The organism is Arthrobacter sp. P4_F10, assembly GCF_056401435.1.
Genome location: NZ_JBFUJJ010000009.1, coordinates 170,974 through 220,654 on the forward strand (window position 1 = coordinate 170,974; position 49,681 = coordinate 220,654).

The window sequence follows — 49,681 nt, forward strand, 5'->3', positions numbered from 1 at the left end:
GCAGCAGCAGCACCAGCGCATCGGCCTGGCCGCTCTGGGCAAGGTCCGGCGCGAACATGCGCCCGAGCATGCCGTACGCCGTCGGGAACAGGTAGAAGGCCGACAGCAGGCCCAGGACAATCAGGGTGGTCCGCCGGGCGGACTGCCCGTCCGGATTCGTATAGAAACGGACCAGCACGTGCGGGAGCCCGAGTGTTCCAAAGAGCAGGGCCACGAGCAGCGAAATGATCTGATACGGGCCCGCGGGGGCCAACGCCGTCGGATTGGCGGCGGGGGCCGCCGCGGCGGATTCGCCGCCGCCCAGCGCAAACAGCAGGAACACTATTGGCACCGCCAGCGCGGTCAGCTTGAGCCAGTACTGGAACGCCTGGACGAACGTGATGGAGCGCATCCCGCCCGCCACCACAGTGATGCAGACGACGCCGACCACCGCCACCGGGCCCACCCAGGCCGGCAGGCCCGTGGTGATCCGGATTGCCAGGGCGGCGCCGTGGAGCTGCGGGACGATGTAGAGCCAGCCGACCAGGACCACCACCAGGCTTGTCACGCGGCGGACGGCACGAGAATCCAGGCGTGCCTCGGTGAAATCCGGAATCGTATAGGCGCCGGAGCGGCGCAAGGGAGCGGCGACGAACAGGAGCAGCATCAGGTAGCCGGCCGTGTAACCCACCGGGTACCACAGAGCATCAGTGCCGGAGAGCAGGATCAGTCCGGCCACACCAAGGAAACTCGCGGCGGAGAGGTACTCGCCGCCGATCGCCGAGGCATTCCACCACGGCTTGACCGTCCGGGAAGCCACGTAGAAGTCCCCGGTGGTGCGTGAGACCCGCAACCCGTAGAAACCGATGACGGCCGTGGCGAGCGAGACCGCGGCGAACGCCGCCAGCCCGACGACGGGGTTCACGTTCCGCTCACCCGGGACGTCAGCTGCCCGGCCATGTCCCTCACTTGTCGCCGGCGAGGTCCCGGTAGCGGGCCTCGTTCCTGGTGGCGGTCCGCACGTAGAGCCAGGCGCTGAGACCGATCACGGGATAGATTCCGGCACCCAGCAGGACCCAGTCGAAAGGCAGGCCGGCAATGGTGGAGTCCGCCAGGCCCGGGACCAGCCCGAGCATGAGCGGGAAAGCGAGCAGGATCAGCAGGAAGCCCAGGCCCACCACGAGGCCCAGGCGCAGCTGGGACCGGATGAGTGAGCGGACGAACAACTGGCCGGCGTCGGATTCCTCTGCCGCCTCATGCGCGGCCGCCGCGGAGCGCCCGCCGGCCAGGGCGGCGCCGTCTGGCGTGACAGTGCCGGTTGGCGTGAGGCTGCGGGGCGCTGTGACCCGGACCCGCGTCATGCCTGCGGCCGGATACGGTTTGCTTCGAGCTTTTCCCGGACCGCCGGCAGGTGCCTGCGGCTGATAGGCAGTTCGGCCCCTGCCACGGTGACGCTGGGCCGCGCCGCGGCAAGCCTCATGTGGCTGATGTGGCTCAGCGCGGTCAGGTAGGAGCGGTGGATGCGGAGGAACCCGGCGTCGGCCCACTGCTGCTCGAGGTCGGCCAGCGGAACCCTGATGAGGTAACTCGCCTCCGCGGTGTGCAACCGGGCGTAGTCGCCCTGCGCCTGGACGTACGTGACATCATCGCGCCGGATCATCTTGGTGGTCCCGCCCAGATCCACGGTGATCATTTCCGGTGCCGGGGCACCGTCCTTGAGCAGCTCGCTGATGCGGCCGATCGATTTCGCCAGCCGTTCGGCGCGCACGGGCTTGAGGAGGTAGTCCACGGCCGCGAGCTCGAAGGCCTCCAGCGCGCAGTCCTCATCCGCGGTCACGAAGACTACGGCGGGAGGGTGGGCGCTGCGGGAAATGACCCGGGCAATATCCAGCCCTGTGAGCGCCGGCATGTGGATGTCGAGGAAGACGGCGTCGACTTCCTCGGCCTCAAGCGCCCGCAGGGCCTCGGCGCCGGAGGAGGCACGGTGGATGGCGCCGATCCGGTCATCCTTGCCGAGCAGGAAGGCCAGTTCCTCGACGGCGGGGAGCTCGTCGTCGGCGACGAGGACGTTAATCATGGCTCTAGCCTACTGCCGCAGCCGTTTTGACCGGCTCAGGCCGTCAGCCATGTGCAGCCGCCGGGGACACCAAGACAGGACGGCGGAACCGTCCCGGATCAGGCGTCGTGCCGGGGCTGGGACTTGGGGACGCGCATCGTGATCAGGGTACCTTCGCCCGGTGCCGTCTCGATCACGAGGCCGTTGTCGTCACCGTAAACCTGCCGCAGGCGGGCGTCGACATTGCGCAGCCCCACGTGCTCGCCGTCGCTGTGCCCGGCAAGGACGGAGCGCAGCTGCTCCGGGTCCATGCCGACGCCGTCGTCCTCGATCGTCACCTCGGCGAACGCGCCGGAGTCGTTCGCCGTGATGGAGATGTGGCCCGGTCCCTCCTTGGCCTCCAGACCGTGCCGCACCGCGTTTTCCACCAGCGGCTGCAGGCTCAGGAAGGGGATCACCGTGCTGAGGACCTCCGGAGCGATCCGCAGGCTGACCTGCACCCTGTCCCCGAACCTGGCCCGTTCCAGGAGCAGGTAGCGGTCGATGCAGCGCAGCTCCTCGGCCAGGGTGGTGAAGTCACCGTGGCGGCGGAAAGAGTAGCGGGTGAAATCGGCGAACTCCACGACGAGCTCGCGCGCGCGAACCGGATCCGTGTTGATGAAGGAGGCGATCGCGTTGAGCGAGTTGTAGATGAAGTGCGGGCTGATCTGGGCGCGGAGGGCCCGGACCTCCGCTTCCATCAAGAGGGTGCGGGAGGCATCGAGCTCGGCGAGTTCCACCTGCGTGGCCACCCAGTCGGCCACCTCGCCGGTGGCACGGACCAGTCCGGCGCCGGCAGCCGGCGCGAAGGCCGCGACCACGCCGACCACGCGGGCGCCGGCCCTGATCGGGGCGATCACGACGGCGCGCTCCACCTCCGGCGTCAGCGGCCGGCCGCCGTCGCCTGCGGCAAGCAGCTGAAGTTCGCCCGCGGGAATCACGGCGAGGTGGCCGCCGTCGAGCACTTTGGCCGCGAGCCCCATCAGGGCGGGCTTGAGCTCCTCGCCGGCACCGTCCCAGGCGAGCACGCCCGTTGTGTCGGTGATGGCCAGGGCGTCGCAGCCCAGCAGGCTGCGCAACTGCTTGCTGGCCTTGGCCGCGCCGGCCGGGTTCAGGCCCGTCCGCAGGTACTGGCCGGCACGGGAGGCGGCATGCAGCGTCTTGTACGTGGCCCGCTCCGCATCGGTGCCGAGGTCCCGGAAGGAGCGGAGGACCTTGAGACCCACGGCGACGACGGCCGCGATCGCCAGGGCAATCACCGCGACTGAGGCGGCGGTGAGCAGGGGAGAATCCGGCATGGTGCCAGCCTACCGTCGGGGCCGGCGCGTGCTCCTTTCGGTGTCGTGGGGCACCGTTTGGCGCAGCATGGGGACCGCTGGGCGACGCAGGTGGCGCGGGTTCTGGAACGCACGCGCGCCACGGTACACAGTGATTGAAGTCACATTGGCTCGAGGGGTGTATGCGGTGTCCCGCGAGACCACGGCAGCCGGTGTGGGCTCACCAGTCTCAATGAGGAGGAACCGATGGGTCACGACGCCCAAGAAACGGACGCAGCGGCGGCCGTGGACTTCAAGGAAGTCCAGTCGACGGAGCAGTTCAAGGAACTGCGCAAACGTCACCGCAGCTTTGTCTTCCCGATGTCCATTGCATTCCTGCTCTGGTACTTCGCGTATGTCCTGCTGGCCGACTATGCGGTGGAATTCATGTCCACGAAGGTCTGGGGCAACATCAACATCGGCCTGATCCTGGGCCTGTTGCAGTTCGTCTCCACGTTTGCCATCACCGGCTGGTACGTCAGCTACTCGAACCGCAAGCTCGACCCCATTGCCTCTGAAATCCGCCACGGAATCGAAGGGCACGAATTCGACAAGCACGGCAACCCGGTAGGCGGAGCAGCAAAATGACACTCATGGTCCCCGCGGTCAATGTCGCCGCACTCAAAGACACCACCCTGCTGAACATGGCCATCTTCGCCCTGTTCGTGGCGGTCACCATGGTGATCGTCTTCCGCGCCAGCCGCAACAATAAGACCGCGGCCGACTACTACGCCGCCGGACGCTCCTTCACGGGTTCGCAGAACGGCACGGCGATCGCCGGCGATTACCTCTCCGCGGCTTCCTTCCTGGGCATCACCGGCGCGATCGCCATCAACGGCTACGACGGCTTCATGTACTCCATCGGTTTCCTCGTCGCCTGGCTCGTTGCCCTGCTGCTCGTGGCCGAACTGCTCCGCAACACGGGCAAGTTCACCATGGCCGATGTTCTGTCCTTCCGGCTCAAGCAGCGCCCCGTGCGCATCGCGGCCGCCATCTCCACCCTGGCCGTCTGCTTCTTCTACCTGCTGGCGCAGATGGCCGGTGCCGGCAGCCTCATCTCCCTGCTGCTGGGCATCAGCGACTGGGGCGGACAGGCCCTGGTGATCATCGTCGTCGGCGTCCTCATGATCATGTACGTGCTGATCGGCGGCATGAAGGGCACCACCTGGGTCCAGATCATCAAGGCCATGCTGCTGATTGCCGGCGCCGCAGTCATGACCTTCTGGGTCCTGGCGATCTACGGGTTCAACCTCTCTGATCTGCTCGGCGGTGCAGTGGAAACCGCGAAGAATCCGGCCGTCCTGAACCCCGGCCTGCAGTACGGCAAGTCCGATACCTCCAAGCTCGACTTCATGTCCCTGGGCCTGGCGCTGGTGCTCGGTACCGCGGCCCTGCCGCACGTGCTGATGCGCTTCTACACCGTGCCCACGGCCAAGGAAGCCCGCAAGTCCGTGGTGTGGTCCATCTGGCTGATCGGCATCTTCTACCTCTTCACGCTGGTGCTCGGCTACGGCGCAGCGGCACTCGTCGGCGCGGACACCATCAAGTCCGCTCCGGGCGGCGTCAACTCGGCCGCACCGCTGCTCGCGTTCCACCTCGGCGGACCGTTGTTGCTCGGCTTCATCTCCGCGGTGGCCTTCGCCACGATCCTCGCCGTGGTGGCCGGCCTGACCATCACCGCTGCGGCGTCCTTCGCGCACGACATCTACGCCAACGTGTTGGCCAAGGGGAAGGCCGACGCCGACACCGAGGTCAAGGTTGCCCGCCGCACCGTGGTGGTGATCGGCCTGCTGGCCATCGCCGGCGGCATCTTCGCCAACGGACAAAACGTCGCGTTCCTCGTGGCGCTCGCCTTCGCTGTGGCGGCGTCCGCCAACCTTCCGACCATCCTCTACTCGCTGTTCTGGCGCCGGTTCACCACCCAGGGAGCCGTATGGAGCATGTACGGCGGATTGTCCGCGGCCATCATCCTGATTGCGCTCTCCCCGGTGGTGTCGGGGGCCAAGACGTCGATGATCCCAGGCGCCAACTTCGCTGTTTTCCCGCTGAGCAACCCGGGCATCGTCTCCATCCCGCTCGCGTTCTTCCTCGGCTGGCTCGGCACCGTCCTGGACAAGCGGAAGGAAGACGCCACGAAGCAGGCCGAAATGGAGGTCCGTTCCCTGACCGGGGTGGGTGCCGAGAAGGCTACCAACCACTAGGACCGGCATACCAACGGCAGGAGCTCCCGTGCGGCAGCACGGGAGCTCCTGCCGTTGGATGGGCGCCGGCCGCGCAAGAGTTTTCCGAGGTCAGCGTTGGGGCCGCAGCCGAATGTTCACCATCTTCAGCTCGTCGCGGCCCTCGAAGCGGTAGGCCAGCTCCACGCGCTTGGTGTCGCAGTCGATGGAACCCGCGACGTCGGCGGCGTTGGAGCCGTTGTTGGAGCTGACGTTGAGGCTTGAAAAGTTTGGTTTACAGCTGCCGTCCAGCTCCAGGCTTTCCACTCCCGCGGCGAACTCCTCCGGGGAAATCTTCTGCATGAGGGCGGGGTCCAGGTACTTCTCGTAGGCGGTGCTCGCCTCGCCGGCGATGATCAGCTTCGTGAAATCGTCCGCGATGCCCCGTGCCTGGTTGGTTGCTCCGCCCACCACGCTGATGAGGATGACGACGCCGGCCGCTACCAGCAGCAGGACCCCGCCGACGATCCCGAGGACGATCCACAAGGCCTTGCGGCTCTTTTTGGGGGGAGGCTGGCCGGGGCCGCCGTAGTATGGCGGCGGCTGCCCCGGTCCGCCGTAGTACGGCGGTGCGCCGTTCGCAGGTGGCGGGTTGCTGGGCGGCGGGTAGTTGGGTGGTGCACCGTTGCCGGGCGCCCCGGGCGGGGCCGCATAGTACGGAACGGGCGGCTGACCGGGCGCCGGGTGGCCGGACGCAGGCTCATGCCCGGGCTGCGGCGGTACCGGGCGGTGCGGTTCCTCGGGACTGCTCACGGTTCAAGCCTTTCCGGCAGTCCAGACAGCCACTGCCTGTTGCGCAGGGCCGCGTGCGCGGACCCAAGGACTCAGGAAGACCCAACGGACACAGCCTAGCGCCGCGGCCGCCCGCGGCACAGATGAGGAGCCGATCAGTTGTCGGCGGATCCGCGTTCGAGCAGCGGCTGAATCCGGAACGGGATCAGCTCACCCATCGCCAGGGCGGTATCGGTCCGGTCCACGCCGTCGCAGGCGAGGATCTTGCCGTTGATCCGGAACAGGTCCTCGGCGTCGAGTGCCACCACCCGCAGGAGCAGATCGGCCGAGCCTGTCAGGCCGTAGCCCTCCAGGATTTCCGGAATCCCGGCGAGCTCGAGCGCCAGGGTGCCGAGCTTCTGTTGCTGGACGTGGACGGAGATGAAAGCCATCAGCGGGTACCCCAAGGACACCGGATTGATGCGTCGCTCGAAGGAGAGGAACACATGCTTTTTCTCCAGCTGGGCCATCCTGGCCTGCACCGTATTGCGCGATAGGCCCAGCTTCTGGGCGAGGGCCACCACGGTCCGCCGGGGGTCCCGGGCCATGGCCGAAAGCAGGCGGGTGTCAGTGCCATCCAAGGGTTGCATAATGCGCAAGATTAGCACGGTCCGGTAGCGTCAAACAGTGCATAATGCTCAACATTTTTACGTGCGGTTGTACCCGATGAGCATTGTGAGTAGGGTCACAATTATCCGGGGCAACGGCGCCCGGGCGGCTGGCGCGCCGCGGGATCACGAGTCCTGCGAGTTCCGGTCAGACGACGTCAGAAGGTGCGGACAACAGTGTTTACCGACGACGCGGGCAAGGGCGGCATTTCCGCCGGGGGCCCCGGGAACAGTGAAAATTCAACGAGGCGGACTGGCGGGGATCTCGTCCAGCTCATCACTCCGGCGGGTGAGCGCATCAGCCATCCGGAGTTCGATCCCTGGCTCCAGGACGTCAGCGACGAGCAGCTTGGCTCGCTCTACGAGGACATGGTGGTCATCCGCCGGATCGATGCCGAAGCCACTGCCCTCCAGCGGCAGGGCGAACTGGCACTCTGGCCGCCGCTGCTTGGCCAGGAAGCATCCCAGATCGGCTCGGCCCGCGCGCTGCGCGACGACGACTTTGTTTTCCCCAGCTACCGCGACAACGGCGTGGCCTACTGCCGCGGAGTGAAGGTTGAGGACCTGGTCCGCGCCTGGCGGGGCAACGCCTCCGCCGGCTGGGACCCGTTCACCGTCAACGTTGCCACCCAGCAGATCATCATCGGTGCGCAGAGCCTGCACGCCACGGGCTATGCCATGGGCATCCAGAACGACGGCGCCGACTGCGTTGCCGTGGCCTATTTCGGCGACGGTGCCACGAGCGAAGGCGACGTCAACGAAGCCATGGTCTTCGCCGCGAGCTTCCAGGCGCCGGTCGTCTTCATCTGCCAGAACAACCACTGGGCCATCTCGGAGCCCGTCCGGCTGCAGTCCCACATTCAGCTGGCGGACCGCGCCTCAGGCTTCGGCATCCCCAGCATGAGGGTCGATGGCAACGATGTCCTCGCCGTCATGGCGGCCACCCGCATCGCCCTGGACCGCGCCCGGCACGGCGGGGGACCCACCTTTATCGAGGCCGTGACCTACCGGATGGGCCCACACACGACGGCGGATGACCCCACCCGCTACCGGGATGCCAACGAGCTCGAGGACTGGGCCGCCAAGGACCCGATTTCCCGGGTGAAATCGCTGCTGGACCGCAAGGGACTGCTGACCGCGGACCTTGAGGCCGCCGTCGCCGCGAAGGCCGACGCCGTGGCCAAGGAACTCCGGGCCGGCACCATCAACATGCCCGAGCCGCAGCCGCTGGATATCTTCAAGCACGTTTACAGCACACCTAACTCCTGGCTGGACCGCCAGCAGGACCATTACTCCCGTTACCTGGCTTCCTTCGGCGATCCCGCAGAAGCCGCTTCAGAAGAAGGTGCACGCTGATGACGCAGATGACCTTTGCCCGAGCCATCAATTCGGGCCTGCGCAAGTCCCTCGAAAACGATCCCAAGGTGATCCTGATGGGGGAGGACATCGGCGCCCTCGGCGGAGTCTTCCGTGTCACCGACGGGCTGCAGAAAGACTTCGGGAAGCACCGCGTCGTGGACACCCCGCTCGCCGAATCGGGCATCATGGGCACCGCGGTCGGCCTGGCGTACCGCGGCTACCGCCCGGTGGTGGAGATCCAGTTCGACGGCTTCATCTACCCGGCGTTCGACCAGATCGTCAGCCAGGTTGCCAAGATGCACTACCGCACCCAGGGCGCGGTCAAGATGCCCATCACCATCCGCGTCCCGTTCGGCGGCGGCATCGGCTCGCCGGAACACCACTCGGAATCGCCAGAGGCCTACTTCACCCACACCTCGGGGCTGCGCGTGGTCAGCGTGTCCAACCCCCAGGACGCGTACACCATGATCCAGCAGGCCATCGCCTCCGATGATCCCGTCCTGTACTTCGAGCCCAAGCGGCGCTACCACGACAAGGGCGAGGTGGACGAGACCGTCGACCTGAGCGCTGCGCTGTCCATGGAAAAGGCCCGCGTGGTCATCGAGGGCAACGACGTCACCCTCGTGGCCTACGGCCCGCTGGTCAAGACCGCCCGCGACGCCGCACTGGCGGCCGCGGACGAAGGCGTCTCGGTCGAGGTTATCGACCTCCGCTCGCTGGCACCGCTGGACTTCACCACTCTTGAGGCCTCTGTCCGCAAGACCGGCCGGCTGGTCATCACCCACGAGGCCGGCCAGTCCGGCGGGCTCGGCGCCGAAGTTGCCGCGAGCATCACCGAACGCTGCTTCTACCACCTCGAAGCCGCCCCGGTCCGCGTGACCGGCTTCGACGTTCCGTACCCGTACTCCAAGCTGGAAATGCACCACCTGCCGGGCCTTGACAGGATTCTCGACGGCGTCGACCGTGCCCTGGGCCGCCCCAACTCCCTCAGCGGGCTGGAAGGATGAGCGCCACAATGATCAAGGAATTCAGGCTGCCGGACCTCGGCGAAGGACTGACGGAATCGGAAATCGTCGCCTGGAAGGTCGCGGTAGGGGACACCGTCACCCTCAACCAGATCATCGCCGAGGTGGAGACAGCTAAGGCCGTCGTCGAGCTGCCTTCGCCGTTCGCCGGCGTCGTCGCCGCGCTGCACGAGCAGCCGGGCACCGTGGTCGAGGTCGGCAAGCCGATCGTGTCCTTCGAGATTGAGGACGACGGCGCCGGCGATTCCGGCGGCGGTGCCGGTACCGCCGTAGGTGCCGGTGCAGTCGCCGCCGCCAAACGCGAGCCGAACCTGGTGGGCTACGGCGCCGTCCTCGAAGCCTCCGGCCGGCCCGCCCGCCGCACCCGCACCTTCGCGGCCCCGGCGGCGGCGTCTCCGGTCGCACCCGCCGAGCCCGTCGCGCCGGTCCGCGCTGCTGAGCCGGTTGAATCCAAGGCTGTCGAAACCGCGCCGGGGGAGCGTCCGCGGTCCACGCCGCCGGTGCGGAAGCTGGCCAAGGATCTCGGCGTCGACCTCGAGGCCGTGACCGGCACGGGGGAGCACGGGCTGATCACCCGTGAGGATGTCCTGAATTTCGTYGGCGGCGGGGACCTGACCGCAGCCGCTCAGGAACTCGCCGGCGCGCCGGCGCAGTCAGTTGGGGCACAGTCCACCGGGCGCGTCCCGGCCGGGGGCGAACGGGAGACCCGCACGCCGATCAAGGGCGTGCGGAAATTCACGGCCGCCGCCATGGTGGCCAGCGCCTTCACCGCACCGCACGTCACGGAGTTCCTCACCATTGACGTCACCCCCACGATGGAGCTGCTGGCACGGCTGAAGGCCAGCCGCGCGTTCGCCGGCTACAAGCTCACACCGCTGACGCTCGTGTCCAAGGCCGTGCTGATCGCGCTACGCAACCACCCGACGCTCAACGCCAGGTGGGACGAGGCCAACCAGGAGATCGTCCAGTTCAACTATGTGAACCTGGGCATCGCGGCCGCGACCCCGAGGGGCCTGACCGTTCCGAATATCAAGGACGCGGACCGGATGTCCCTCATGGAGCTCTCCACCGCGCTGACGGAACTGACGGACACGGCCCGGGCCGGGAAGACGGGCACCGAGGCGCTCTCCGGCGGCACAATCTCCATCACGAACATCGGCGTCTTCGGCATCGATGCTGGCACGCCCATCCTGAACCCGGGGGAGGCAGCCATCCTGGCCCTCGGCGCGGTGCGGAAGATGCCGTGGGAGTACCAGGACGAGGTCGCGCTGCGCCAGGTCATGACGCTCAGCCTCTCCTTCGACCACAGACTGGTCGACGGCGAGCAGGGCTCACGGTTCCTGCAGGACCTCGGGACCATGCTGGCCGATCCGGGCATGGTCCTGGCGATGGTCTAGGCACCCCAGATCACAACTGCCGGCTGCCCTTCCCGCCAAGGAAGGGTGGCCGGCAGCGTTGTTGTCCGCAGGAGTGTCTTGTGGGCGGGGTGGTTTCCGTCCGGGGGCACATTAAGGGCAATGTTCGACGGCGGGGCCCTGGTTCACGGCATGTCCGCGCCAAAGTGCCCTCGGGCTGCGCCGTGGACACGTGGACACGCGGAACCGTGGAGTGCGTTGCGCGGTGGGGGAGTTGCCTAGCCGAGCGGCTCGGGCGCGGCCGGTGCCATGAGCGCGGCCAGCGCCATGCTTTCCAGCAGCGGCCTGGCGCGGCGGACGCCGATCCGGCGCCCGTGGCTGCGCACCGAGTGCGGGGTCGAGTTGATCAGGCCGAAGGTGGCATGTGCCCGCATCCGCAGTTCGGCGGCCTCCGTGCCCTCGTGCAGCCCGGCCAGCACGTCCACCCAGAGTTCAACGTAGTTGCGCTGGAGCGTGCGGACCTCGGCCTGGTCCTCACCGGCCAGGTTGCTGAAGTCCTGGTCCTGGACCCGGATGACGTCGGGGTTGCTCAGGGCAAAGTCGACGTGGAAGGCCACGAGGCCGCCCAGCGCCGCCAGGTCGTCGTCGGAATCGGCCACCACCTTGCGGCCGCCGTCGAGCAGGTCCTTGCTCACGCTCAGCAGCAGCGCGCCGAGGACGGCCTGCTTGCCGGCGAAGTGGCGGTAGACCGCCGGCCCGCTGACGCCGGCCGCGGCCCCCAGATCCTCCAGGGAAACGCGGTTGAAGCCCTCGAGGGCGAAGAGCGCAGCGGCGGCGGACAAGAGGGCCTGCCGCCTGTTCGCCTTGGCCTGGCTGCGCTGTGTTGACGGGGCCGGGGTGGAGGCTGCCTGGGCGGACGGAAGCTGGGCGGTCTGGCTGGGCTCGGTCACCGGCGCATCCCCTCGTTGCGAATGATCCCTGTGTTGGACATCACAGTTAATAGAGACTAACCTAAATCTCAGTTATGCGGTACTAACCGAAACAGCCGGGCGGCGTGAGTCGCCGGTCCGGCGCGCAGGTCAGGGAACGGAATCAGTCAATGGAGACAATCGCCAGCCGGGTGGATGCGATGAGCACAGCCTATGCCGCGAACCGGGAGGCCCAGCTGGGGCTGGCCGGCGAGTTGAGGGAACGGCTCGCCGCCGCAGCGCTGGGCGGGCCGGCAAAGTCCCGGGAACGCCACGTTGCGCGCGGCAAGCTCCTGCCGCGCGAGCGCATCGACCGGCTGCTGGACGACGGCAGCCCCTTCCTGGAGATCGCCCCGCTGGCGGCGGACGGCATGTACGACGGCGACTCGCCCGGTGCCGGCGTCATAGCCGGGATCGGCCTGGTGCACGGCCGGCAGGTGCTGGTCATTTCCAACGACGCCACGGTCAAGGGCGGCACCTACTACCCGATGACGGTCAAGAAGCATCTCCGGGCGCAGGAAATCGCCCTGGAGAACCGGCTGCCCTGCATCTATCTCGTGGATTCCGGCGGCGCGTTCCTGCCTAAGCAGGACGAGGTCTTCCCGGACAAGGAACACTTCGGCCGGATCTTCTTCAACCAGGCAAGGATGTCCGCGGCGAAGATCCCGCAGATCGCCTCCGTCATGGGCTCCTGCACCGCCGGCGGCGCCTATGTCCCGGCGATGAGCGACGAGACCGTGATTGTCCGCAACCAGGGCACCATCTTCCTGGGCGGCCCGCCGCTGGTGAAGGCCGCGATCGGCGAGATCGTCACGGCCGAGGAACTCGGCGGCGGCGACGTGCACTCGAAGATCTCCGGAGTCACGGACCACCTGGCCGAGAACGATGAGCATGCCCTCCAGATCGTCCGCGACATCGTCTCCACCCTGCCCCGGCCCGCCGCCCCCGTCTGGGACGTGGATACCGTCGTCGAACCCGTCGCCGACCCGGAGGAGCTCTACGGCGCCGTTCCCACGGACGTCAACGCCCAGTACGACGTGCGTGAGGTCATTGCCCGGCTTGTGGACGGCAGCAAGTTCCACGAGTTCAAGAAGAACTACGGCACCACCTTGGTCACGGGCTTCGCCAAGCTGCACGGCCACCCGGTGGGGATCGTGGCGAACAACGGAGTGCTGTTCAGCGAGTCCTCACTCAAGGGCGCGCACTTCATCGAACTCTGCGATCAGCGCGGCATCCCGCTGATCTTCCTGCAGAACCTCTCCGGCTTCATGGTCGGCAAGGACTACGAGCAGGGCGGCATCGCCAAGAACGGCGCCAAGATGGTCACCGCCGTCGCCACCGCCCGCGTCCCCAAACTGACCGTGGTGATCGGCGGGTCCTTCGGCGCGGGGAACTACTCCATGTGCGGTCGGGCCTATTCGCCGCGCTTCCTGTGGATGTGGCCGGCGTCCCGGATTTCCGTGATGGGCGGCAACCAGGCCTCCAGCGTGCTCGCCACCGTGAAGCGGGACCAGTACGAGGCCCGCGGCGAGGAATGGTCCGCCGCGGACGAGGAAGCGTTCAAGGCCCCGATCAAGGCCCAGTACGAGGACCAGGGCAGCCCCTACTACTCCACCGCCCGCCTCTGGGATGACGGCGTGATCGACCCCGCGGACACCCGCACCGTCCTGGGACTGGCGCTCGACGTCGTCTCCCGCACCCCGCTGCCGGAGACCTCCTTCGGCCTGTTCCGGATGTGAGCCAGCTGTGACTATTTCTTTGTCGACTGCACCTTTGACACCCCAGAAGCCCCTGTTCGGCACCGTGCTCGTCGCCAACCGCGGCGAGATCGCCTGCCGCGTCATCCGGACCCTGCGCGCCCTGGGGATCCGTTCGGTGGCCGTCTATTCCGACGCCGATGCCGGCGCGCGGCACGTGCGGGAGGCCGACGTCGCGGTCAGGATCGGCCCGGCCGCCGCCACCGAGAGCTACCTGAAGATCGAGGCCATCCTGAAGGCCTGCCGCGACACCGGCGCCGAGGCCGTGCACCCGGGCTACGGCTTCCTGAGCGAGAACGTCGACTTCGCCCGTGCCCTGGCGGACGCCGGGATCACGTTCATCGGCCCCGGCGTCGAATCCCTGAACGTCATGGGCGACAAGATCCGCTCCAAAAACCACGTCACCGGCTACGGCGTCCCGGTGGTCCCGGGCATCGCCGAACCGGACATGACGGACGCGCAACTGATCGAGGCCGCGGCCGGCGTCGGCTTCCCGCTGCTGATCAAGCCCTCCGCCGGTGGCGGCGGGAAGGGCATGCACATCGTGGAACGGCCCGAGGACCTCGAAGCCACCCTGGCCACCGCCCGGCGGGTCGCTGCCAGTGCCTTCGGCGATGACACCCTGTTCCTGGAACGGCTCGTGCTCACCCCGCGCCACATCGAGGTGCAGGTCCTTGCCGACAACCACGGCAACGTCATCCACCTCGGGGAGCGCGAGTGCTCCCTGCAGCGCCGCCACCAGAAAGTCATCGAGGAGGCGCCGTCCCCGCTGCTGGAATCCCTGCCCGACGGCGCGGACATCCGGGCCCGTCTCGGCGAGGCCGCCTGCAACGCCGCGCGCAGCGTCAACTACTCCGGCGCCGGCACTGTCGAATTCCTGGTCTCGGACAACGCCCCGGACGAGTTCTTCTTCATGGAGATGAACACCCGTTTGCAGGTCGAACACCCCGTCACCGAGATGGTCACCGGCATCGACCTCGTTGAATGGCAGGTCCGGATCGCCGCCGGCGGGGAACTCACCGTCCGGCAGGACGACGTCGTGCTCAACGGCCACTCGGTGGAGGCCCGCGTGTACGCGGAGGTTCCGGAGAAGAACTTCATGCCCTCCACCGGCAAGGTCCTGGTGCTGGACGAACTGCCCGGTGACGCAGATGGCCAAGTCCGGGTCGATTCTGCCCTGCTGGAGGACCTGGAGATCTCCTCCAACTATGACCCGATGATTTCCAAGGTCATCGCGTGGGGTCAGGACCGCACCGAGGCCCTCGACACCCTAAACCGGGCACTCGCCGGCTACACGGCGCTTGGCATCGACACCAACGTTGAGTACTTGCGGCTCCTGATCAACGACGCCGACGTCCGGGCCGGGCGCCTCGACACCGGTCTGATAGAGCGCAAAATGCCGGAGTTCTCCTTCCGCCGCCCGGGCGACTTCGAGATCGCTGCCGCGGCGCTTTACGCAGCTGCCACGCAGGAGCACGATGCGCAGGCCGCCGGGAAAGGCCCGTGGGACCTTCGCGACGGTTGGAGGCTTGGTGCCCCCGCCCCACGGCGGATCAGCCTTGGCACTCCCGACGGCGGTGTCGCGACGGTTGAGGTGTCCGGCGCCGTGGGGCAGGGCACGGCGGCAGTGACCGTCGACGGCGGGCCGCAGCGCACGGCTTCGCTTCGCTTCCCCAACCGCAACCACGCAGAGCTGACCCTGGGCGGCGAAGCCCGGGTGTACTCGCTCGTGGCCGTGTCTCAGGGACCGATCCGCCCAGACCGGGACAACAACACGACGCCCACGGAACTTTTCCTCGGCAACGAGGGCTGGTCCTGCCGCCTGGAGGTGCTCACCCGGGAGACCCGGCTCGCCCGGGTGCTGGCCGCGATCGAACGCGAGGAAGGCGCCGCTGACCCGGCGGTGCGCTCGCCGATGCCCGGCACCGTGGTGTCCGTGTCCGTCAGCAACGGTGACGCCGTGGAAGCCGGCCAAGTGCTGCTCTCCGTGGAGGCTATGAAGATGGAGCACCAGCTCGTGGCGCCCCTCGACGGAACCGTCCACATCAGCGTCGGGCCAGGCGACCTCGTCAAGGCAGACCAGGTGCTGGCGACGATCCACCCCGCCGTCCCGGCCGAGCCTTCGAAGGCCGAGGACACGATCGAGGAAGCGGTCATCGCGATGGGCGCGGCCGAATGACCGCACCGTACTGACGCCCGCGGAGCAACGCCCGCCGCTGACCCAACACCCCTTTCAACAGACCACAGAAATACCTCAGACACAGGAGTCACTCCCATGGCAGATTTTGAACTCAGCGAGGATTACCAGGACCTCAGCAACACCGTCCGCGAATTCGCCGACGAAGTGGTGGCCCCGGTTTCCGCCAAGCACGACGAGGAACACAGCTTCCCCTACGAAATCGTCGCCCAGATGGCGGACATGGGCCTGTTCGGCCTGCCGTTCCCGGAAGAGTTCGGCGGCATGGGCGGCGACTACTTCGCCCTCGCCCTGGCCCTGGAACAGCTTGGCCGGGTGGACCAGTCCGTCGCCATCACACTCGAGGCCGGCGTCTCCCTCGGTGCCATGCCGATCCACCGCTTCGGCAACGCCGCCCAAAAGGAGGAGTGGCTGCCGCTGCTGGCCTCCGGCAAGGCGCTCGCCGGCTTCGGCCTGACCGAGCCGGAAGCCGGCTCGGACGCCGGCGGAACGAAGACCACCGCCAAACGCGGCGGCGGAGAGTGGGTCATCAACGGCAACAAGGAGTTCATCACCAACTCCGGCACCGACATCACCAAGCTCGTCACCGTCACCGCGGTGACCGGCCAGGACGAACGCCCGGACGGCAGCATCAAGAAGGAAATCTCCACCATCCTGGTGCCCACCAACACCCCGGGCTTCAAAGCCGAGAAGGCCTACAACAAGGTCGGCTGGAACGCCTCGGACACCCACCCGCTGACGCTCAACAACGTCCACGTCCCCGAGGAAAACCTGCTGGGCACCCAGGGCCGCGGCTACGCCAACTTCCTCTCCATCCTGGACGAGGGCCGGATCGCGATCGCAGCCCTGGCCGTCGGCGCGGCCCAGGGCTGCGTGGACCTGTCGGTGAAATACGCCAAGGAACGCAGCGCGTTCGGGCAGAACATCGGCAAGTACCAGGCCATTGCGTTCAAGATCGCCCGGATGGAAGCACGCGCCCACACGGCCCGCCTGGCCTACTACGACGCTGCCGCCCGGATGCTTGCCGGCAAGCCGTTCAAGACGCAGGCGGCCATCGCTAAGATGGTCGCAGGCGAGGCAGCCATGGACAACGCGCGGGACGCCACCCAGGTGTTCGGCGGCTATGGCTTCATCAACGAATTCACCGTGGCGCGCCACTACCGCGACTCCAAGATCCTTGAAGTCGGCGAGGGCACCACGGAGGTCCAGCTGATGCTGATCGCCCGCGAACTGGGACTGTAGCCGGCCGGAAGGATCACCGATGATCAACAAAGTTGTTGCCAGCGCAGCCGAGGCTGTCGCGGACATCCACGACGGCGCCTCCCTCGCCGTCGGCGGGTTCGGGCTGTGCGGCATCCCCGTGACCTTGATCGAGGCCCTGCACGAGCGCGGCGCCACGGACCTGGAAACCGTCAGCAACAACTGCGGCGTGGACGACTGGGGCCTCGGGATCCTGCTCAAGGACGGCCGGATCCGGCGCACCATCAGCTCCTACGTGGGGGAGAACAAAGAGTTCGCCCGGCAATACCTCGCCGGCGAGCTGGAGGTGGTCCTCACCCCGCAGGGTACGCTGGCCGAAAAGCTGCGCGCCGGCGGGGCCGGCATTCCCGCCTTCTACACGCCGGCCGGCGTCGGAACCCAGGTGTCTGACGGCGGCCTGCCGCAGAAGTACGACGCCGACGGCAACGTAGCGATCGCCTCTGCCGCCAAGGAAGTGCGCAGCTTCCACGGCGCCGACTACGTGCTGGAAGAATCGCTCACGCCCGACTTCGGCCTGGTTCACGCCTGGAAGGGTGACCGCCACGGCAATCTCGTCTTCCACGCCACCGCCATGAATTTCAACCCGCTGTGCGCCATGGCCGGGAAGATCACGATCGCCGAGGTCGAGGAACTTGTGCAGCCGGGGGAACTGGACCCGGAGCACGTCCACGTCCCTGGGATCTTCGTCCAGCGCGTGGTGCTGGCCCCGCAGGGCGAGAAACGCATTGAGAAGCGGACGGTTGCGGTGACCACCGGGGCCTCCGGCGCACCAAAGCAGGCGCCAGAGCAGGCAGGAGCATAGCCGTGGAAACGAACAAAGCCCAAGACGCCCCGCCCCGTCCCGAGGCCGTGCGCCACGAATACCGGCGCTCCGCGCTCGAACACCCCGCCGGTGTTGAGAGCAAGGGCTGGACCCGCAATGAACTCGCCGCCCGGGTGGCGCAGGAACTGCACAACGGCCAGTACGTCAACCTCGGCATCGGCATGCCGACGCTGATACCCAATTACATTCCGGCCGGCGTCGAGGTGGTGCTGCATTCGGAGAACGGCATCCTGGGCGTCGGACCCTACCCGGCCGAGGACCAGATCGATCCGGACCTGATCAATGCCGGCAAGGAAACCGTCACGGTCAACAAGGGCGCGGCGTTCTTCGATTCGGCCGCCTCCTTCGGCATGATCCGGGGCGGCCACGTCGATGTGGCCGTGCTCGGCGCCATGGAGGTCGCCGCCAACGGCGACCTCGCCAACTGGATGATCCCGGGCAAAATGGTCAAGGGCATGGGCGGTGCGATGGACCTCGTGTTCGGGGCCAAGAAGGTGATCGTGATGATGGATCACGTGGACCGCAACGGGAGGCCGAAAATCGTGGAAACCTGCACACTGCCGCTGACCGGCAAGGGCTGCGTGGACCGCATCATCACCGACCTCGCCGTGATCGACGTCGTGACCGACGCCGGGCCGCCCCGGCTGGTGCTGCGCGAACTGGCGCCGAACGTGTCCGTGGAGGACGTCGTGGCGGCCACCGGAGCCGAACTCTTTGAGGAAGACCAGGAACTGACCGTATGAGTGACGCAGACCGATCCGCCCCTAGCCCCGTTGCCGGCACCCCCCGGGTGATCGAGCAGCGCGGCCTCTATTTCGACGAGCTGGAGGAGGGCGTGGTCTACGCCCACCGGCCGGGCCGGACCGTCACGGAGACGGATAACGTCTTGTTCACCACCATGACCATGAACACCCAGGCCCTGCACCTCGACGCGGCCTGGAGCGCCGGGCAGCCGTTCGGCCAGCGGCTGATGAATTCGATGTTCACCCTGGCCACCGTGGTGGGCCAGTCCGTGCCGCAGCTGACCCAGGGCACCATCATCGCCCAGCTGGGCCTGACGGACGTGTCCTTTCCGCGCCCGCTGTATCACGGGGACACCCTGTACACGGAGACGGTGGTCACCGGGAAACGGCTGTCCGCGTCCCGCCCAGGCCAGGGCATCGTGACCATGCAGCACACGGGGCGGAACCAGCGCGGGGACGTGGTGGCGCTCGCTGCCCGCAGCTGCCTGATGTGGACACGCGAGGCCCACGCAGCTGCCGAGCTGGAAGCCGCGCAAAAGGGGACAATAGAAACATGAGTTTCCTGATGGGTCCTGCCCTGCTGTTCTGCCCCGCCGACCGCCCCGAGCGGTACCAGAAAGCCGCCGAGCGCTCCGATACCGTGATCGTTGACCTCGAGGACGCAGTCGCCCCCGCCGACAAGCAGCGGGCCCGCGGCGCCATCCTCGCCCAACTCGGCGCCACCGGCGACGTCCCGGAACTGGATCCGAGCCGCACGATCATCCGGGTCAACCCGGCCGGCACGGACGAGTTCGAGAAGGACCTGCACTGCCTCAAGCACACGCCCTACCGGCACGTCATGCTGGCCAAGGCCGAGAGCGCCGCCCAGCTGAAGGAGCTCGAGGGCTACAGCGTGGTTGCCCTCTGTGAGACGGCCGCAGGTGTCCTCAATGCCGCCGCCATCGCCGCCGAACCCAATGTGGTGGCCTTGATGTGGGGTGCGGAGGACCTGCTGGCCTCGCTCGGCGGAACCTCCAGCAGGACGGAAAGCGGCGGCTACCGGGCCGTCGCGCTGCACGCCCGCTCCAGCGTGCTCCTGGCCGCCGGCGCCTTCGGCAAGGACGCAATCGACGCCGTCTACGTCAACATCCCGGACCTGGCCGGGCTGGCCCTCGAATCCCGTGACGCCGTGGCGTCCGGATTTGCGTCCAAAGCGTGCATCCACCCGGACCAGGTGGCCGTGGTCCGCGAAGCTTACGCGCCAACAGAAGAAGACGTCTCAGCGGCAGCCGAGCTGCTCGCCGCTGCCTCCGCGGCAGGCACGGGCGTCTTCCAGTTCAAGGGCAAGATGATCGACGGACCCATCCTCAAGCACGCCGCGTCCACGCTGCGCCGCGCGGGCCGGTAGCCGCCGGAAGTTCCCGCCCCTCGCCCAGCTGCCCACCGACGTGTGCCCACCGACGTGTGCCCACCGACGTGTGCCCACCGACGTGTGCCCACCGACGTGTGCCCACCGACGTGTGCCCACCGACGTGTGCCCACCGACGTGTGCCCACCGACGTGTGCCCAGTTACGTGTGCCCAGGTGAAGCTCTGCCGTGTGAAACTCGTCGATTCGCCACGGATGGCCGGATTGACGGTCCTATTGCGGCCATCTGCGTCGAATGGGTGCCCTGTGGCGCGCAACCCCTGGCTCGCACCTGTGCCCATGCGTCGCTGGGTGGCCGGGCGGCTTCGTGGGTGCCGACACGTCCCTGGGTTGCCGGGCGTCGTCGATTCGCCACGGATGGCCGGATTGGCGGTCCTATTGCGGCCATCTGCGTCGAATGGGTGCCCTGTGGCTCTGAATCCTCGACCCGTCCCCGAGGGCCTGTGCCCATGGTCCCTGGGTGGCCGGGCGGTTTCGTGGGTGCCGACACTTCCTGTGTTGCCGGGCGGTTTCGTGGGTGCCGACACTTCCCGTGTTGCCGGGCGGTTTCGTGGGTGCCGATGTAGGRCCCTCCCCGGCTGGACGTCGTCGATTCGCCACAAATGGCCGGATTGGCGGTCCTGTAGCGGCCATCTGCGTCGAAAGGCTGCCCCGTGACGCGCAACCCTGGCCCGTGCCCCGCATTTTGTGCCAGGCGTCCCGGGCTGCCCGCACCGAAGACTGGACATGCTCAGCGTTTCCACAGGTATCGGTTCTCCGGCCGCCCAGCCGCACCATAACGGGGCGTGAGCCTTGCGAAGCCGTGGATGACCAGATATTCGAGATAACGCCGGGCGCTGACGCGCGACAGTCCGAGCTCGACCGCCAGGCCGGCCGCCGAGACGTCCTCGGGACTGGCCCTCAGCGCCTCGATGACGGCGTCCAGCGTGGGCCGGGACAGTCCCTTCGGCAGCCTGGCCAGCGGCTCGGCAGACTGTCCCGCAGGGGTTTCCGCCGCCGCGGGCCGGCGGGAGGGAGCCACCAGGCGGTCGATGCTTGCCTGGTCCAGCGGCCCGGCGGCTCCGGAGGCCAGCTCCTCCCGCAGCATGACGTACTCGTCCAGCCGTTCGATCAATGCCTGCGAGGAGAAGGGCTTGACCAGATAGTGCAGCACCCCGCCGGCCATCGCGCCCCGGACCGTGTCGAGCTCCCGGGACGCAGTTATCACGAGGACATCCACCGGCCGCCGGCGCCCGCGCAGCCGCTGCAGGACGTCCAGGCCGGACATGTCCGGCAGGTGAATGTCCAGCAACACCAGCTCCGGCCCCAACTCCGCGGCCAGATCGAGGCCCTGTTGCCCGGTGTGGGCCATGGCCACGACGTCGAATCCGCCGCGTGCCAGCAGGAACCCGTGATGGATCCCGGCCACTGCTACGTCATCGTCAATGATGAGGGTACGTATGGCGCTCATTGCTTTTGTAGTTCCGCCTCTTTTGTCCTGAGCGCTACCGAGAAGCAGGCTCCGCCCAATGCCGATGAGGAGACCGCCGCCCGGCCTCCGCGCCGGAGGGCAACCCGCTGGACCAGGGCAAGCCCAAACCCGCGGCTGTTGATTCCCTCGGCTTCCTTGCTGGTCACGCCGGGCTCGAACACTTTAGCGCGTTCCGCAACCGGGACGCCCGGCCCGTCGTCCTCCACCACGATGGTCCGCCCGCCGTCGGCGCTCTCGCCCAGCCGGACGGCAACAGTGCTGTCGTAGCCGGCAGCGTCCACAGCGTTGTCGATCAGGTTGCCCAGAACCGTAATAACGTCGCCCGAGTCATCGGCGGAGCACAGCGACTCAGGGCTGACGATGATCTCGATGCCGCGCTCGGCGCAGACTGTGGACTTGGCGATCAGCAGGGCCTGGACCCCGTGATCGGTGATTCCGGCCGCCTGCGGCCGGTTCGCGAAAACGGCGTCGTTGTGGCTGCGGCCCAGGTATTCGATGGCCTTGTCCTGCTTTCCGAGCTCCAGCAGTCCGGAAATGACGTGCAGCTTGTTGGCGAATTCGTGCGCCTGGGCGCGGAGGGCCTGCGTCACGTCCACGGCGCCGTCGCGGTCACGCAGGACGGTGTGCAGTTCAGTGCGGTCCCGCAGGATCAGCACCTTGCCGACTTCGCGGCCGTCGACGGTGGCCGCATTGACCTTGCCCAGCAGGATCCGCTCGCCCGAGAGCACCAGTTCCTCCGTGGCGGACCCGGCCGAGAGCAAGCGGAGGACCGCCGGTTCCAGGCTCGCCGCGGCGGGCGTCCCGGTGATGTCCCCGGCCAGCGCGAGCAGGCGGCGGGCCTCATCATTGACCAGCGCGATCCTGCCGTCCACGTCCACCGCCACGAGCCCTTCGCCCAGGCCATGGAGCATGGCGTCGCGTGTTTCAAGCAGGGCCGCGATGTCCTCGGGCTCGAGCTTGTAGATCCGCCGCCAGACCAGTTTCGAGACGTACATCGCGCCAAGGGAACTCAGCAGCGCCGCCCCGAGCAGCCAGCCGAACAGCTGCGGCATGTCCTCATGGAGGTCGGCGGCCAGGGTGCTCTCCAAAACTCCCACGGAAGCGGAGCCGATCACCGTGCCGGCCGCATCGAAGATGGGAACCTTCACCCGCCAGGATTCACCGAGCGTGCCCGTCTGGGTGCCAACATAGATCTCCCCGGACAGGGGCACAGAGGGATCGGTGGAGACCGGCCGCCCGATTTCCGCCGGATTGGGGTGCGACTGGCGGACACCGTGCCGGTCTGTCACCACCACGTACGTGACATTGGATGCCTGCCGGATGACTTCCGCGATCGGCTGGATGGTCTGGGCCGGCGAGGGCGTTCCGAACGCGTTGATGACGGACGGCAGCTGGGCAACACTTTCGGCCACGCCGATCAGGCGGCCCTTGTAGGCGTCCCGGAGCTGTTGTTCCTGCATCCGGATGGTCACCGCCCCTACCGCCGTGAGGACAGCCAGCACGATGCCCAGCTGCAATGCGACCAGCTGGAACCGTAGGGGAATTCTGTGAAACATGTCACAAGTTTCGCATTGGGAGCGCCGGCCGCCCGCCAAAAAGACGGCCGCGGCCGTGACCAATATGACCACTACTACCTCTAAGGCCAAATTCTGTTGCCCTTCGCCGGGCGCTCCTAGGGTCAGTGACGTGATTCCGATGATGTGCATCACATTCGCTCAAGGAGAAACCATGACTTCGCAGAACTTTTTCACGCGGCCCACCCACACCCGCCGCGCCGCCTTCATTGCCGGAGCCGCCGGAGTCGTCCTGGCCCTGTCCGCCTGCGCAGGAAGCGGAACCGGCGCGGCTGCCGGCGCGTCCGGGGGCGCCGACCCGATCAAGAAGCTCAGCATCATCGTCCCCGCCAACCCGGGCGGCGGCTGGGACCAGACCGGACGCGCCATGCAGCAGGACCTGCAGTCCAACAAGCTCGTCTCCTCCGCACAGGTCACCAACATCGGCGGCGGCGGCGGGACCAACGGGCTTGCCAAGCTGGCCACGGAGAAGGACGTCAACACCCTTATGGTGATGGGCTACGTCATGGTGGGCGCAGTCGAAACCAACGGAGCCAAGACCCGGCTCGAAGACACCACCCCGATCGCGCGGCTCACCGAAGAACCCCTGGTCCTCGTGGTGCCGGCGTCGTCGAAATACCAGTCCGTCGCCGACCTCGTGGCGGACATCAAGGCCAACGGCAAGGGCGTGTCCATCACCGGCGGCTCGGCCGGCGGCGCGGACCACATCCTGGCCGGGCAGATCCTGAAATCCCAGGGCGTGGAGGCGGACAAGCTGAACTACATCGGCTACTCCGGCGGCGGCGAATCCATCGCGGCGCTGCTCGGCAACAAGGTCCAGGCCGGCATCTCCGGCGTGGGCGAGTACGCCGAACAGGTCAAGGCCGGCAAGGTCCGGGCGCTCGCCGTCTCCGGGAAGGCCGAGGCCCCGGCGCTTCCCGGCGTCAAGCCGCTCAAGGACCAGGGGATCGACGTCGTGCTGACCAACTGGCGCGGCGTGGTGGCCCCCGGCTCCATCGACGACGCCCAGCGCGCGAAGCTGACCGACGTCGTCACCAAGCTGCACGCCTCCGCGGCCTGGAAATCCACCCTGTCCAAGAACAACTGGGACGACGCCTTCCTGGCCGGTGACGGCTTCACGACCTTCCTGACCGAGGACATCGCCAAGGTCAAGACCACGCTGACCCAGATCGGCCTGGTCAAGTAAGAATGTCTTCTCTCGCAACAACGCCCGCCAAACGCCCGACGGGGGAGATCCTGTTCGCCCTCGTGTTCGTCAGCGTGGGCGTCGCGGGCCTGGCGACGGCGGGATCCATTCCGATCCCGCCGTCGGAGACCGGCATCGGCCCGCGCGCCTTCCCCTACATCGTGTGCGGCATGCTGGTGCTGTGCGGCGCCGGGGTGGTCCTGCAGGTCCTCCGCGGCAAGGTTGGYCAGGCCGAGGACAGCGAAGACCTGGACGTGACCGCCAAGACCGACTGGGTGGCCCTCGCCAAACTGGTGGGCTTCGTGGTGCTGCACATCTTCCTGATCGAGCCGGCAGGCTGGCCGGTGGCCGCCGCCGTGCTCTTCAGCGGTGCCGCCTGGTCCCTGGACGCCAAACCCCTCTGGAAGGCGATCACCGTGTCCGTGATCCTGGCGCTGGTGCTGCAGTACGTCTTCGGCGGGCTGCTGGGCGTATCCCTGCCGCCGGGGCCGCTGCTCGAGGGGGTGGCCTTCTTCCATGGATAGCTTCATGCTCCTGCTCGAAGGATTCGCCACCGCGCTGCAGCCTGTCTACCTGCTCTACGCCCTGGGCGGGGTCTTCGTCGGCACCGCCGTCGGCGTGCTCCCCGGCATTGGCCCCGCCATGACCGTGGCCCTGCTCATGCCCATCACCTATGCCCTGGAACCGGCCGCGGCGCTGATCGTGTTCGCCGGGATCTACTATGGCGGCATGTACGGCGGTTCCACCACCTCCATCCTGCTGAACACGCCGGGCGAATCCTCCTCGATCGTCACGGCGCTCGAAGGAAACAAGATGGCCAAGGCCGGCAGGGGAGCGGCGGCCCTGGCGACGGCGGCGATCGGATCCTTCATTGCCGGGACCATCGCCACGGTCCTGCTGACCTTCCTGGCGCCCGTCGTGGCCGACTTCGCCGTCGGCCTCGGCCCCGTGGACTACGTGGCCCTCATGGTGGTGGCCTTCCTGACCGTCGGCGCGCTGTTGGGCGCCTCCGTCCTGCGCGGCCTAGCCTCCCTTGCCCTCGGGCTGTTCATCGGCCTGATCGGCATCGATGACAGCACGGCCCAGCAGCGCTTCACGTTCGAGAACCCCACCCTGGTGGACGGCATCGACATGGTCCTGGTGGCCGTGGGCCTCTTTGCCCTCGGCGAGGCACTCTACGTCGCTTCCAAGCTGCGGCACGGCCCCGTGGAGCTCATCCCGGTCAGCAAGGGCAAGAACGCCTGGCTGTCCAAGGAGGACTGGAAGCGGTCCTGGAAACCGTGGCTGCGCGGAACCTTCATCGGGTTCCCGATCGGCACCGTCCCGGCAGGCGGCGCGGACGTCTCCACGTTCCTGTCCTACGCCGCCGAGCGGAAGCTGGCCAAGGGCGCCAACAAGGCCCAGTTCGGCAAGGGCGCGATCGAAGGCGTCGCCGGGCCGGAAGCGGCCAACAACGCCGCGGCCGCCGGTGTCCTGGTGCCGTTGCTGACCCTCGGCATCCCGACGACGGCGACCGCGGCCATGATGCTCACGGCGTTCCAGCGCTACCAGATCCAGCCCGGCCCGCTCCTGTTCGAAAACCAGGGGGCGCTTGTCTGGACCCTGATCGCGTCGCTGTATGTCGGCAACCTCATGCTGCTGGTCCTGAACCTGCCGCTGGTGGGCCTGTGGGTGAAGATCCTGCAGATCCCGCGGCCCTACCTCTACGCCGGCATCCTGGTCTTCGCCGCCCTGGGCGCCTTCTCGGTGAACTTCTCGCCAAGCGACGTCGGCATCCTGCTGGTGGTGGGCATCCTGGGCTACTTCATGCGCCGCTACGGCTATCCTGTAGCGCCCATGGTGGTGGCAATGATCCTGGGACCGATGTTCGAGGTGCAGCTGCGGCGCTCGCTGCAGCTCTCGCAGAACGACCCCACGGCCCTGTTCTCCTCGCCGTTCGCCTTGGTGGTGTACGTCTCCATGGCGCTGATCTTCGTTGCCTCGTGGTGGCTCCGCCGCCGCCAGGCAGCGGTGGAGGCCGCGCCGGCGCAGGAGCAGGTGTCCGTCTAGGCGCGGGCGTTCCCGATTGCCGCAGATGGCCGGAATGACGACCCTCGTTCCGGCCATTTGTGGCAAACGGCCGCACGAGAACGCACCGGCCGGCGCTGGGCCGCCCGGAACACGGGCCTCAGGCGTCCGGCGGCAGGCGCGAGGGCGGGATGACGACATACAACGGAGTCCGGATCCAACGCTGGCCGCTCGCATGGAACTCGGCCCGGGTGGAGAAACGGTAGAGGTAGCTGCTGGCACGCACCCAGTGGGGCCGTTCGCCGTCGAACGGGTCATGGCGCAGCAGCCGCAGCGTGGGCCGGTCCGCCGCCAGCAGCCTGGCCAGGAACGCGTAGAACCATTCCTCGTGCACGGTACGCAGCGGCAGGAACCACATCAGCCAGTCAAGCCTCAGGTGGTATGGGGCGAACTGGCGCGGGATGCGCCGGAGGTCTCCCGGTTTGCCCTTGAACCCATACTCCCGCCAGTCCGCATCATCCCCGGGTTCCGCGTCGAGGGTCCCCTCCACCACGATCTCGATCCGCCGCTTCGTGACCGTGCCGAACGCGCCGTAGGTGTTCACCAGCTGCCAGCGGTTGAAAGATGCGTTCATCAGCTGATGGTGGGAAAAGAGATTCTCGATCGGCCGGTAGCTGAGCACCACGAGCAGCACCGTGGCAACCAGGACCACCACCAGCCACGCGACCGGCGCCTGGCTGCCGGCCCCGGCGCCTGCGCCTGCGGACGCGGACGCGGACGCGGCGTGCCACTCAAGCGGGATTGCCGGAAGCACGGCGTGCGCCACGGGATCGCTGACCGCCGCGAAGGCCAGGATGATAGCCATCCAGTTCAGCCAGGCGAAGTTTCCGCTCGCCACCAGCCACAGCTGGGTGAAGATGATGATCCCGGCGGCGGCGCTGGCCAGTGGCTGCGGGGCAAAGAGGAAGAACGGCACCACCAGCTGCGCGAAGTGGTTGCCCAGGACCTCCAGCCGGTGCCAGGCCTTGGGGAGCAGATGCGCCTGCCGGCTCAGCGGCCCCGGCATCGGCTGGGTCTCGTGGTGGTAGTACAGGGCTGTCAGGTCCCGCCACTCCGGGCCGCCCCGGATCTTGATCAGGCCGGCGCCGAACTCCAGCCGGAACACCAGCCAGACCAGCAGGATCAGGATCGGCCTGGGCGGGGGAGTCTGGTCGGAGCCCAGGAAGGCCACTGTGAACCCGGCCTCCAGCAACAGCATCTCCCAGCCGAAGCCGTAAAACGTCTGCCCCACGTTCACGATCGACATGTACAACAACCACAGGGTCAGGAACGCGATGAGCGGAACCCAGGGCGGCCCGAGCTGGGGCAGCCCGGCGATGAGCGTGGCGGCAATGGCCATGCCGCTCCAGCAGACCGTCCGCAGCAGCCGGTCCGAGTAGCGCCAGCGGAACAGGCTGGGCCGGCCCAGGCGGTTGAAGCCTTCGAGATACGCCGGCACCGGCAACAGGCCGCGCTCGCCGAGGAGGGCCGGGAACTGGTTGAGCGAGGAGAGGAACGCCACGAAGAAGAGGGTGGCGGTGCTGCGCTGCAGCACTTGCCGGGCGAACTCGTACTCCGGCGCGTCGAACCACGCGGTCCACTCCACGTTTTCCACGTTACGCCTCCGGCCTGCTGCGTCAACGCGTGGCGGCGACCCGCCGCGCGAGGAAACGGGCAACCCGAGCACGGAACGCGGTGCGGGATACTTGAAGCATGCAGCCGCGCAAAATCGTCCTCCTCGGGTCCACCGGTTCCATCGGCACACAGGCGATTGACGTCGTCGACGGCGCCCCGCACCTGTTTGAGATCGTGGCGCTCAGCGCCGGCGGCGGCAACCTCGAACTCCTGGCCCGGCAGGCCGTCCACACCCGCGCCTGGGCCGTCGGAGTCGCCTCCGGGGAGGCCTCCGCCCTCCGGGACATGATCGACGACGCCGCCCGCGCGGCTTCAGTGACGGGCTACCGTCCCGAGATCATCACCGGCCCGGATGCCTCCACCCGGATCGCGGAAATCAGCGCCGACGTCGTCCTCAACGGCATCACCGGCTCAATCGGGCTTGCCCCCACCCTGGCAGCCCTGAAGTCCGGTGCCACGCTGGCCCTGGCGAACAAGGAGTCCCTGATCGTCGGCGGCGCCCTGGTCAAGGCCGCGGCCCGCGAAGGGCAGATCGTGCCTGTGGATTCGGAGCATTCGGCCATTGCCCAATGCCTGCGCTCCGGCTCCGCCGCGGAAGTGGACCGGCTGATCCTGACGGCTTCCGGCGGCCCGTTCCGCGGCAAGACCCGGGCCGAGCTGCATGACGTCTCGCCGCAGGACGCCCTCGCCCACCCCACATGGGACATGGGCCTCATGGTCACCACCAACTCCGCCAGCCTGGTCAACAAGGGCCTGGAAGTGATCGAGGCGCACCTGCTCTTCGACATCCCGCTGGAGAAGATCGACGTCGTGGTCCACCCGCAGTCCGTGGTGCACTCCATGGTCCAGTTTGTCGACGGCTCCACGATCGCCCAGGCCTCGCCGCCGGACATGCGCCTGCCCATTGCCCTCGGTCTCGGCTGGCCGGACCGCGTCCCCGGTTCCGCCAGCGCCTGCGATTGGAGCAAGGCCACCAGCTGGACGTTCGAGCCGCTGGATGCCGCGGCCTTCCCCGCCGTCGCCCTCGCGAAGGCTGCCGCCCGGCAGGGCAGCACCTTCCCGGCCGTGTTCAATGCCGCGAACGAGGAGGCGGTGATGGCCTTCCACGCCGGGCAGATCCGGTTCACCGACATCGTGGACACCATCGACGCCGTCCTCAGCGAACACACAGGATCCTCCGGGCTGACGGTGGAGTCAGTGCTGGATGCTGAAAGATGGGCACGCGCCCGCACCCACGAACGTTTAGCCGTCAGAAGCGTCTAGGAAGCAGCAGATCACGCACATGAGCCCCGTCCTCCTCTTTATCCTCGGTGTCGTCTTCGTGGCGATCGGCATTGCCGTGTCCATTGCCCTGCACGAAGTCGGGCACCTGGTCCCGGCCAAGCTGTTCAAAGTCCGCGTCACCAAGTACATGATCGGATTCGGACCCACCGTCTGGTCCAAGAAGCGGGGCGAAACCGAGTACGGCCTCAAGGCCATCCCGCTGGGCGGCTATGTGTCCATGATCGGGATGTACCCGCCGAACAAGGAAGACGGCACCGTCCGCGCCTCCAGCACCGGCATGTTCCAGTCGCTGGCATCCGATGCCCGCTCCCTGGCCCACGAGGAAATCGGCCCCGGGGACGAAAAGCGGGTCTTCTACCGGCTGCCGGTCTGGAAGAAGATCATCATCATGCTCGGCGGGCCCGCGATGAACCTGCTGATCGGCGTCGTGCTGACCGCGGTGCTGCTGATGGGATTCGGTACCGCCAGCCAGACCACCACTATCGCGGACGTCTCCAAGTGCCAGGTCAAGGCCGGCGAGACCGTGGACCCGGATTCCGCCGACTGCAAGCTCACGCCCGCCGCGGCCGCGGGCCTGTTGCCGAACGACACCATCACCTCCTTCGACGGCAAGGCCGTCACCGGTTGGGACGAACTCACCGGCTGGATCCGGGCCTCGGCGGACAGACAGGTCAGCATCACCGTGGAGCGTGGCGGCGCCACGGTCTCCACCACCGTCATGCCCGTGCTCTCCGCCCGCCCGGTGATCGGTCCCGACGGCCGTCAGGCCAAGGCCGCTGACGGAAGCCTCCAGTACCAGGACGTCGGCTTCCTGGGCATCGGCGCCCAGACGGTACTCGTGCAGCAGCCGGCGTCGTCCGTGCTGCCGATGGCGGGGGAGAACATTGCGCAGGTTGCCGGGGTTGTGGTGAACCTGCCGGCCCGCGTGGCCGGCGTGGCCAAGGCAGCCTTCAGCGAGGAACCCAGGGACCCCAACGGCCCCATCAGCGTGGTGGGCGTGGGCCGCGTGGCTGGCGAGGTCGCCGCCATGGAGGAGGTCCCGCTGCAGTCCCGCTTCGCCGCCCTGATAGGTTTGCTGGCCGGACTCAACTTCGCCCTGGCCGTCTTCAACCTGATCCCGCTGCTGCCGCTCGACGGCGGCCACGTGGCGGGCGCGCTGTACGAGGGGGCCCGCCGCCAGATCGCCAAGCTGTCCGGCCGCCCGGATCCCGGAGCCTTCGATATCGCCAAGCTGCTCCCGGTGACCTATGTGGTGGCGGTGCTGCTGATGGGCATGGGAGCCTTGTTGATCTACGCGGACATCGTCAAGCCGGTCAATCTCTTCGGATAAGGGGAGCCGCACCGGCCGTTCCAGCCAAATGCCGCTGACTTTCACTTATAAGCTTATTTCAGCTGATTTTAAATAATCAGTTGTAAGTGATTGATTATTCAGGATCACCTCCCTAGGCTGAGGTCATGTACGTCATGACAATCGACCAGCGCGGCAGCACCGGCGACGTCGACCGCGTCCCCGGCCTCCTCAAGGAAGTCAGCGCACTTTCCACTGCAGGGCGCTTTGAACGTTCGGTGGGCGACGAGGTCCAGGGCGTCGTGGAGCGGGCCGACGAGGTTGTGGAGATCGCCCTGCATGCCCTGCGCAGCGGCCGCTGGTACGTCGGAATCGGGGTGGGGGAGGTGGACCTGCCGCTGCCCGCCAGCCCGCGGGAAGGCTCCGGTCCCGCCTTCGTGGCGGCCCGGGCCGCCGTTGACCGGGCCAAAGGGGCGGCCGCCCATGTGCCGCTCGCCGTGGTCGCCGGCCGCGGCCGGCGTCGGGCAAGTGCATCGGTAGGCGCAGCAGCGGCCGCGGACGGCGCCAACGGGTCCCGGGGGGCCAAGGCCTGCGCCAATGCCGAGGCGGTGCTTCGACTGATTGGTCGCCTGGTCCAGGACCGGACCGCGGCGCAATGGAAAGTCGTGGACGTGCTGCGCTCGGTGCGGCACGACACCCACGGTACCCACGGCACCCAAAAAGTTGCGGCGCAGCAACTCGGAATCACGGAGCAGTCGGTGAGCCGCGCAGTCCTCCGCTCGGGCTGGCAGGAAGAATGGGCGGCGAGGCCGGCGGCAGAAATGTTGCTGGCCCTCGCCCACGACACCGTAGAAGGAGAAAAGTGAACGCCCTCTGGATCACGCTGGCCCTGCTCACCGCAGGCTTCGCCGGCTGGCCGGTCACCGCCTGGGTGTTCCGTCTCGCCCGAACCATAGATGACCGGACTTTAGATGACGGGACCGACGCCGGCAGCACGGCCGGCGCGGCGGGTACTCCCGGAGGGGACGCGGCCGAGGATCCCTCCGCCGACTCCACCACAGACCCCGAAATCCAGCCGACCCCTGATGCCGCCCCGGACGCCGCGCCAGCCGCCGCGGCGGCCGCAGCGCCGGACGCGGCCCCGCCCGCCGACACCGTCAGCAGCGTGCGCATCCTGCGCGGCGGCGCCATCATTGGCATCCTGGAGCGGTTCGCCGTGTGCATGGCAATCCTCGCCGGCCAGCCAGTCGCCATCGCCTATGTCGTGGCGATCAAGGGCCTTGGCCGGTTTGCCGAGTTGAAAGCCACACCGGTTGCCGCCGAGCGGTTCATCATCGGAACCCTCACCTCCATGCTCTGGGCAGCCGGCGTTGCCGCCCTGACCAAGGTCCTCTTCCTCGGCTGACCGCGCGCCCCGGAGCCCCCCGGATGGGAACCGGGCAAACAGGGCGATAGTGTATCCATATGACTGTTTTTGCTGTGGAGTACGTGTACGACGCCGAATCTTCCGATGTCCGCGATGCCAGCCGCCCGGCGCACCGCGAATGGACGGCAGGGCTGGCCCGCGAGGGCGCCCTGCTGGCCAGCGGCCCCTACGGCGACGGTGCGGGCGCGCTGCTCATCTTCAAGGCGTCCGACGAGACGGCCTTGAATGACCTCCTGCGGCAGGACCCCTTCGCAGCCGCCGGTGCCATCTCGGGCACGCGCACCACCGTGTGGGCACCGGTGACCGGTCTTCTGGCCGAGCACGCCTAGCCCGTCCCGCCCACACCTTCGCTTCATCGAAACTAAAAGGGAGTCCATGTGACCTCGGTCAGCCTGGGAATGCCGTCAGCACCGCCCCCCGTTCTCGCCCCGCGCCGGAAGACGCGCCAGATCAAGGTGGGATCCGTGGGCGTCGGCTCCGATTCGCCCATCAGTGTCCAGTCCATGACCACGACGCCGACCACCGACATCAACGCCACCCTGCAGCAGATCGCGGAGCTCACGGCTTCCGGCTGCGACATCGTGCGCGTCGCCTGCCCGTCCGCCGATGACGCCGAGGCGTTGCCGATCATCGCCAAGAAGTCCCAGATCCCGGTGATCGCGGACATCCACTTCCAGCCGAAGTACGTCTTCGCCGCGATTGAGGCCGGCTGCGCCGCCGTGCGCGTGAACCCGGGCAACATCCGCAAGTTCGATGACCAGGTCAAGGAAATCGCCCGGGCCGCCAAGGACCACGGCACCTCGATCCGGATCGGCGTCAACGCCGGCTCCCTGGAACCCGGCATCATGAAGAAATACGGCAAGGCCACCCCGGAAGCCCTCGTGGAATCCGCCGTCTGGGAAGCCTCGCTCTTCGAAGAACACGGTTTCCACGACTTCAAGATCTCCGTCAAGCACAATGACCCGGTCATCATGGTTGCCGCCTACGAGATGCTGGCCGAAAAGGGCGACTGGCCCTTGCACCTCGGCGTCACCGAGGCCGGACCGGCATTCCAGGGCACCATCAAGTCCGCGACGGCGTTTGGCGCGCTGCTCTCCCGCGGAATCGGCGACACGATCCGCGTCTCCCTCTCGGCCCCGCCGGTCGAGGAAATCAAGGTGGGCAACCAGATCCTGCAGTCGCTCAACCTGCGCCCCCGCAAGCTGGAAATCGTCTCCTGCCCGTCCTGCGGCCGCGCCCAGGTGGATGTCTACACGCTCGCCGAGCAGGTCACGGCCGGCCTCGAAGGCATGGAGGTCCCGCTGCGCGTGGCGGTCATGGGATGCGTAGTGAATGGTCCCGGCGAGGCCCGCGAGGCCGATCTCGGCGTTGCCTCGGGTAACGGCAAGGGCCAGATCTTTGTCAGGGGCGAAGTCATCAAGACTGTCCCGGAGGATCAGATTGTTGAGACACTGATCGAAGAAGCCATGCGTATCGCGGAAGAGATGGGGGACGCCGATGGCGAAGATGCTGTCAAGGGTAGCCCCGTGGTTAGCGTCTCGTAGGGACGACGCCGCTCCCGGCGTCGTTGTCCGCGTCCTTGGAGGCGCCGACACCGGAGCCCTGCTGGCGCTGGCACACCGGGACGCCGTCGCCAATGTCTTCATCCTCTCGCACCTGGAGGCCGCCGGCACGGCGTCCCCCACGGCCGGGGGCGCCAGCATTCTTGGCGTGTTCGACGGCGACATCCTCCTCGGCGCCTGCTGGGCCGGCGCCAATCTGGTGCCGATCGAGCTGGCCCCCGACCTCGCGGGCCTCGTTGCCATGGCCGCGCACCGCTCCGGGCGCCGCTACGCCTCGATCTTTGGCCCCGCCGAAACTGTCCTGGCCATCTACGTGGCCCTGGAACAGCTCGGCCAGGTGGCCCATGAAGTCCGCGACCACCAGCCCCTGCTGACGATCTCGGGCCCGCCCGCTGTCCGGCCCGAGCCCGCACTCGACTTTGGCCAGCTGGCTGACTTCGACAAGATCCTGCCCGCGTGCGCGGCCATGTTCGAGGAGGAAGTGGGCTATTCGCCCTACCTGGGCGGCAGGGAGTATTACAGCCGCCGCGTCAGAAGCCTCGTCCGCCAGGGGCATTCCCTTGTGCACGTGAACGCGGACGGCCAGGTTGTCTTCAAGGCCGAACTCGGTGCCGTCACGCAGGAAGTGACCCAGGTCCAGGGCGTTTGGATGAATCCCGAGTTCCGCGGACTGGGACTGAGCGCGGGCTACATGGCCGCCGTCGTCGTCCTCGCGCAGACCCTCGCGCCGGTCACCAGCCTGTACGTCAACGACTTCAATTCAAAGGCGCGCGCCACCTACGACCGGGTGGGCTTCCACCAGGTCGGGACGTTCGCCACGGTGCTCTTTTAGCCGGCGCCGCCGGCCGTCATCTGCTGGGCACCCCGCAACGGACTTGTACGGACACGAAGGAATTATGCGGTTGCAGACTATTGATTCCCGGCCGCGTGTCACATAGGTTCTACCTAGCCGTGTCGCACAGGCGCGAGCGTTCCCCAGCGCATTTTTTCGGGGAAGGCGACGTCTGGAGGCGACACCAAGTAGCTCGCAGCCTGAGATCTGGGGGTGCTGGGGCCACGGGAGCCACGCCATGACGGGATGACCAGCCGGAAACGGCCAGGGGCTTCCACAGTTATGGCGTGGCTCTTCCACGTCCTGCGCACTGCCCCAGCGCGTCCGCCGCAGGGCCGCCGCGGCAAAGGGGTGCGCTCCGGACGGTAGATTAGTACCTAGATGCTTTTCCCGGTTTTGCCCGCACTTTCCCCAGAAACGGATATCCCACCTGTGGTCCTTCGACTCTCCAAGCTGTTCCTGCGCACCCTGCGCGAAGATCCCGCCGACGCCGAGGTAGCCAGCCACCGGCTCCTGGTCCGGGCCGGCTACATCCGGCGGGCCGCGCCGGGCATCTACACCTGGCTGCCGCTGGGGCTGAGCGTGCTGCGCAAGGTGGAGCAGGTCATCCGCGAGGAAATGACCGCCATCGGAGCCCAGGAAGTCCACTTCCCGGCGCTGCTGCCCAAGGAACCCTACGAGGCCACGAACCGCTGGACCGAATATGGCGAGGGCATCTTCCGGCTCAAGGACCGCAAGGGCAACGACTACCTCCTGGCCCCCACGCACGAGGAAATGTTCACCCTGCTGGTCAAGGACCTGTACTCCTCGTACAAGGACCTGCCGCTGAGCATCTACCAGATCCAGAACAAGTACCGCGATGAGGCACGTCCCCGGGCCGGCCTGCTGCGCGGCCGCGAATTCATCATGAAGGATTCCTACTCCTTCGACGTCGACGACGCCGGACTGGATGCCAGCTACGCCGCCCACCGCGGCGCGTACCTGAAGATCTTCGAGCGCCTCGGCCTCGAGGTGATTCCGGTTGCTGCCACCGCCGGCGCCATGGGCGGGTCCAAGAGCGAGGAATTCCTGCACCCCACCGAGATCGGCGAGGACACGTTCGTGCGCTCGGCCGGCGGCTACGCGGCCAACGTCGAGGCCGTCACCACGGTGGTCCCGGCGGACATCGACTTCAGCAACGCCCCGGCCGCCGAAATCCGGGACACCCCGGACACGCCCACCATCGAAACGCTCGTCGACGCCGCCAACGTCCTCGTTCCGCGCGCAGAGGCCGACGGCGGCCCCTGGACCGCCGCCGACACGCTCAAGAACGTCGTGCTCGCCGTGACGCTGCCGACCGGCGAACGCCAGCTCGTCGTCATCGGCCTCCCCGGCGACCGCGGCGTCGACCTCAAGCGCGTCGAAGCGAACATTGGCTCGTTCCTGCCGATTGCCGGCGAGATCACGCTCGAAGCCGCCAACGACGACGACCTCAAGAAGCAGCCCCTGATCGTGAAGGGGTACCTCGGCCCCGGCATGTCCCTGGATGCGCCGCTGCTGGGCACCGAGGGCGCCGCCAAGATGCTCTACCTCGTGGATCCCCGCGTCGTCAGCGGCTCCGCCTGGGTCACCGGCGCGAACGAGGCCGGCAAGCACGTCTTCGGCCTCGTCGCCGGACGCGACTTCGGCTGGGACGGCGTCATCGAGTGCACCGACGTGCGCGCCGGCGACGAGGCCCCGGACGGTTCCGGTCCGCTCGAAACCGCCCGCGGCATCGAAATGGGCCACATCTTCCAGCTGGGCCGGAAGTATGCCGCGGCACTGGATCTGAAGGTCCTGGACCAGAACGGCAAGCAGGTGGTGGTGACCATGGGTTCCTACGGCGTCGGCGTCACCCGCGCCGTGGCAGCCCTGGCCGAGTCCAACCACGATGACAAGGGCCTCGTCTGGCCGCGCGCCGTCGCCCCGGCCGACGTCCACGTTGTGGCCGTGGGCCGCGGTGAGGAAATCTTCGCTGCCGCCGAAAAACTGTCCCTGGAGCTTGAAGCTGCCGGCCTCGACGTCATCTATGACGACCGCCCCAAGGTTTCCCCCGGCGTGAAGTTCGGCGACGCCGAACTCGTCGGCGTCCCCACCATCCTCGCCGTCGGGCGCGGACTCGTGGACGGCGTCGTGGAGATCAAGGACCGCCGCAGCGGCGATGCCGAGAACGTAGCCGTTGACAAGGCTGTTGACTACGTGGTCAACGCCGTGCGCAACAGCTGATGCTGCTCCGTCCTAAGCCGTACTAAGTAGTGGTCTCCGGACTCGAGTCGATCCAGCTCGGAACTGTCATCCTGATCGTCGTGGCGGGCCTGGCGGCGGGCTGGGTCGACGCCGTCGTCGGTGGCGGCGGGCTCATCCAGCTCCCGGCGATGCTCCTGGTGCCGGGCATCAGCCCGGTCCAGGCGCTGGCGACCAACAAGATGGGCTCCATCTTCGGCACCACCACGAGTGCGGTCACGTATTACGGCCGTGTCCGGCCCGATCTGCGCACCGCCCTGCCCATGGCGGGGATCGCGATGGCGGGCAGTTTCGGCGGGGCGGCGCTGGCCGCCAACCTGCCCGCGAGCGTGTTCAAGCCGATCATCGTGGTGGCGCTGATCGCCGTCGCCCTTTTCACGGCCTTCCAGCCCGGCGTCGGTGAGCTGACCAAGCTGCGCCACGAGGGGCACCGGCACTACATGGTGGCTTGCGTGATCGGCGGCGTGATCGGCTTCTATGACGGCATGATTGGCCCCGGCACGGGCTCGTTCCTGATCATCGCCCTCGTCTCGGCCATGGGCTACGCCTTCCTGGAAGCCAGCGCCAAGGCCAAGATCGTGAACATGGCCACCAACGCCGGAGCCCTGCTGTTCTTCATTCCGCACGGTGCCGTGCTGTGGGGGCTGGGGCTGCTGCTGGGCCTGGCGAACATGGCCGGCGGCTACCTCGGTGCCCGGACTGCGGTCCGGCAGGGGAGCAGGTTCATCCGGATCGTGTTCCTGGTGGTCGTGGGTGCGCTGATCATCAAGCTCGGCTCCGACGTTTGGCAAGATAACTTCGCTTAGGCCGGCAGCTCCAGCGGCTCGGGCAGGCTGGTAAAGGGACTCCCGGTCCGCTGGCCCCGGGCGTAGCATGCAGCTATGTCAGCAGGTGAGGAACGCTACCGGGATGCCCTGGAGGCCGCGGCCGGGCACGCACGCCAGTGGCTCGAGAGCCAGGGAACACGCCACATCGGGCCACAGGTCACGGCGGCCGAGCTCGCGGCCGACTTCGGCGGACCGCTGCCCAAAGCGGGCATGCCGGCCGCGGAAGTCGTGGACTATCTCGCGGCCAAGGCCGAACCCGGGCTGATGGCCATGCCGTCCGGACGGTTCTTCGGCTGGGTCATCGGCGGCACACTGCCGGCTGCCCTGGCGGCCGACTGGCTGCTCAGCGCCTGGGACCAGAATGCGGGGCTGCGCTTCGCCACGCCCGCCACCGCCGCGATCGAGGAAGCCGCCGGCAAATGGATTCTTGAGCTGCTGGATCTACCCGAAGAGTCCGGCGTCGGCTTTGCCACCGGCGCCACCATGGCCAACTTCACTTCACTCGCCGCCGCCCGCTGGCGGCTCATGGCCGATGCCGGCTGGGATCTCGACGGCGACGGTCTCGCCGGTGCGCCCCGGATCCGCTGCTTCGTGGGGCAGGAACGTCACGACACCATCGACCTCGGCCTGCGCTACCTGGGCCTCGGGCGTCCCATTGTGGTGCCCTCCGACCGTCAGGGGCGCATCATCCCGGCCGAGCTGGATTGCGCCCTGGACCTTGCGCTCGGCGCGGGGGAGGACGGCCGCCCGGTCCCTGCCCTGGTGTGCCTGCAGGCCGGCAACCTGCATTCGGGCGCCTTCGACCCCTTCGCCGAGGCCATCGCCGTCGCGAAGGCGCATGGCGCCTGGGTGCACGTGGACGGGGCGTTCGGACTCTGGGCGGCCGCCGTGCCCGAGCTGTCCGCCCTGACTGCGGGAATCGGCCTGGCCGATTCGTGGGGGACGGATGCGCACAAGACCCTCAATGTCCCCTACGACTGCGGGATCGCGATCGTGCGCGACGCCCAGGCCTTGCGGTCGGCGATGGGTCTGCGCACCAGCTACCTGATCCAGGCCTCGGACGGTGTCGGGGACCCGTTCGAGTCCGTGCCTGAACTCTCCCGCCGCGCGCGCGGCGTCCCGGTGTGGGCGGCGCTGAAATCCCTGGGCCGCGACGGCGTCGCCAGCCAGGTCCGCACGCTCGTGCAGCGGGCCGCGCAGTTGGCCGAACAGCTCGCGGCGCTGGACGGCGTCGAGGTGCTCAACGACGTCGATTACACCCAGGTGTCCCTGGCGTTCGGGGACGACGCCGTGACGCGCGCCGTGACGGAGCGGATCATCGGCGACGGCCGGGTCTGGATGTCCGGTTCACACTGGCAGGACCGCGATATCCTGCGAATCTCGGTAAGCAACTGGAGCACGGACGACGCCGACGTCAGAGTCGCCGTCGACGCCGTCCGCGACGCATTGGCGGCCGTACGGGGCTAACCGCGGGGATTATCCGGTTACGCGGATCCGAAAGATGTGGACGGCGGTCACCTTGTATTCAGGGCACCCCGTAACTTCATCCTCCACGGAAGATGTCAGGCTGTTCACCGTTGCCCCGGGGAAGTGGAAGCCCGCGAACACCTGGCCCGGTTCCATATCGTCCGTGATCCTGACCCGCAGGACCGCCGTTCCATGCCGGCTGCCCAGCCGGACAAGATCACCGTCGCGGACGCCCAGTGCCGCCGCGTCCCCGGGTTCGACGTCGACCGTCTCTTCTGCGAGCAGGCGCAGGTTGTGCGTCCGACGGGTCATGCTGCCGGAGTTGTAGTGCTCTCCTCTGCGCCCGGTGATCAGCAGGAACGGGAACTCCGCGTCGCATTCCTCGCCCGGCGGCAGATAGGGCCGGGCGGCCAGGTGCGCCAGGCCGTCCGGCGTGGCGAACCGGTCCTGATAGAGCCGTGGTGTTCCGGGGGAATCGGCAGACCCGCACGGCCAATGCAGCGGGCCGTCCCGGTCCAGGCGTGGGTGCGAGATTCCACCGAACAGCGGCGCCACTGTGGCACATTCCGCCATGGCCTCCGCCGGTGTGGCGCAACCGAGGTCCGCCCCCATGCGGGCAGCGACGGCGTGCAACACGGCGAAGTCCGTGCGGACGCCGGCCGGGGGCGCCACGGCTTCCCGGACCCGCTGGAAGCGCCGGTCGAAATTGACGAAGGTGCCGTCCTTCTCAAGCCAGGCGGCCACCGGGAAGACGACGTCCGCCGCTGCTGCCGTGGGGGAGAGGAACAGATCGTTGCAGATCACCAGCGGGCAGGCAGTCAAGGCCGCCCGCACCGACGTGCTGTCAGGGTCCGTGGCGAGCACGTCCTCCCCGATCACCCACAGCGCTTTCAACGCCCCGTTCCGGGCGGCCTCGAACATCTGCGGGATCCGAAGCCCGGGTCGCGGCGGCACATCGGCCTGCCATGCCACGGCGCACCGGTCCCGCGCTGCGGGGTCCAGGACCTTCTGGTAGCCGGGCAGCAGGTCGGGCAGGGCCCCCATGTCCGACGCGCCCTGGACATTGTTCTGCCCGCGCAGCGGGTTCACCCCTGCGCCGGCACCGGGCCCCACGGCGCCGCGCAGGAGGGCCAGATTGGACAGAGTCCGGACACCGTCCGTGCCGTGCCGATGTTCGGTCACTCCGAGTCCGTAGAAGATTGCCGGAGCCGCCGCCTGGCCGTACATCACAGCCGCCCGCACCAGGTCCTCCGCCGGGACACCGGAGATGCCTGCGACACGCTCCGGCGGATAGTCGCCTAGCAACGCCAGCAGCTCCTCGTAGCCGCTTGTGTGCGCGTCAAGGAAGTCGGTGTCCACGAGTCCCTCGCGGGCCAGGACGTGTGCGAGGCCATTAAACACGGCCACGTTGGTACCCGGCCGGGGCCGAAGGTGGATGTCGGCGTGCCGGGCCAAAGAGGTGCGCCGGGGATCCACCACCACCAAGCGGACGCCGTCCATGACCCGCTGGAAAATCCGGGAACCGACGACCGGGTGCGCCGCCGTGGGATTGGCGCCTGCCAGGAGGACCGCGTCGCACCGGTCGAGGTCATCGAACGGGTTCGTCCCGCCGCCCAGGCCAAACGTGGCGGCCAGGCCGGCCGCCGAGGGGGCGTGGCAGAGCCGGGCGCAGTTGTCCACGTTGTTGGTCCCCATGAGGGCCCGGGCGAACTTCTGGGCCAGGTAGTTCTCCTCGTTCGTGGCCCGGGCCGAGGAGATGAGGGCGAATCCGTCCGGGTCCGCATCCCGAATTTCGGACAGCCTGGCGGCCACGTAAGTCGTCGCCTCCTCCCAGGACGCTGGCGTCAGGGTTCCGTCCCTGCGGATCAGCGGGGTGGTCAGACGGTCCGCGGAACCGAGGAACCCATGGGCGAACCGTCCTTTGACACACGCGTGGCCGCGATTCACCGAGCCGTCAGCAGCGGGCCGGACGGTCATGATCACGTTGTCACGGGTGGCGACCTCCAGGTTGCAGCCGACCCCGCAGTACCCGCAGGTTGTGCGCGTCTGCCGTTCGATCGGCAGCAGATTGAGCAGCCCGGGCTCGGAGAGCGCGCCGGTGGGGCAGGTGTCCACGCACGCCCCGCACGAGACACAATCGGACTCCGCCCAGGGACCCCCGGTTCCCGGCGCCACCACCGTGGCGGCTCCGCGGCCCACGAGGGTCAGGGCGAACGTGCCCTGGATCTCTGCGCACGCGCGGACGCACCGCCCGCAGGCGATGCAGAGGTCGCGGTCAAGCTTGACGTACGGGTGGGAGTGGTCAACTCCGCGCTCCGGTGGCACGACCGAACCGGCCGGGGCAGTCACCCCGTAATCGGCGCATTGCCGGACCAGTTCGCTGCGGTCGGCGGGGACATCCAGCGCCCGGGCGGGCAGCCCCGCGACGATGGCCCGCAGGGCCTCACGCCGCATCGCCCGGGACGCCTCGACAGTGATGCGCAGTCCGTCCTCGGCCGGGGTGCTGCAGGCGGCCGCCGGACCGCGGCCGGTGATGCCGACCAGGCACGTCCGGCACGAGGCCACCGTTGTGAGCCGGTCATCGTGGCACAGCGTCGGGAGGGCCAGGCCGGCCGCCCGCACCGCGTCGAGCACCGTAGCACCGGCGGCAACCTCGACCTGACGGCCGTCGACCAGGAGTTTCACGACCGCCATCCATCCAGTCCGTAGACGCGGGCGAGGCTTCGCACCGCGGCCGGCACCCGGCGGCCGAAAGCGCACAGGCTGCCCGCCGCCATTGTGCGCAGCACTTCGCTGCGTTCGCGGCGAATGTCCTGGTCATCCGGCCGCTCCGACAAGGCCCGGCCGCGCCATGCCCCCACCCGGCAGGGCGAGCATTGGCCGCAGCTCTCCGCGGCGGCAAAGTCCCACAGGTTCCGCAGCACTTGGCTGCCGGACAGCCTGTCATCGAAGGCGACGATTCCTGCGTGGCCGAGGGCTGCTCCGTGCCTGGTCAGCGCGGCATCACTCAGCGGCACATCCATGTCCTCGGGGCCGACGAAGCCGCCTAGGGGTCCGCCGATTTGAAGGGCGCGCAGTGTTGCACCGTCCCGAAGGCCGCCGCCGAGATCCTCCACGATCCGCCTCACCGGCGTGCCGATCTCCACCTCGTAGGCGCCGGGCCGGAGGAACCGTTCGGACAGGCAAGCGACCACTGTGCCGGCTTCATCCGCGGTCCCCATCGCCGCGTACGCTGGTCCGCCGTGCTGCACTATCCACGGCACCGCGCTGAGGGTTTCCACGTTGTTGACCACCGTGGGCCAGCCGTGGAGTCCGCGCGCGGTGGGAAACGGCGGACGGGGCCGCACGACGCCGCGCAGACCTTCGAGCCCGTTCAGCAGGGCCGTTTCCTCACCGGAGACGTACGACCCTGCGCCAACAGCTACGTGGACCTCCAGGCTGAATCCGCTGCCTCCCACGTCCGGGCCGAACTGCCCGGCAGTGCGTGCCTCGAGCAGCGCTTCCTGCAGGCGGGCGACCGCGTCGGGATACTCTGAGCGGACAAACACGACGCCGGTGGCTGCACCGACGGCGAAGCAGGCAAGGGCAAGACCTTCGAGCACACGGTGCGGGTCCCGTTCCATGAGCAAGCGGTCCGCAAAGGAACCGGGGTCGCCCTCATCGCCGTTTGCCACGACCACCCGCGGTGCAGGGTGCTCCAGTGCGGCCCGCCATTTCGCGGCGACGCGGAAGCCGGCCCCTCCCCGTCCCTTCAGCCGGGCGGATTCGACCTGGCTGAGGACAGCTTCGGGTGTTCCTGAGGCCACGACGGCGGGCCAGACCGACCAAGGTGTCGACGCTCCGAGCAGTCCGGCGGTCACTACGGGGAACGTACTGTCCCGGTACACCGGGATGGGCGGGGCTTTCTGCGGTGACGTTCCCAGCAATTGAGCCGGCAGGTCGGCCCCGGCACACGCGTTCTCGCCGTCGAGGGCTGCCGGTCCGCAGAAGCAGTAGCCGAGGCAACGCACTTCCTGGAGTGATAAGGCGCCGTCCGAACTTCGGTTCCCCGCCTCCACTCCCAGGGCAGCCTCCACGTCCGCCATGTGCCTGCCTCCGGACGCCGCGAAGCAGGCGGCTGCGCCGCAGACCCGGATGTGCCGGGTTCCGCGCGGCGCGGAGAAATCGGCGAAAAACGAGGCCGGTCCCTCGGCCGCTGCCGCGGGGAGCCCGAGCGCGCGGGCAATCGCGGCAGGAGCAGCGTCCGGGGTGCGGAGCATGGTCCTGACGTCCCCGATCGGCCGCCCGAAGCGGGCCGCATACCGGAGGAACGGATCGTCATTGTTCCGGTACTCCTGCCCACCGGGGTCGGCGGCTGAGCGCCCGCCAGGGGAATCGTGCATGCATCCAGCCTTCTCCCCGGGACCCCCAGTCGGGGAAGAGCCTAAAGACCCCGGAAGGTGAAATGCCTCTGGAACGGGCCGGCCCTAGCGCCGATCCGCCGCCCAGTGGGCCGGGTCCTCGCCCGGTCCGGGCAGCTCCTGCGGAGCGGGCAGGCCGGGAAGCGTCCGGCCCGCCAGCGTACTCGCCACCCACAGCGAACGGGCCAGATCGCCGTCGTGGTGACGCTGCGAGGCGTACCCCAGGGAGTTCCCCACCTCGCGGACCAGGCTCCACTGCCGGGCGGTCTCGGCGTCCAGACCGGCGGCCGCACTGAAATCCCCGCAACGTGCGAGCAGGGCCCGTGCGGGATCTTGCTGCGGCAACTCGCGGAGCCTGTTCCACAGCACGGGGGCCACGGCAAATTCGGCCTCGCCGATCATGGGCTGGGGATCGATCGCAGCGTACGGTTCCAGCCCCGCCGGTGCTTCCTGACGGGCGCCCGGTCCCGGCACACCGGGCCGGGCGAGGATGTTCAAGTAGTGCAGGTCCGCGTGGACCAGGACGTCCTTGCCTGACCGCCTGCCCACGGCGCCGCGGGTCTGGCAGACCTCAAGCGCTGCCTCGAGCAACCACCGGGGGAACGGCCGCGCCAGCTGCTCCCACGTCGCGGGGAGTTCATCGCTCCACTGTTCGGCCCGGGCCGCCACGTGGTCGATTTCCTGCCACCCGGGCCGGTCATCGGGGACCACGCTGAGCTGGCGGACCACGCCGCCCCACACCGTCACCGCCGTTTCCAAAGGGACATCCAGGAGGGAGCGGCAGGCATCCAGGCGCTCCAGGAGCAGGACGCAGGATCCGGCGTCGGCGGCCAGGAGCCTGACGGCGCCATGGCCTCCCCACAGGGCGAGGGCGTGGTGTTCGCGGGTGGCCTCCTCATGCGGGAAGGCCACCTTCAGCACAGCCAGGCTGCCGTTGCCGCCGGATCCGTCCCCGTCCCTGCGCCGGACGGGGATGACGACGCCGCCGTGACCGTTCCACGGAAGGGCGCCTGGCTCCAGATCCGGCAGAAGCTCCCACTGATCGAGGAAGTGTCCGATCAGGCCGGGAAGTGATGCCAGCCAGGCACGTCCGTCAGGCGTGCGGGAGTAGCGGCGGGAAAGATCGGGCGGGATGGGGACGACTGGGATGGGGCTCACGGGACCTATCGTAGGTGCCGGAGTGCTTGATGCAGGCTTGGCGGGTGTGTCAGGTTGGGCGCAGCGGGCTTAGACGATGCCGCTCGCGCCGAGCGCGCTGCCGATCGCGAACGTGGCCACCAGCGCCACGGCGCCGCCAATCACCACGCGGATGGCTGCCCTGAGCTTCGAGCCGCCGCCTATCCACGCGCCGACGGCGCCGGTGGCCGCCAATGCTACGAGCACGGCCACGAAGGTCAGCGGGATCCTGATGTTTTCCGGCGGGAGCAGGATGGCCAGCATGGGCAGGATCGCGCCAATGAGGAAAGCGATGGCAGAAGCGAACGCCGCGTGCCACGGACTCACGATGTCGGTTTCGTCAATGTGGAGTTCGGCTGAGAGGTGCGCGCCGAGGGCATCGTGTGCCGTGAGCTCCTTGGCCACCGTCCGTGCCGTCGCGGGGCTCAATCCTTTGCCCTGGTAGATCGCGGCGAGTTCCTCGAGCTCCTCCTCGGGTTGTTCCGCAAGTTCCCGGCGCTCCTTCTCGATCAAGGCGTGCTGGCTGTCCTTCTGGCTGCTGACGGAGACGTATTCGCCGAGGGCCATCGAGATGGCGCCGCCCACGACGCCTGCGACGCCCGCGACCAGGATCGGCCCGGTGTCCGTCGTGGCGCTGGCGACACCGACGACGATCGCGGCGACCGAGACGATGCCGTCATTGGCCCCCAGGACGCCCGCGCGGAGCCAGTTGAGGCGGTGCGCGATGTCGTTGTGGTGCGGCTCGTTCTCGTGCAGGGTTGCGGCGCCGGTCGTGTCCATGACTACAGCAAATCACCCCGGCCAAAGGCATGCCAGTATTCCGAGGCTAACCAAAATAAGCCGAGGCTTGGTCGCGTGCTCAGTTTGCCGGCTGTGACGGCGGCGTGGTGGGTTCCAGGCCCGGCAGCGTGGCGGGGTCAAGGCCCGGCAGGGCGCCGGGATCCGTGCCCCACAGCACGGCCCGCTTCCCGGCACCGAGCAGGGCCGCGATGGCCCACTGCCGGGTCTCACCTTCGCTCAGGGCCACGAGGTCGCCGTACGCGGGCAGCGCGGCGGCCTCCAGGCTGCCGAGGCCGGCGGCTGGGGAGGCCAGGAAGGACTGACCCAGCGTGTAGCCGGCCTCCCGCGGCGGAACAGTGGAGCAGTGCAGCCGGCTCAGCAATTCCGCGCCGCCGAGGAGCGCGTCATGGCGGGCCAGTTCCTCGGCCGCGGATTTCGCCGCGGCGCCGCCGAGCCGGGGCAGCGCCACCTGGTAGCCGTAGATGGTCTGCGCTTCGGTCCGGACCACCGCCGCCAGGGCACCGCCGAGGCCGGCCGCGGCCGCGGCCGCGGACTGCCCTGCCGAGGACTGCCCGGGACCGGGCTGCCCGGCGGAGGACTCGGCGGCACCGGATTGCGGAGTCGCGGACGGGGACGGGCATGTGCCGGACAGCCGCGGTGCGGCCACGTCGACGGCCGGCGCCGCCGTCCCGGTGCCGGCGGCGAGGGCGGTAGCCTGCAGCAGCTGGGCGGTGCCGACTGCAGCCAACAGCCGTGCAATGCCGCCGTCGGCCACGGCAGCGTCTGCGAGGCGCTGGTTCCCGCTGTCCGCGAGAGCCGCCACGAGCCCGGCGGCGGTCGAAGGCAGGGGTGCGGCGGTCGCTCCGGCACTGGACTGGCCGGCACTGGACTGGCCGGCACTGGTCTGGCCGGCACTGGTCTGGCCGGCACTGGTCTGGCCGGAAACGGACGGAGCCGTTGAGGCGGAGGAGGTTGCCGGGGCCGGGGGCGTTGCCCGGCCGGAGTCAGCGGCCGCTGCGCTGGCTGCGTCCGCAGGACTTTCCCCCGGTGCCAGCAGGGCCTGCGCCTGGGTTGTCAGCAAGGTCACAGTCCGTTCGATGGCAGGGTTCCCGGCACCGGCCGAAGGGACGTCCGTGCTGCCCGCCGAGCTGTGTTTTGAACCGTCTTGCTTCGCGGTGCCAAGCTGGCTGCCAGCGTCCTTCAACCGCACGGTTTCTGCCAGTGCGGCGGCGCGCGCCTGTTCGGAAAAGGGCGGATCCGCAGGTTCCGGCGGCCGGGCCGGCATCAGGACCACCCCCAGGCTCACCACCACCAGGGCGAGGCACAACAGCAGAACGTAGCGGGGGAGCGACCGGGGAAAGTGATCCTGCCATCGCTTTTCCCTGGTGTCGTCGTTCACAACAGACCATGTTGTCATGCCGGCCCGGAACACGTGCACCACGCCGCCCGGAAAATCGCTAGGCTAGTACACACAACATTATCTAGCGGGAGGCGGCCGGCATCATGACGAACGCAGAAGCCACGACTTCAACAGACCGGACCGGGACGGGGAAGGCTGAAGCCGCACCCGTTCAAAATGTCGAGGCCGAGCGCCTTCACGCACTCCTGGAACCCGCAGTGCTGGCGAACCGGCTGTATCTGGAGGACGTTTCCATCCATGTCGCCGGCGCCAACCGGGTGGTCCACGTAGTGGTGGACCTGCCGCAGGAGGAGACCGGCGGCGTCGGGCTCGACGTCATCGCGGAGATCTCCAAGACCCTCTCCGACACCCTGGACAACGACCCCAGCATGGACGCGCGTCCCTATGAGCTCGAGGTCTCCTCACCCGGCGTCGGACGTCCACTGACGGAGGAGCGGCACTGGCACCGCGCCCGCGGACGGATGGTCAACGTGAACGTGATCCAGGGTGACAACGTCACCGGCAGGGTCCAGTCCGTGGATGATGGGGGAGTCACCCTCGTCCCGGAAATTGCCGTCAAGAAGGGCATGAAACCCAAACAGGGTGAACCCGTCAAGCTTCCTTTCGACAGGATCCGCAGCGGAAAAGTCGAGATAGAGTTCAGCCACCTCGAAGAGGCCGGTCTGGAAAAAGCAAACAATGGACCTTCTGAGGAGGCCTGATGGATATTGACATGAGCGCGCTGAGACTTCTGGAGCGTGAGCGTGAAATCCCGCTGGATCTCCTGATTCCGACGATCGAGCAGGCCCTGCTGGTGGCCTACCACAAGACCCCCGGCGCCTTCGAAAAGGCCCGTGCCGAGCTCGACCGCAAGAGCGGCCACGTGACCATCTGGGCCACCGAGATCGACGACGACGGCGCCCCGATCGGCGAATTCGAGGACACCCCCGCCGGCTTCGGACGCATCGCGGCGAGCACCGCGCGGCAGATCATTCTGCAGCGCCTTCGGGACGCTGAGGACGACAACGTGCTGGGCCAGTTCAAGGGCCGTGAAGGTGAGCTCGTGGCCGGCACCATCCAGCAGGGCAACAACCCGCACATGATCCAGGTCAACCTGGGCACGGTGGAGGCGCTGCTGCCGCCGCCCGAGCAGGTTCCCGGCGAGAAGTACATCCACGGCAACCGGCTGCGCGCCTTCGTGATCGACGTCCACCGCGGCACCAAGGGCCCGTCCATCACGCTGTCCCGCTCCCACCCCGGGCTCGTCCGGAAGCTCTTCGAACTCGAAGTTCCCGAGATCGCGGACCGTTCGGTCGAGATCGTGGCGCTTGCCCGCGAGGCCGGCCACCGCACCAAGATCGCCGTCAAGGCAAACACTCCCGGCGTGAATGCCAAGGGTGCCTGCATCGGTGAAATGGGTTCTCGTGTCCGGGCGGTCATGACGGAACTGAACGACGAAAAGATCGACATCGTTGACTACAACGACGATCCGGCGACCTTCATCGCCAGCGCCCTCTCGCCGTCGCGCGTGAACTCGGTCACGATCACCGACGAGGCGACCCGTTCTGCACGGGTGGTCGTTCCCGACTACCAGCTCTCCCTGGCCATCGGCAAGGAGGGCCAGAACGCCCGTCTCGCCGCCAAGCTCACGGGATGGCGAATCGACATCGTCTCCGACGCCGCCGTCAACACCGGCAAATAGCTCGCAAGCGCGCAGCACACGAACACAGGCGCCGGGCCGCCGTCGTGGCCCGGTGAGCGTGTGCACTCTCACGGGTCAGCCGTGATTTCCGAGCTGACCGGCACGCCTGGGTTCGGGACTCGGGCGCCGGAGGGGCTAGAATAGAAGATGACCGCGCCTAACGGCCGGTATCCGTGTGTCTTTGGCGCGTCTGGGTTTTCCCAGATTCCCGGGACGCGGTGATTCACCAAGCAGTTGTACGGGCAGGAAGATACTCGAACGTGGCACATGTGCAACACCTCGGGAATCAGCCGCAGCGCACTTGTATCGGATGCCGACAAAAAGGGTCGCGGTCGGAGTTACTCCGGCTCGTCGCCGGCGCCGGTGGTTCGTCCGCCGTCGTGGTGGATGAACGACGCCGGATGGCTGGCCGGGGAGCATGGCTGCACCCCAGCGAAAAGTGCCTGGCACTGGCGGTCAAACGTCGAGCGTTCGGTCGCGCCCTCAAGGGCGCAGCCGGTACAGCTGATGTGGAACGCCGGATCACTGCCGGCACGGAAGCCGTGGGCACCCCGGTGACCGCAGCAACAACCGTCCAACCTGAAAGCGGGTCAGAAAACTGATGGAAACCCGATGAGTTCCCAGCGATGAGTGCGCAACGATGACAACTTTGTTGCGCTCTGCAATGGGCCTTTCAGCTGCATTCGCGGCGGAGGCCCGCAGTAAGAAGTAGACGGTTCGTGCCTGGCTCGGTGCGGACCGAGACAGGAGAAATGTGGCCAAGGTCCGCGTACATGAGCTTGCTAAAGAGCTCGGTATTACTTCCAAAGATGCAGTAACCAAACTGCAGGAACTGGGCGAATTCGTTCGCTCCGCCTCGTCAACTATCGAGGCTCCCGTTGTGCGGAAACTGCGCAACGCTTTCCCCGACGCCCCCGCAGCTTCGAAGTCCGAAGCTCCGGCGTCCGCCCCCCAGGCATCTGCCAGCCCGGCAGCGACCCGTCCGGCGCCTGCGCCTGGCCCCGCTGCGCCCAAGGCTGCGGAACCCAAGGCTGAAGCTCCGGCTCCGGCCGCTGCGGCACCTGCCGCTGCGCCCGCCGCTCCGGCAGCCCCCGCCGCCCAGGCTCCGGCAGCCCCCGCTGCCCAGGCCCCGGCTGCTCCCTCGACGGGCATCAAGCCCGGCGCGCGTCCGGCCCCCAAGGCTGAAACCCCGGCTGCTCCGGCACGCCAGGGCGGTTCTGCACCGCGTCCGGGCGGTCCCCGTCCCGGCAACAACCCCTTCGCCACGTCCCAGGGCATGCCCCGCGGCCGCGGCGGCGACAACGATCGTCCCTCGCGTCCGGGCAACAACCCGTTCGCTCCGTCCCAGGGCATGCCCCGTCCGGGCGGAAGCCGCACCGAGGGTGAACGCCCCGGTGGTCCGCGCCCCGCAGCAGGCGCAGGCGGCCCCCGTCCGGGTGGTCCCCGTCCGGCAGCAGGCGCAGGCGGCCCCCGCCCCGGCGC

General features: G+C 68.1%; 44 protein-coding genes (1 of these 44 cut by a window edge). 29 read left to right on the forward strand and 15 right to left on the reverse strand.

Annotation, left to right across the window (positions count from 1 at the left end; translation table 11 throughout):
• From AC1DR1_RS12275 to AC1DR1_RS12290, 4 genes are all read right to left on the reverse strand, one after another.
• A protein-coding gene (locus AC1DR1_RS12275; protein WP_364747366.1) for a sodium/solute symporter crosses the window boundary here: on the reverse strand, positions 1-904 show its 5' portion. The gene continues 560 nt to the left of window position 1, outside the view; only the first 904 of its 1,464 coding nucleotides appear in the window; it begins with the start codon at positions 902-904; the stop codon falls past the left edge of the window.
• A gap of 40 nt (positions 905-944) precedes the next feature.
• The gene (locus AC1DR1_RS12280; protein ID WP_364747368.1) at positions 945-1,340 is read right to left on the reverse strand and encodes a DUF485 domain-containing protein; all 396 of its coding nucleotides are present in this window, start codon (positions 1,338-1,340) and stop codon (positions 945-947) included.
• Positions 1,337-2,056 (reverse strand): LytR/AlgR family response regulator transcription factor, encoded by a 720-nt coding sequence (locus AC1DR1_RS12285; RefSeq protein ID WP_229993435.1) that lies wholly within the window; start codon positions 2,054-2,056, stop codon positions 1,337-1,339. The genes AC1DR1_RS12280 and AC1DR1_RS12285 overlap by 4 nt, the downstream gene beginning before the upstream one ends.
• A gap of 98 nt (positions 2,057-2,154) precedes the next feature.
• Positions 2,155-3,372 (reverse strand): sensor histidine kinase, encoded by a 1,218-nt coding sequence (locus tag AC1DR1_RS12290; RefSeq protein ID WP_364747370.1) that lies wholly within the window; start codon positions 3,370-3,372, stop codon positions 2,155-2,157.
• 225 nt (positions 3,373-3,597) lie between these two features.
• Here AC1DR1_RS12290 and AC1DR1_RS12295 point away from each other — a divergent pair, with 225 nt between their 5' ends.
• Both AC1DR1_RS12295 and AC1DR1_RS12300 read left to right on the forward strand, forming a co-directional pair.
• Entirely contained in the window at positions 3,598-3,978 is a 381-nt protein-coding gene (locus AC1DR1_RS12295) for a DUF485 domain-containing protein (protein ID WP_229993433.1), read from the forward strand.
• Complete coding sequence (locus AC1DR1_RS12300; protein ID WP_229993432.1) at positions 3,975-5,591, forward strand: solute symporter family protein; 1,617 nt, start codon at positions 3,975-3,977, stop codon at positions 5,589-5,591. Before AC1DR1_RS12295 ends, AC1DR1_RS12300 begins: the two co-directional genes overlap by 4 nt.
• 90 nt (positions 5,592-5,681) lie before the next feature.
• Here AC1DR1_RS12300 and AC1DR1_RS12305 read toward each other — a convergent pair whose 3' ends face one another.
• Together AC1DR1_RS12305 and AC1DR1_RS12310 are read right to left on the reverse strand one after the other, a co-directional pair.
• Positions 5,682-6,362: a hypothetical protein gene (locus AC1DR1_RS12305; protein ID WP_229993431.1), complete on the reverse strand. Its 681-nt coding sequence runs from the start codon at positions 6,360-6,362 to the stop codon at positions 5,682-5,684.
• A 134-nt stretch (positions 6,363-6,496) separates the two neighbouring features.
• Positions 6,497-6,970, reverse strand: coding sequence for an Lrp/AsnC family transcriptional regulator (locus AC1DR1_RS12310; protein WP_229993430.1), 474 nt, complete (start codon positions 6,968-6,970; stop codon positions 6,497-6,499).
• 195 nt (positions 6,971-7,165) lie between these two features.
• Here AC1DR1_RS12310 and pdhA point away from each other — a divergent pair, with 195 nt between their 5' ends.
• The 3 genes from pdhA to AC1DR1_RS12325 are packed head-to-tail and all read left to right on the forward strand — an operon-like array spanning position 7,166 to position 10,769.
• Positions 7,166-8,344, forward strand: a complete 1,179-nt coding sequence (gene pdhA, locus AC1DR1_RS12315; protein ID WP_229993429.1) for a pyruvate dehydrogenase (acetyl-transferring) E1 component subunit alpha — start codon at positions 7,166-7,168, stop codon at positions 8,342-8,344.
• On the forward strand, positions 8,344-9,354 hold the full coding sequence (locus AC1DR1_RS12320) for an alpha-ketoacid dehydrogenase subunit beta (protein ID WP_229993428.1): 1,011 nt from the start codon (positions 8,344-8,346) through the stop codon (positions 9,352-9,354). Before pdhA ends, AC1DR1_RS12320 begins: the two co-directional genes overlap by 1 nt.
• The gene (locus AC1DR1_RS12325; RefSeq protein WP_476992655.1) at positions 9,351-10,769 is read left to right on the forward strand and encodes a dihydrolipoamide acetyltransferase family protein; all 1,419 of its coding nucleotides are present in this window, start codon (positions 9,351-9,353) and stop codon (positions 10,767-10,769) included. Before AC1DR1_RS12320 ends, AC1DR1_RS12325 begins: the two co-directional genes overlap by 4 nt.
• Positions 10,770-11,005: 236 nt before the next feature.
• Here AC1DR1_RS12325 and AC1DR1_RS12330 read toward each other — a convergent pair whose 3' ends face one another.
• Entirely contained in the window at positions 11,006-11,677 is a 672-nt protein-coding gene (locus tag AC1DR1_RS12330; protein ID WP_290369351.1) for an SACE_7040 family transcriptional regulator, read from the reverse strand.
• A 149-nt stretch (positions 11,678-11,826) separates the two neighbouring features.
• Here AC1DR1_RS12330 and AC1DR1_RS12335 point away from each other — a divergent pair, with 149 nt between their 5' ends.
• From AC1DR1_RS12335 to AC1DR1_RS12365, 7 genes are all read left to right on the forward strand, one after another.
• Complete coding sequence (locus tag AC1DR1_RS12335; RefSeq protein ID WP_364747377.1) at positions 11,827-13,434, forward strand: carboxyl transferase domain-containing protein; 1,608 nt, start codon at positions 11,827-11,829, stop codon at positions 13,432-13,434.
• Between the two features lie 7 nt (positions 13,435-13,441).
• Positions 13,442-15,631, forward strand: coding sequence for an acetyl/propionyl/methylcrotonyl-CoA carboxylase subunit alpha (locus AC1DR1_RS12340; protein ID WP_476992656.1), 2,190 nt, complete (start codon positions 13,442-13,444; stop codon positions 15,629-15,631).
• A 96-nt stretch (positions 15,632-15,727) separates the two neighbouring features.
• Positions 15,728-16,891, forward strand: a complete 1,164-nt coding sequence (locus tag AC1DR1_RS12345) for an acyl-CoA dehydrogenase family protein (RefSeq protein WP_229993424.1) — start codon at positions 15,728-15,730, stop codon at positions 16,889-16,891.
• Positions 16,892-16,910: 19 nt separating this feature from the next.
• On the forward strand, positions 16,911-17,711 hold the full coding sequence (locus AC1DR1_RS12350) for a CoA transferase subunit A (protein WP_229993423.1): 801 nt from the start codon (positions 16,911-16,913) through the stop codon (positions 17,709-17,711).
• A gap of 2 nt (positions 17,712-17,713) precedes the next feature.
• Positions 17,714-18,475: a CoA transferase subunit B gene (locus AC1DR1_RS12355; RefSeq protein ID WP_290369350.1), complete on the forward strand. Its 762-nt coding sequence runs from the start codon at positions 17,714-17,716 to the stop codon at positions 18,473-18,475.
• Positions 18,472-19,032 carry a MaoC family dehydratase gene (locus tag AC1DR1_RS12360; protein WP_229993422.1) on the forward strand — a complete coding sequence of 187 codons (561 nt, stop codon included), beginning with the start codon at positions 18,472-18,474 and terminating at the stop codon, positions 19,030-19,032. Before AC1DR1_RS12355 ends, AC1DR1_RS12360 begins: the two co-directional genes overlap by 4 nt.
• Entirely contained in the window at positions 19,029-19,862 is an 834-nt protein-coding gene (locus AC1DR1_RS12365) for an HpcH/HpaI aldolase/citrate lyase family protein (protein WP_476966490.1), read from the forward strand. The genes AC1DR1_RS12360 and AC1DR1_RS12365 overlap by 4 nt, the downstream gene beginning before the upstream one ends.
• 750 nt (positions 19,863-20,612) lie before the next feature.
• Here AC1DR1_RS12365 and AC1DR1_RS12370 read toward each other — a convergent pair.
• Together AC1DR1_RS12370 and AC1DR1_RS12375 are read right to left on the reverse strand one after the other, a co-directional pair.
• Positions 20,613-21,332: a response regulator gene (locus AC1DR1_RS12370; RefSeq protein WP_229993420.1), complete on the reverse strand. Its 720-nt coding sequence runs from the start codon at positions 21,330-21,332 to the stop codon at positions 20,613-20,615.
• Positions 21,329-22,909, reverse strand: a complete 1,581-nt coding sequence (locus AC1DR1_RS12375) for an ATP-binding protein (protein ID WP_476992657.1) — start codon at positions 22,907-22,909, stop codon at positions 21,329-21,331. Before AC1DR1_RS12375 ends, AC1DR1_RS12370 begins: the two co-directional genes overlap by 4 nt.
• 172 nt (positions 22,910-23,081) lie before the next feature.
• On the opposite strand from AC1DR1_RS12375, the gene AC1DR1_RS12380 reads away from it, so the two are divergent.
• From AC1DR1_RS12380 to AC1DR1_RS12390, 3 genes are read left to right on the forward strand one after another with little or no spacing between them, the layout of a single operon-like run.
• A complete protein-coding gene (locus tag AC1DR1_RS12380) occupies positions 23,082-24,113 on the forward strand; it encodes a Bug family tripartite tricarboxylate transporter substrate binding protein (RefSeq protein ID WP_364747388.1) in 1,032 nt (343 codons plus the stop codon).
• 2 nt (positions 24,114-24,115) lie between these two features.
• Complete coding sequence (locus tag AC1DR1_RS12385; protein WP_229993417.1) at positions 24,116-24,637, forward strand: tripartite tricarboxylate transporter TctB family protein; 522 nt, start codon at positions 24,116-24,118, stop codon at positions 24,635-24,637.
• Entirely contained in the window at positions 24,630-26,162 is a 1,533-nt protein-coding gene (locus AC1DR1_RS12390; protein WP_229993416.1) for a tripartite tricarboxylate transporter permease, read from the forward strand. The genes AC1DR1_RS12385 and AC1DR1_RS12390 overlap by 8 nt, the downstream gene beginning before the upstream one ends.
• Before the next feature lie 118 nt (positions 26,163-26,280).
• Here AC1DR1_RS12390 and AC1DR1_RS12395 read toward each other — a convergent pair whose 3' ends face one another.
• Positions 26,281-27,765 carry a lipase maturation factor family protein gene (locus AC1DR1_RS12395; RefSeq protein ID WP_476992668.1) on the reverse strand — a complete coding sequence of 495 codons (1,485 nt, stop codon included), beginning with the start codon at positions 27,763-27,765 and terminating at the stop codon, positions 26,281-26,283.
• Positions 27,766-27,872: 107 nt separating this feature from the next.
• On the opposite strand from AC1DR1_RS12395, the gene dxr reads away from it, so the two are divergent.
• The 10 genes from dxr (at position 27,873) to AC1DR1_RS12445 (ending at position 38,742) form a co-directional block, all read left to right on the forward strand.
• Entirely contained in the window at positions 27,873-29,057 is a 1,185-nt protein-coding gene (gene dxr / locus AC1DR1_RS12400; protein WP_229993414.1) for a 1-deoxy-D-xylulose-5-phosphate reductoisomerase, read from the forward strand.
• A gap of 19 nt (positions 29,058-29,076) precedes the next feature.
• A complete protein-coding gene (locus AC1DR1_RS12405) occupies positions 29,077-30,408 on the forward strand; it encodes a M50 family metallopeptidase (RefSeq protein ID WP_229993413.1) in 1,332 nt (443 codons plus the stop codon).
• Positions 30,409-30,533: 125 nt separating this feature from the next.
• A complete protein-coding gene (locus AC1DR1_RS12410) occupies positions 30,534-31,232 on the forward strand; it encodes a MarR family transcriptional regulator (protein ID WP_229993412.1) in 699 nt (232 codons plus the stop codon).
• The gene (locus tag AC1DR1_RS12415) at positions 31,229-31,771 is read left to right on the forward strand and encodes a hypothetical protein (RefSeq protein WP_229993411.1); all 543 of its coding nucleotides are present in this window, start codon (positions 31,229-31,231) and stop codon (positions 31,769-31,771) included. The genes AC1DR1_RS12410 and AC1DR1_RS12415 overlap by 4 nt, the downstream gene beginning before the upstream one ends.
• 59 nt (positions 31,772-31,830) lie before the next feature.
• Positions 31,831-32,121 (forward strand): YciI family protein, encoded by a 291-nt coding sequence (locus AC1DR1_RS12420; protein ID WP_229993410.1) that lies wholly within the window; start codon positions 31,831-31,833, stop codon positions 32,119-32,121.
• Between the two features lie 48 nt (positions 32,122-32,169).
• A complete protein-coding gene (gene ispG / locus AC1DR1_RS12425) occupies positions 32,170-33,336 on the forward strand; it encodes a flavodoxin-dependent (E)-4-hydroxy-3-methylbut-2-enyl-diphosphate synthase (protein ID WP_028277109.1) in 1,167 nt (388 codons plus the stop codon).
• A complete protein-coding gene (locus AC1DR1_RS12430; RefSeq protein WP_414645530.1) occupies positions 33,290-34,186 on the forward strand; it encodes a GNAT family N-acetyltransferase in 897 nt (298 codons plus the stop codon). Before ispG ends, AC1DR1_RS12430 begins: the two co-directional genes overlap by 47 nt.
• A 432-nt stretch (positions 34,187-34,618) precedes the next feature.
• Positions 34,619-36,430 (forward strand): proline--tRNA ligase, encoded by a 1,812-nt coding sequence (locus AC1DR1_RS12435; RefSeq protein WP_229993409.1) that lies wholly within the window; start codon positions 34,619-34,621, stop codon positions 36,428-36,430.
• A 29-nt stretch (positions 36,431-36,459) separates the two neighbouring features.
• Entirely contained in the window at positions 36,460-37,254 is a 795-nt protein-coding gene (locus tag AC1DR1_RS12440; protein ID WP_229993408.1) for a sulfite exporter TauE/SafE family protein, read from the forward strand.
• A gap of 75 nt (positions 37,255-37,329) precedes the next feature.
• Positions 37,330-38,742 carry a pyridoxal phosphate-dependent decarboxylase family protein gene (locus tag AC1DR1_RS12445; protein ID WP_229993407.1) on the forward strand — a complete coding sequence of 471 codons (1,413 nt, stop codon included), beginning with the start codon at positions 37,330-37,332 and terminating at the stop codon, positions 38,740-38,742.
• Between the two features lie 9 nt (positions 38,743-38,751).
• Here AC1DR1_RS12445 and fdhF read toward each other — a convergent pair whose 3' ends face one another.
• From fdhF to AC1DR1_RS12470, 5 genes are all read right to left on the reverse strand, one after another.
• Entirely contained in the window at positions 38,752-41,436 is a 2,685-nt protein-coding gene (gene fdhF / locus AC1DR1_RS12450) for a formate dehydrogenase subunit alpha (RefSeq protein WP_476992658.1), read from the reverse strand.
• Complete coding sequence (locus tag AC1DR1_RS12455; RefSeq protein WP_476992659.1) at positions 41,424-43,124, reverse strand: NAD(P)H-dependent oxidoreductase subunit E; 1,701 nt, start codon at positions 43,122-43,124, stop codon at positions 41,424-41,426. The genes fdhF and AC1DR1_RS12455 overlap by 13 nt, the downstream gene beginning before the upstream one ends.
• 84 nt (positions 43,125-43,208) lie before the next feature.
• A complete protein-coding gene (locus tag AC1DR1_RS12460; protein ID WP_476992660.1) occupies positions 43,209-44,300 on the reverse strand; it encodes an aminoglycoside phosphotransferase family protein in 1,092 nt (363 codons plus the stop codon).
• Between the two features lie 69 nt (positions 44,301-44,369).
• The gene (locus tag AC1DR1_RS12465; protein WP_476992661.1) at positions 44,370-45,098 is read right to left on the reverse strand and encodes a VIT1/CCC1 transporter family protein; all 729 of its coding nucleotides are present in this window, start codon (positions 45,096-45,098) and stop codon (positions 44,370-44,372) included.
• A 79-nt stretch (positions 45,099-45,177) separates the two neighbouring features.
• The gene (locus AC1DR1_RS12470) at positions 45,178-46,497 is read right to left on the reverse strand and encodes a ferritin-like domain-containing protein (protein ID WP_476992662.1); all 1,320 of its coding nucleotides are present in this window, start codon (positions 46,495-46,497) and stop codon (positions 45,178-45,180) included.
• A 104-nt stretch (positions 46,498-46,601) separates the two neighbouring features.
• Here AC1DR1_RS12470 and AC1DR1_RS12475 point away from each other — a divergent pair, with 104 nt between their 5' ends.
• From AC1DR1_RS12475 to AC1DR1_RS12490, 4 genes are all read left to right on the forward strand, one after another.
• On the forward strand, positions 46,602-47,219 hold the full coding sequence (locus AC1DR1_RS12475; protein ID WP_229993401.1) for a ribosome maturation factor RimP: 618 nt from the start codon (positions 46,602-46,604) through the stop codon (positions 47,217-47,219).
• A complete protein-coding gene (nusA, locus tag AC1DR1_RS12480) occupies positions 47,219-48,199 on the forward strand; it encodes a transcription termination factor NusA (RefSeq protein ID WP_018774503.1) in 981 nt (326 codons plus the stop codon). Before AC1DR1_RS12475 ends, nusA begins: the two co-directional genes overlap by 1 nt.
• A gap of 269 nt (positions 48,200-48,468) precedes the next feature.
• The gene (locus AC1DR1_RS12485) at positions 48,469-48,801 is read left to right on the forward strand and encodes a YlxR family protein (RefSeq protein WP_476992663.1); all 333 of its coding nucleotides are present in this window, start codon (positions 48,469-48,471) and stop codon (positions 48,799-48,801) included.
• A 152-nt stretch (positions 48,802-48,953) separates the two neighbouring features.
• A partial coding sequence (locus tag AC1DR1_RS12490; protein WP_476992664.1) for a translation initiation factor IF-2 N-terminal domain-containing protein occupies positions 48,954-49,681 on the forward strand: 728 nt, incomplete at its 3' end.

Coding starts and splice junctions, on each gene's coding strand:
- AC1DR1_RS12280 (WP_364747368.1), bottom strand. CDS start 1,340: ATGACGCGGGTCCGGGTCACAGCGCCCCGCAGCCTCACGCCAACCGGC.
- AC1DR1_RS12285 (WP_229993435.1), bottom strand. CDS start 2,056: ATGATTAACGTCCTCGTCGCCGACGACGAGCTCCCCGCCGTCGAGGAA.
- AC1DR1_RS12290 (WP_364747370.1), bottom strand. CDS start 3,372: ATGCCGGATTCTCCCCTGCTCACCGCCGCCTCAGTCGCGGTGATTGCC.
- AC1DR1_RS12295 (WP_229993433.1), top strand. CDS start 3,598: ATGGGTCACGACGCCCAAGAAACGGACGCAGCGGCGGCCGTGGACTTC.
- AC1DR1_RS12300 (WP_229993432.1), top strand. CDS start 3,975: ATGACACTCATGGTCCCCGCGGTCAATGTCGCCGCACTCAAAGACACC.
- AC1DR1_RS12310 (WP_229993430.1), bottom strand. CDS start 6,970: ATGCAACCCTTGGATGGCACTGACACCCGCCTGCTTTCGGCCATGGCC.
- AC1DR1_RS12320 (WP_229993428.1), top strand. CDS start 8,344: ATGACGCAGATGACCTTTGCCCGAGCCATCAATTCGGGCCTGCGCAAG.
- AC1DR1_RS12335 (WP_364747377.1), top strand. CDS start 11,827: ATGGAGACAATCGCCAGCCGGGTGGATGCGATGAGCACAGCCTATGCC.
- AC1DR1_RS12345 (WP_229993424.1), top strand. CDS start 15,728: ATGGCAGATTTTGAACTCAGCGAGGATTACCAGGACCTCAGCAACACC.
- AC1DR1_RS12350 (WP_229993423.1), top strand. CDS start 16,911: ATGATCAACAAAGTTGTTGCCAGCGCAGCCGAGGCTGTCGCGGACATC.
- AC1DR1_RS12360 (WP_229993422.1), top strand. CDS start 18,472: ATGAGTGACGCAGACCGATCCGCCCCTAGCCCCGTTGCCGGCACCCCC.
- AC1DR1_RS12365 (WP_476966490.1), top strand. CDS start 19,029: ATGAGTTTCCTGATGGGTCCTGCCCTGCTGTTCTGCCCCGCCGACCGC.
- AC1DR1_RS12370 (WP_229993420.1), bottom strand. CDS start 21,332: ATGAGCGCCATACGTACCCTCATCATTGACGATGACGTAGCAGTGGCC.
- AC1DR1_RS12375 (WP_476992657.1), bottom strand. CDS start 22,909: ATGTTTCACAGAATTCCCCTACGGTTCCAGCTGGTCGCATTGCAGCTG.
- AC1DR1_RS12380 (WP_364747388.1), top strand. CDS start 23,082: ATGACTTCGCAGAACTTTTTCACGCGGCCCACCCACACCCGCCGCGCC.
- AC1DR1_RS12390 (WP_229993416.1), top strand. CDS start 24,630: ATGGATAGCTTCATGCTCCTGCTCGAAGGATTCGCCACCGCGCTGCAG.
- dxr (WP_229993414.1), top strand. CDS start 27,873: ATGCAGCCGCGCAAAATCGTCCTCCTCGGGTCCACCGGTTCCATCGGC.
- AC1DR1_RS12405 (WP_229993413.1), top strand. CDS start 29,077: ATGAGCCCCGTCCTCCTCTTTATCCTCGGTGTCGTCTTCGTGGCGATC.
- AC1DR1_RS12410 (WP_229993412.1), top strand. CDS start 30,534: ATGTACGTCATGACAATCGACCAGCGCGGCAGCACCGGCGACGTCGAC.
- AC1DR1_RS12420 (WP_229993410.1), top strand. CDS start 31,831: ATGACTGTTTTTGCTGTGGAGTACGTGTACGACGCCGAATCTTCCGAT.
- AC1DR1_RS12430 (WP_414645530.1), top strand. CDS start 33,290: ATGGCGAAGATGCTGTCAAGGGTAGCCCCGTGGTTAGCGTCTCGTAGG.
- AC1DR1_RS12445 (WP_229993407.1), top strand. CDS start 37,330: ATGTCAGCAGGTGAGGAACGCTACCGGGATGCCCTGGAGGCCGCGGCC.
- fdhF (WP_476992658.1), bottom strand. CDS start 41,436: ATGGCGGTCGTGAAACTCCTGGTCGACGGCCGTCAGGTCGAGGTTGCC.
- AC1DR1_RS12455 (WP_476992659.1), bottom strand. CDS start 43,124: ATGCACGATTCCCCTGGCGGGCGCTCAGCCGCCGACCCCGGTGGGCAG.
- AC1DR1_RS12465 (WP_476992661.1), bottom strand. CDS start 45,098: ATGGACACGACCGGCGCCGCAACCCTGCACGAGAACGAGCCGCACCAC.
- AC1DR1_RS12475 (WP_229993401.1), top strand. CDS start 46,602: ATGACGAACGCAGAAGCCACGACTTCAACAGACCGGACCGGGACGGGG.
- nusA (WP_018774503.1), top strand. CDS start 47,219: ATGGATATTGACATGAGCGCGCTGAGACTTCTGGAGCGTGAGCGTGAA.